Below are 57,671 nucleotides of genomic sequence, written 5' to 3' on the forward strand. Positions count from 1 at the left end.
ATATGCTGGATGAGGCTGCGGATAGCCCCCAGGAACTGGTTGAACCAGTTGGCCAGTTGCGCGGTTTCATCGTTGCCGCGAATGGTCAGGCTCTGGGTCAGGTCGCCTTCGCCTTGGGCAATGCCTTCCAGGCCACTGGCCACGCTGCGAATTGGCCGTACGATCAGGGTGGCGAAGCTGGCGCCCACCACGGCGAAAATGATCGCCAGCACGACGGCGATGCCGCCGATCAGCCAGGTCAATCCGGTCGCAGAACTCATCACTTCGCTTTGTTTGATCAGGCCGATGAAGGTCCAGCCCAACTGCTCCGAAGGCCAGACGTTGGCCATGTAGCGTTCGCCATTGATCTGCACCTCCACCAGCCCCTTGCCGGCCTTGGCCAGTTGCGCGTAACCCTCGCCCAGGTCGCCCAGGGGTTTGAAGTTGTGCTCCGGTTGCTTGGGGTCCACCAGTACGGTGCCGTCGCGCTCCATCAGCATCAGGTAGCCGCTGTCCCCCAGCTTGATCTGCTTGACGATCTCGGTCAGGCCCTTCAGTGATACGTCAATGTTGACTACCCCACCCTGGGCGCCCAGCTGGTTGGCCACGGCGCGTACGGTGCTGACCAGCACGGCGTCGTCACCCGCCCAGTAATAGGCCGACGTCCGCAGGGTTTTCCCGGGGTTGGCCATGGCGGTCTTGTACCAGGGGCGCTGGCGTGGGTCGTAGTTGGCCATCTTCGGGTCGCCCGGCCAGAAGGCATAACCGCCGGCACTGGTGCCGTACGACACGTAGGAATAGTTGGGGTGGCTGGCGGCCAGGCTGGCGAAGAAGTCGAACAGTTGCTTGTCCTTCTCGCCCATGGGAATGTCGGCGGCGTTGGCGCCCATGTAGTTCTTGATGCTGGCATCGGCATCCTTGACCAACGGGTGCGAGGCCAGGAAATCGACGTTCTGGCTGATACCGTCGAAGAACAGCTGCATGGCGTTGGCCACCTGGCGGATCTCGCGGCTGCTGCCGTCGACGAACCCCGTGCGCGCATCGCTGCGCAGGTTGACGATGACCAGTGTGGCGACCACTACGATGGGCAGGCACGCGATCACCGCGAACGCCCAGGTCAGTTTCTGTTTGATGTTCATCCGCGCTCCACAAGCTTTTTTATTTATAAAAGGGGCAGTTCATCGAAAACAAAAGGGTGCTGCTCAGGCGTTATGGTTTTCCGGGCCTGTGCTGACATTGTCGGCTGGTATACCAAAAAATTGAGCTGAATTTTCTGTCCCATCCAGGTCCAACGCTTCGACAGTCAAAACTGCTTACGGTCGCTGGCATTGCCTTTGCTCGGGAAAAGTCGGCATTGTGGCGTCACTGTGAGAGGATGGCCGCAGAACGAGTGCATTCCGCGTGTTTGGTAATAAAGGACCCACAATAAAAGCTGATGAAGACTCCAAAACGCATTGAACCCCTGATCGAAGACGGTCTGGTCGACGAGGTGCTGCGCCCACTCATGAGTGGTAAAGAGGCAGCGGTCTATGTGGTGCGCTGTGGCAAAGAGCTGCGCTGTGCCAAGGTCTACAAGGAGGCGAACAAACGAAGTTTTCGTCAGGCGGCCGAGTATCAGGAAGGCCGCAAGGTGCGTAACAGTCGCCAGGCCCGGGCCATGGCCAAGGGCTCCAAGTTCGGTCGCAAGGAAGCCGAAGAAGCCTGGCAGAACGCCGAAGTGGCGGCGCTGTTTCGCCTGGCCAACGCCGGGGTGAGGGTGCCCAAGCCGTTCGACTTCCTCGAAGGCGTGCTGCTGATGGAGTTGGTGGCCGACGAATACGGCGATGCGGCGCCACGGCTCAATGACGTGGAACTGGACCCGGAACAGGCGCGCGAGTACCACGAGTTCCTGATCCGCCAGATCGTGCTGATGCTTTGCACCGGCCTGGTGCATGGTGACCTGTCGGAGTTCAACGTGTTGCTGGGCCCCGACGGCCCGGTGATCATCGACCTGCCCCAAGCGGTGGACGCGGCGGGCAACAACCATGCGTTCAGCATGCTCGAGCGGGACGTGGGCAACATGGCCAGCTATTTCGGCCGTTTCGCGCCCGAGTTGCGCGACACCCGCTATGCGCGGGAAATGTGGGCCCTGTACGAGGAAGGCAAACTGCACCCTGCCAGCGTGCTGACCGGACAGTTCGCCGACGACGACACCGAGGCCGACGTCAACAGCGTCATCCGCGAGATCGAAGCCGCGCGCCTTGACGAAGCCCGCCGCCAGGCAGCCCGCAAGGCCGATGACGCGCCCCCGGCCAAGGCCGAGGAACCGCCGCCGCCCTGGTTGCAATAGACAGGTAGAGCGCCCGGGCCCAGAGGGGCGGGCGTGAACAGCGGTGGTTCATCAGTGACAGCAGCCGCCCGAGGCCAGGTCCGCGAGGATCGGGCAGTCGGGCCGGTCGTTGCCCTGGCAGTGCGACGCCAACGTCTGCAAGGTGTCGCGCAAGCCGGTCAGTTCGGCGATGCGCCGGTTCAAATCATCGATATGCCGATGGGCCAGCGCCTTTACGTCAGCGCTCGCGCGCCCGCGGTCCTGCCACAGGGTCAGCAACTGCGCCACTTCCTCCAGGGAAAACCCCAGGTCCCGTGAACGCTTGATGAACGCCAGGGTATGCAGGTCGTCCTCCTGGTACAGGCGGTAGCCGCTGTCGGTGCGCAGGGCCGGTTTGAGCAGGCCGATGGATTCGTAGTAACGGATCATCTTGGCGCTCAGGCCGCTGTGCCGGGCCGCCTGGCCGATGTTCATGTTCATGGTGTCATTCCTTTTCAGGCTTCCAGGTCTTGAGCAGCAGGGCGTTGCTGACCACGCTCACACTGGACAGGGCCATGGCCGCGCCTGCCAGCACCGGGTTGAGCAGCCCGAAGGCGGCCAGTGGAATGCCGACCAGGTTATACACGAAGGCCCAGAACAGGTTCTGACGAATCTTCGCATAGGTGCGCCGGCTGATGTCCAGCGCGGCTGGCACCAGGCGCGGGTCGCCACGCATCAGGGTAATGCCTGCCGCCTGCATGGCCACGTCGGTGCCGCCGCCCATGGCAATGCCGATATCGGCGGCGGCCAGGGCCGGGGCATCATTGATACCGTCACCGACCATGGCCACTACGCCGTCGGCCTTCAGGCGCATCACCGTGGCCGCCTTGTCGGCGGGCAGCACCTGGGCGTGGACATCGGTGATGCCCAGGGCCTGCGCCACCACCCGGGCACTGCCCTGGTTATCACCGGTGAGCAGGTGGCTGCTGATATGGCGCGCCGCCAGTTGCGCCACCGCGATATCCGCGCCGGGCTTGAGGCTGTCACCAAAGGCCAGCAGGCCCAGCACGCGCGGCTGCGGGCCTTGCTCCAGCAGCCACGACAGGGTGCGCCCTTCGCCTTCCCAGGCGTGGGCGTCGGCCATCAGGGTGCCCTCGTCCAGGCCCCACTCGCGCAACAGCCGTTGGTTGCCCAATGCCAAGGTGCGGCCATCTACCGTGCCGGTGACCCCGCGTCCGCCCAACGCCTGCACGGCCTGCGCGGTCTGCACGTCGATACCGCGCTGTTCGCAGGCCTGCAGCACGGCACGGGCCAGCGGGTGTTCGCTGCCACGTTGCAGGCTACCGGCCATCTTCAACACCCGGGTGTCTTCTTCGCCCATGCCCTTGAGGTGCACCAGGGTAGGGCTGCCAGACGTCAGGGTGCCCGTCTTGTCGAACACCACGCGGTTCACAGCGTGAGCGCGTTCCAGGGCATCGGCGTCCTTGATGAGAATACCGTGGCGCGCCGCCGCGCCGGTGCCGGCCATGATCGCCGCTGGCGTCGCCAGGCCCAATGCGCACGGACAGGCGATCACCAATACCGCCACGGCGTTGATGATGGCCGTTTCCAGGGGAGCGCCCTGCAACCACCAGCCGACCAGCGTCAGCAGCGCCACCACCAATACGGCCGGGACAAATACCTGGCTCACCCGGTCCACAAGCTTCTGGATCGGTGCCTTGGCCGCCTGGGCGTCTTCCACCAGGCGGATGATCTTGGCCAGTACGCTCTCACCCCCCAGCGCCGTGGCAGCCACCACCAGGCGGCCCTCGCCGTTGATGGCACCGCCGATCACCCGGTCGCCGGCCTGTTTGGGCACGGGCAGGCTTTCGCCGCTGATCAGCGACTCATCGGCATGGCTACGGCCTTCCAGCACCTGGCCATCCACGGCGAAGCGTTCGCCAGGGCGTACAACCACGTGGTCGCCCAGGCGCAACTGTCCGATGGCCACGTCCTGCTCGACCCCTTCCTGCAAGCGCACGGCCCGCGCCGGGCGCAATTGCTCCAGCGCGCGGATGGCCGTGGCGGTCTGGCGCTTGGCCCGGCTTTCCAGGTATTTGCCCAGCAGCACCAAGGCGATCACCACCGCCGAAGCCTCGAAATAAAGGTGGGGCATGCCGCCGACGGGTGCCCGGGCCCATTCATACAGGCTCAGCCCGTAACCCGCGCTGGTGCCCAGGGCTACCAGCAGGTCCATGTTGCCGGCCCTGGCGCGCACCGCCTTGAACGCCGCCACATAGAAACGCGCGCCCAGAATGAACTGCACGGGTGTAGCCAGCACCCACTGCAGCCAGGCCGGTAGCATCCAGTCCAGCCCCAGGGGCTGGACCAGCATCGGCGCCACCAGCGGCAGCGCCAGCAGAAGGGCGGCGGCCAGGGCCAGGCGTTCACGGTGCAGCGCCGGTGCCGGGTCGGCTGGTGGGGCATCAGGAAGGCTGGCGGTGTAGCCAGCCTGTTCCACCGCGGCGATCAAGCGCCCAGGGTCCATGGCCGCCGACAGCTCAACGTGGGCACGCTCGCTGGCCAGGTTCACGCTGGCCTGCTTGACCCCGTCCACTTTGTTCAGGGCGCGCTCGACACGGCCCGCGCAGCTGGCGCAGGTCATGCCGCTGATAGGCAATTCGAGGGTAAGGGCATCGGGCATGGAAGGTCCTCCTTGGCAGAGGACCTCAGGATCAACCTTGCCACCTTGGCAAGGTCAAGGGGCCTCAGTACTGGTCTTCCGGCGCGCGCTTGAGGTACATACCGTTGGGGCCGTTGGCGATGCGGTATTTCTGCACCTCACCGGCATGCAGTTCGATGGCGGTGGCATTGGGCGCCGGCAAGCCGGGAGCGCAGCCAGGCGCCTGCCCCGGCTCCTGCATCAGCCGCACCACCACTTTGCCAGGGGGCAGGTTGAAGGACACTTCCTGCTCCTGGAACAGGCGACCCACCTTGTTGTCGCCGATATAGATGCCCAGCTCGCACGGGGTGCCGACTTCCAGGCGCTCCCGGGAAACGATCAGCACGCTGTAGTCTTGAATGCTCTCGGCCTGGGCCCAGAGTGACAGGGTGGTCAAACCCAGAATGCCCATCAGGCGGAAAAGGGACCGGCGCATGGCGCGTTGCTCCTGCTGTGTGGATCGTCGATGCCCCAGCTTGGCGGACCCGGGCGCTAATTTCCAGCCCGGCAGGAAACCGCAGAACTTGACCTTGTCATGATGGCAAGGTTGAAGCTAATCCCCTCATCTCGTTTCAGGAGGCACCAGCATGCAAGAGTTCAACGTTCAAGGCATGACCTGCGGGCACTGCGTCAGGGCCGTCACCCATGCGGTGCAGGCACTGGACCCTGGTGCCGTGGTGGAGGTCGACCTGGCTGCTGCCAAGGTCCGTGTGCAAAGCCAGCAACCGGCCGCCGCCATCGCCGCGGCTATCAAGGAAGAAGGGTACGGCGTGAGCTGAGCGGCATAGGGTCGCGCTTTTCGCGTTGGGGGTCCGGAGCGGTTAAACTACAACGTTGCCCTTCAGGCCGTACTGGACCCCCGATGAACTTCAGAACCATCCTCATTCTCGGCGCGCTCAGCGCGTTTGGCCCCCTGGCCATCGACTTCTACCTGCCAGGCTTCCCGGCCATGGCGAAGGCGTTCGGCACCGACGAGCAGCACATTCAGCTGACCTTGGCGGCCTATTTCCTTGGGCTGTCCATCGGGCAGTTGGCGTATGGCCCGATCGCCGACCGTTTTGGCCGTCGCGTGCCGTTGCTGTCCGGGGTTGCGCTTTTCACGCTGGCCTCCCTGGCCTGTGCCTTCGCCCCCAACCTGGAAGCGCTGATCGTCGCGCGCTTCGTTCAAGCCTTGGGCGGCTGCGCCGGCATGGTGCTGTCGCGGGCTATCGTCAGCGACAAATGCGACGCTGTGGGTTCGGCCAAGGTGTTCTCGCAATTGATGCTGGTGATGGGCCTGGCGCCCATCCTGGCGCCAATGCTGGGCGGCCTGCTGGTGAACACCTGGGGCTGGCAGTGGATCTTCGGCCTGTTGACGCTGTTCAGCGCTTTGTGCGGCGCGGCGGTATTCCTCGGCCTGCCGGAAAGCATGCCGGCGCATCACCCGCGCCAGCCCCTGAGCGGCGCGCTGGGCCAATACGTGCGCTTGTTCAAAGACCCGATGTTCCTGGGCAACGCCCTGACCGGTGGCATCGCCATGGCCGGCATGTTCGCCTACGTGGCGGGTTCGCCGTTTGTGTTCATCAAATTGTACGGGGTGCCGGCCGAGCACTACGGCTGGCTGTTCGGCAGCAACGCGGCAGGCTTCATCCTGGTCGCCCAGGTGAATGCGCGCCTGCTGGCCAAGCGCGGCCCGGTGTTCCTGCTCACCCGCGCGGTGTGGGTGTACCTGGCGGCGGCCCTGTGCCTGCTGGCGGTCAGCGCGATGCACCCTGCGCAGCTGTGGCCCCTGCTGATTCCATTGTTCATCTGCATCGCCAGCCTTGGCTGCATCATTCCGAACGCCTCGGCGTGCGCCATGAATGGCCAGGGTGCGCGCGCCGGTAGCGCCTCGGCCCTGCTCGGCTGCCTGCAGTTCAGCGTAGCGGCCGGTTCCGCGTCCCTGGTCGGCGCGCTCTATGACGGTAGCGCCATTCCGATGGCGCTGGTGATCAGTGGCTGTGGCGTGCTGGCGGTGGTGTTGTCACAGGTGACGCAGTGGGTACGACGCACGCGCCTGGCTCACTGAGCCACGCGTTGCTGGCGGTAGGGCAACCGGTGCGGGGCGGCGAGGCGCGACTCCAGGGTCTGGATGAACGCCCGGGCTTCGGCCTCGCTGCGAAAGGTCACCACATGCTGGTCCAGGCGTACTTGCCAATGGCTGCCGTGTTCCCTGGCGAGTTCCGTAAGCACTATCTTCATGGCTGATTCCTCCGGGGGTCAGAGGCCTCAAGTGTAGCGCTGCCCATCCAACCCGGCTTGACCCAGGGCAACCTTTGGTCTGACGGGCCTGGTCGCACAGGCCCGTCGGTCGGGTTCAGAACCCTTCAAGCACGATCTTGCCCCGGGCCTTGCCGCTCTCCAGCAGGGCGTGGGCACGCTTGAGGTTGGCCGCGTCGATACGGCCGAAGTGTTCGCCCACGGTGGTGCGCAGGGTGCCGGCGTCCACCAGGTCGGCCACGCGGTCGAGCAAGTGGTGCTGTTCGATCATGTCGGGCGTCTCGAACAGCGAGCGGGTGTACATGAACTCCCAGTGCAACGACAGGCTCTTGCGCTTGAGCAGGCTGACGTCGAGGCTCTTGGGATCATCGATCAAGGCCAGGCGGCCCTGGGGCACCAAGGCCTCCACCAGTTCGGCCAGGTGCTGGTCGGTCTGGGTCAGGCTCGCCACATGGGTGACTGGCCCCAGGCCCAGGCGCTTGAGCTCGGTACTCAGCGGCTGGCTGTGGTCGATGACGTGGTGGGCGCCAAGGTCGCGCACCCATTGCTGGGTGTCCGGCCGCGAGGCGGTGCCGATCACGGTCACGCCGGTGAGTCGGCGTGCCAGTTGCGTCAGGATCGAGCCGACGCCGCCGGCGGCACCGACAATCAGCAGGCTTTGCCCTTCGCTGGCACGCCCTTCGGCCACCTGCAGGCGCTCGAACAGCAACTCCCAGGCGGTGATGGCCGTGAGCGGCAAGGCGGCGGCGTCGGCGAAGCCAAGGCTGGCAGGCATGCGCCCAACGATACGCTCGTCTACCACATGCAGTTCACTGTTGCCGCCGGCGCGGGCGATGGAGCCGGCGTAGTACACGCGGTCACCGGGTTTGAACAGGCTGACCTGCGCCCCCACGGCCTGCACCACGCCGGCCACGTCCCAGCCCAGTACCTTGGGCGCGCCGTTCTCCGGTGCCGCGTTCTGCCGCACTTTGGTATCCACCGGATTGACGGAGATCGCCTTGACCTCCACCAACAGGTCGCGCGGACCGGGTTGTGGCGCAGGCAGGTCGACGTCCTGCAGGGCGCTTGCGTCGGTGATAGGCAGGCATTGGTAATAGGCGATGGCTTTCATGTAGGGCTCCAGAAGGGCGTGAAAACAGTGAGCCCATGATTGGCTATTTCCAGCCAAGGTAAAACCGGCTAAAACCCCAATCTCTTTCAATATTATTTTGATAATGCCCATGCTTCGATTCGATGACCTGCAGTTGTTCGTTCGCGCCGCCGACCTCGGCAGCCTCTCCGCCGCAGCCCGCGGCATGGACCTCTCGCCCGCGGTCGCCAGCGCCGCGCTCAAGCGTATCGAAGCGCAGCTGGGCGCCCGCCTGCTGGCTCGTTCCACCCGTAGCCTGCGCCTGACGGCCGAAGGCGAAGGCTTTCTGGAATACGCACGCACTGCCCTCGCCAGCCTGGAAGAAGGCCGCCAGATCCTGGCGCGGGGGCAGGAACAGCCAGGCGGCATCATTCAGTTGTCGGCGCCCTCGGACTTTGGCCGCAATGTGTTGTTGCCTTGGCTGGACGACTTGCAGCAGCAATACCCGGATCTGTCAGTACGCCTGCTGTTGGGGGACCGCATCGCCGACCTGTTCCGCCAGCCCGTGGACCTTGCCTTGCGCTACGGCGAGCCCGAAGACTCCAGCCTGGTGGCGCTGCCGGTCAGCCCCGAGAACCGCCGGGTGCTGTGTGCGTCACCGGCCTACCTGGCGAGCCATGGCCGGCCGCGGCAGGTGGAGCAACTGGCGCAGCACAATTGCCTGCTGTTCATGTTGGGTGGCCGCGTGCATGAGCATTGGCGTTTCAGCGATGGCCGCCGGGAGCTGGGCCTGACGGTGCGCGGCGATCGGTTCAGCGACGACGCCGATGTGGTGCGGCGCTGGGCCGTGGCGGGTATGGGCATTGCCTACAAATCATGGTTGGACGTGGCGAACGATGTCACCGCGGGGCGTCTTGAAGTGGTCATGCCGCACCTGGCGGGGGAAAGAACCCCCTTGAACTTGTTGTGCGGGCACCGGGCGCAATTGAGCAAATCGGTCAAGGTATTACACGAAAGAGTCAGAAAAGGGTGTACTGAACTGTCCAAAGACTATCCTGGCGTGTAGTTCACGGCAGACTTGTGTTGCCCGTTTTTTTTACGTTGGTTGTAGGTATTTACTACCGTGTTAGAAAGATCGGGTTAATTCATTCATGGGCCGGGCGTTGATTCCACTCGCTTGTGATCCGATTGAAGTAAGTTTGAAAGTATTTATTACGCCTGTCACCCGTGCGCTCCTTGGGAAACCTTGCCGTCCTGCTGCCATCCTTTTGCCGCTGATACGAACTTGGGCAAATTCGTACGCTTATAATCCCTAGGGCAGCCATTGCCACCGAGAGAGGACAGCCCTCGGCCGACCAAGCGGGTGGCCGGAACAAGCAGTCACAGGCGGGCTGTCTTGATCGGTCGATAGTGTTTGCTAACAATTGGTAAACATACTACGCGAAAGTTACCCGTTCTTGGCATTTGTAACCTCTTTCGTTGGAGCTGTTTTAGTGATCGCTGACCTCAGCGGTCAAATAGACGAATGTTTCGACAGGGAGTTATTACATGGAATATGCACCGAGCATCAGCCGTATCGCTTTGTTGCTGGCCGACCCCAAGCGCAGTGCGATGATCTGGGCGCTGATCGATGGCTCCGCGCGGGCGTCGGAAGAGTTGGCCACCCTGGCCGGGTTGACCCCTTCTTCAGCCAGCGCTCACCTGGCGCGCCTGGCGGCCGGCGGCTTGTTGAAACTGGAACCCAGGGGGCGCAAGCGGTTCTTCAAACTGGCCACGCCCCAGGTCGGCACCGCAGTGGAGGCGCTGGCCAGCGTCTGTTCCGGCTGTTTCGACGGGCTGGACGAGCAAGGGGTGGCGGGCCTGCCCGTGACTTCCCATGGCATGCGCAAGGCCCGCCTGTGCCACGACCACCTGGGGGGCGAACTGGCGGTGGAGCTGTTCCAGCGTTTTCTCGACGCCGGTTGGGTGGAGCAGCACGACCAACGCGTGGAAGTTACCCATAAGGGGGCACAGCAATTGGCGCGTCACGGGATCTACATTCAGGCACTGGCAAGCCCCCTGGAGCGTGCGGCATGCCCGTGCAGCGACTGGAGCAATGCCAGGCCCCACATAGGAGGGCCGCTGGGCGCGAGCCTGCTGACACTGTTCCTGCAATCGGGCTGGCTGCGCACCAGTGATGAGTCGCGCCTGCTGCACCTGAGCCAGGCTGGCTTGCGCGAAATCGGCAAAATCGCCCAGGAGGTAGAGCGGCCTGAACTCGTCTAGCCCGCGGGGCGACGCCCTCGGCCCAGCGCTGTCGGCGTCGTTTACAGGGGCTGCGGCGTCGCTGTCAGGCATAGGCGGCCAGGGCATTCCCGCACACTCGGGGCACGGCTCACTGCTAGCGAGGAATACGCCTATGCCCACCCACGGCTTCACTGCGGCAGAGCGCCTGGAGCGCCTGCCTGTCAGTGGTTACCACCGCCTGATCTTCATCGTCATCGCCCTGGCCTTCCTGTTCGACTCCATGGACCTGGCCATGATGACGTTCCTGTTGGGCTCCATCAAAGCCGAGTTCGGCCTGACCAGCGCCCAGGCGGGTGTACTGGCCAGCTCCAGTTTCTTCGGCATGGTCGTGGGCGCTTCGCTGTCGGGCATGCTGGCCGACCGTTTCGGCCGCAAGCCGGTATTCCAGTGGAGCATCGTATTGTGGGGGCTGGCCAGCTACCTGTGTTCCACTGCTCAGCAACTGGAAACCCTAACAATGTTTCGGGTGCTGCTGGGTATCGGCATGGGCATGGAATTTCCGATTGCCCAGTCGATGCTGTCGGAGTTGATTCCGGCCCGCGAACGGGGGCGCTATATCGCCCTGATGGACGGTTTCTGGCCATTGGGGTTCGTGGCCGCGGGAGTACTTTCCTATTGCCTGCTGCCGGTCATTGGCTGGCGCGCCATTTTCCTGGTGTTGGCGATACCGGCCGTGTTCGTGCTGGCAGTACGTTTCTTCATTCCCGAGTCGCCACGCTGGCTGGAGCATTCCGGCCAGCATGCTGCGGCGGACCAGGTGTTGACGGGTATCGAGGCTCGGGTACAGCGCTCGCTGGGTGGTGCGCCATTACCCGAGCCGGTGGCCATGGCACGGCAGGCCGCAGCACCCACGGGCTTCTTCGCGGCCTTCGCGGCGTTGTGGTCGCCGGTGTATCGCCAGCGCACGCTGATGATCTGGAGCCTGTGGTTCTTCGCCTTGCTGGGGTTCTACGGCCTTACATCCTGGCTGGGCGCACTGTTGCAGCAATCAGGGTTCGCGGTGACCCAATCGGTGTATTACACCGTGCTGATTTCCCTGGGCGGCATACCCGGCTTTCTGATGGCGGCCTGGCTGGTAGAGCGTTGGGGACGCAAGCCGACCTGCGTGCTGACCTTGCTGGGCGGGGGCGCCATGGCGTTCGCATATGGGCAGAGCGCGGTGTTCGGCGGCAACGTGGGCTTGTTGATTGCCTCGGGGTTGCTGATGCAGTTCTTTCTGTTCGGGATGTGGGCGGTGCTGTACACCTATACGCCTGAGCTGTACCCCACGTCATCGCGGGCTACCGGTTCAGGGTTTGCGTCGGCGATCGGCCGCGTGGGCTCGCTGTTGGGGCCGATGGTGACGGGGCTGGTGTTTCCGTTGACGGGGCAGGGTGGGGTGTTTGCCCTGGGGGCGTTGTGCTTCGCCATGGCGGCGCTGGTGGTGTGGCTGTTCGGGGTGGAAACCCGGGGGCGCACGCTGGAAGAGCTGACCCAGCCTTGAATGGTTGTTCCCGAGCTTCGCCCGGTCCTGCCTGAATTTCCAGGACCGGGCGCCGCACTGCTTACGGCTTGACCAGCCGCGCATCCAGGCTGTTCTGCGCCAGGCGTTGGGCCTGGTCCTGGGTCATGCCCAGGTCGGTGTACAGGGCGTGGAAGTTCTCGGTCACGTAGCCGCCGAAGTAGGCCGGGTCATCGGAGTTGACCGTTACCTTCACGCCGCGCTCCAGCATGTCGAGAATGTTGTGCTGGCTCATGTGGTCGAACACGCACAGCTTGGTGTTGGACAGCGGGCACACGGTGAGCGGGATCTGCTCGTCGATGATGCGCTGCATCAGGCGTTCGTCCTCGATGGCGCGCACGCCGTGGTCGATCCGCTGGATCTTGAGCAGGTCCAGGGCTTCCCAGATGTACTCGGGCGGGCCTTCTTCGCCGGCGTGGGCCACGGTCAGGAAGCCTTCGCCACGGGCGCGGTCGAACACGCGCTTGAACTTGCTGGGCGGGTGGCCCATTTCCGAGCTGTCCAGGCCCACGGCCACGAACGCGTCGCGGAATGGCAGTGCCTGGTCCAGGGTTTTCTCGGCTTCTTCCTCGCTCAGGTGGCGCAGGAAGCTGAGGATCAGACCGCTGCTGACGCCCAGTTGCTGGTGGCCGTCTTTCAGGGCCTGGGTGATGCCGTTCAACACCACTTCGAACGCGATGCCGCGGTCGGTGTGGGTCTGCGGGTCGAAGAACGGCTCGGTGTGAATCACGTTCTGCGCCTTGCAGCGCTGCAGGTACGCCCAGGTCAGGTCGTAGAAGTCCTGCTCGGTGCGCAGTACATCGGCGCCCTGGTAGTACAGGTCGAGGAATTCCTGCAGGTTGTTGAACGCGTAGGCGCCGCGCAGGGCTTCCACATCATTCCAGGGCAGGGCGATCTTGTTGCGTTCGGCCAGGGCGAACAGCAGCTCGGGCTCCAGGGAACCTTCCAGGTGAAGGTGCAGTTCTGCCTTGGGCAGGGCGTTGAGCCAATCGTACATAAAGGTGTCTCTTGAAGTGCAATGGGCCGCATTCTACAGAGGTTATCGCCCGCATGAGCGATAACCTGACCAGCCGGTTCAGATCACCTCGGCCTGTTCGCGCCGGTAGGCATAGGTATCGGCGAAGCGTGACAGCAGAAATTCTGCGCAGGTGGTGGGCGGGTATTTCGCCGGCCGGCTGATGTCCTGGCAGCCTGGCAGGCATTCGATGCGGGTGTCGGGGTGCGGTTCGGCGAAGAACGGCATGGAGTAGCGGTCCACGCCTAGGGGGCTGATTACCCGGTGCGGGGTGGACACATACTGGTCGTTGCTCCAGCGCGCCATCATGTCGCCGAGGTTGACCACGAACGTGCCGTCGATGGGCGGCGCGTCGATCCACTGGCCGTCCACATTGCGCACCTGCAGGCCACCGGCGCTGTCCTGGTACAGCAAGGTGATGCAGCCATAGTCGGTATGAGCGCCGGCGCCTTGCTGGTCAGCGGAACTGGCGGTCTGGCGCGGCGGGTAGTGGATCATGCGCAGCACGCTCACCGGGTCCTTGAAGCGCTGGTCGAAGAAATCTTCCTCGATATCCAGGGCCAGGGCGATGGCGCGCAGCAGGGTTTGCGCCAGCGCTTGCATGTCGCGGTAATGCCCCTCCATCAGTGCCTGCCAGCCCGGAAGTTCAGGGTGGCGGTTGGGGCCGCGCAGCGGCTTGCCGGCGAGCACATCCGGGTGCTCGGCGGCCAGGTGCAGGCCCATGTCGAAGGTTTCCTTGAGGTCGCTGGGCCGCTCGGGGTCCAGCTGCTCGGTGGCGATGGCGCCATAACCGCGGTGGTGGCGGGTCTGGGTGATGTCGATGCTCAGCTTGTCGGCCAAGGGCAGGGCGAAGAATGCCTGGGCGGCGCTTTGCAGTTGGCCGATGCGTTCGGCGCTGATCGGGTGGCCCTTGATGTAGAAAAAGCCCCAGTGCCGGCAGGCATGGTCGATGGCGTTGGCCACCGTCAGCCAGCCCTGGCGATCAGCCTGGTACAGGGGCGCGATGTCGATGATCGGAAGCGATTCCATCAGCAGTGTCCTGTGGGGCCGCCATGAGGGCGGCCCGTTGCATTGTTATTGTGGCAACTTGGCGCTCAGGCCTTCGACGTAGTAGTTCATGCCCGCCAGGTCAGCGATGCTGGCCGAACTGCCCGCCGGGATCTTCACGGTGCCGGCCTGGTCCTTGATGGGCCCGGTAAATGGCTGGAACTCGCCGCTCTTGATGCTGGCGATGAGTTTTTCCGCTTCGGCTTTCACGTCGGCCGGGACGATATCGCTGATGGGCAGCTCCACGGTGCCGTCCTTGAGGCCGCCCCAGTAGTCCTCGGATTTCCAGGTGTGGTCAAGCACATGCTGGGTGGTCTGGGTGTAATAAGGTGTCCAGTTGTTGACGATGGAGGTCAGCACCGCCTTGGGCCCGAAGTGAGCCATGTCCGAGGCGTAGCCCACTGCGTACACGCCACGGCGCTCGGCGGTCTGGATCGGTGCCGGGCTATCGGTGTGCTGGAAGATCACGTCGGCGCCCTGGTCGATCAGGGCGTTTGCGGCGTCGGACTCCTTGCCTGGGTCGAACCAGGAGTTGACCCATACCACTTTCAGTTCGGTCCCGGGGTTGTACTTGTTCAAGGCCAGTTGAATGGCGTCGATGTCGCGGATCACTTCGGGAATAGGGAAGGAGGCGACGTAGCCGATCTTCTTGGTCTTGGTCATTTTCGCCGCCAGGAAGCCGCCCACGTAGCGGCCTTCATAGGTGCGCGCCAGGTAGGTGCCCAGGTTCTTGCCCTGCTTGTAGCCAGTGGCGTGCTCGAAGACCACATTGGGAAATTGCTGGGCCACCTTGGCGGTGGGGTTCATGTAGCCGAACGAGGTGCTGAAGATCAGGTCGTACTTGTCCTTGGCCATGTTGCGGATCACCCGCTCGGCATCGGCGCCTTCAGGCACGTTTTCCACGTAGCTGGTGCTGATCTTGTCGCCCATCTGCGCTGCCAGTTGCTGGCGCGCCAGTTCGTGCTGGTAGGTCCAGCCGTGGTCGCCGATGGGGCCCACGTACACAAATCCGATTTTCAGCGGGTCGGCGGCGCTGGCGGCCAGGCTGGTCGCCAGGCCAACGGCGGCGGCGAGGGTGGCCATCAGTGTCTTCAACGGGCGTTTTTGCATGTGTGTTCGAGCTCCATGTTGTTGTGGTGTGGAACGGCTCGAGGGGCAATGCAAATAATTGACCAACAGGACAACATTGCGGGTATTTGCACGGGCTGGCCTGGCGGAACCCGCCCGGGATTGGTTGGCTCGCTGGCAACGCAGGTGCCAGCGGTTCTGCGCTGCTCCCACTTCGGTGCAGGGGCCTGGGAACTGCTTTGTGCTGGTGCGGGGGAAACCATCTGCCCCGGTCTACAGTCACTAGCTCAACGGTTGAAACCCTGAGCGCCCTGATGCTGACTTTATTCAAGCAAGAGAAATACCTGCTGCTGGCGTTGATCGTCACGTGCGCGGCCTACCCGCTGGAGCCGCAATTGGTTGGCCATGGCCACGGTATCGCCTTGCTGGCGGGCGTGGTGCTGGTCGCGGCGATTGTCTGCGCCTCGGTGCAAGTGGCCCAGCACGCGGAACTGCTGGCCGAGAAGGTCGGCGACCCCTACGGCACCATGATCCTGACGCTGTCGGCCGTGTTGGTGGAAGTGGTGATCCTGGCGATCATGATGAGCAACGAAGCCTCGCCGACGCTTGTGCGCGACACCATTTATTCGGCCGTGATGCTGGACATCAACGGCATTCTCGGACTGTCGGCGCTGATGGGCGGCATCAAGCATGGCGAACAGGTCTACAACGATGATTCGGCGCGCTCCTACGGCGTAATGATCATGACCGCCATGGGCGTGTCCATGGTGGTGCCGGAGTTCATTCCCCAGGGTGACTGGAAGCTGTATTCGGGCTTCACCATTTTCGCCACCGTGATGCTCTATACCTTGTTCCTGCGCATGCAGGTGGGGCCGCACAGTTATTTTTTCAGCTACAGCTACCCGAAAAAGAAGCGCCGGCAAAACGACGGGACACAGGCGCCTGCGGTGAACCTGCCGCTGTCGGTCGGCACGCTGGTGTTCGGGGTGCTGGTGATCGGCGCCTTGGCCGAGGTCATGTCCAAGACCCTGGACTACGGCCTGGAAGGCAGCGGCGCACCGCCGGTGTTGATGGCCATCATCGTCGCGGCCATCTCGGCGGCCCCGGAAATTCTGACCGCCCTGCGCGCGGCCCTTGCCAACCGCATGCAGTCCACGGTGAACGTGGCGCTGGGGGCCTCGTTGTCGACGGTGATTCTGACGGTACCGGTGATGGAGGCCATGGCCTTGTACACCGGCCAGCCGTTCCAGATGGCCATGACCCCGGTGCAGACGGTGATGGTGGCGCTAACCCTGATCGTCAGCGCCATCAACCTCAACGACGGCGAAACCAACGCCATCGAAGGCATGACGCACTTCGTGCTGTTCGCCACCTTCATCATGCTGGCGTGCCTGGGGCTGTAGATCATCTTCGCCAGCCACCTGGGGGCCGTGGGCTCACAGGGGGGTGACGAGTGCCCTGGCCGCCTGGCGGTGTTCGGCGATCAGGCCTTGCACGTCCAGGCCTTCCACCTGGCCATCCACCACCCGCCACTGGCCGCCCACCATCACCCGGTCGGCCTTGTCGGCACCGCACAGCAACAGGGCGCTCAGCGGGTCATGGCTGCCGGAGAAGCGCAGCTCATCCAGCTTGAACAGCGCCAGGTCGGCCTGCTTGCCCACCGCCAGTTCGCCGATGTCATCGCGGCCCAGCAGCCGTGCCGAGCCACGTGTTGCCCAGCCCAGTACTTTTTCCGGGGTAACGGCCTTGGCGCCATAGCGCAACCGTTGCAGGTACAGGGCCTGGCGGGCTTCCAGGATCATGTTCGACGCATCATTGGACGCCGAGCCATCCACGCCAAGGCCGACCGGCGCGCCAGCGGCCAGCAGGTCTTCGGTAGGGCAGATGCCCGAGGCCAGGCGCATGTTGGAAGTGGGGCAGTGGCAGATGCCGGTACCGGCGGCGCCCAGGCGGGCGATTTCATCGGGGTTGAAGTGAATGCCGTGGGCCAGCCAGGTGCGGGGCCCCAGCCAACCGACGCTGTCCAGGTAGTCCACCGTGCGCAGGCCGAAGCGTTGCAGGCAGAAGTCTTCCTCGTCCAGGGTCTCGGCCAGGTGCGTGTGCAGGCGCACATCCAATTGTTCGGCCATGGCCGCGCTGGCACGCATGATCTGGGGCGTGACCGAAAACGGTGAGCAGGGCGCCAGGGCTATCTGAATTTGCGCGCCGGGGCCGCGCTGGTGGTAGCGCTCAACCAGCCGCTGGCTATCGGCCAGAATCACTTCGCCCTGCTGCACGGTCTGTTGCGGCGGCAAGCCACCGTCGGCCTCCCCCAGGCTCATGGAACCGCGGGTGAGCATGGCGCGCATGCCCAGTTCGCGTACCACTTCCACCTGCACGTCGATGGCCTGTTCCAGGCCGTCGGGGAACAGGTAATGGTGGTCGGCCGCGGTGGTGCAGCCCGACAGCAGCAGTTCGGCCAGGGCGACCTTGCTGGCCAGGGCCAGTTTTTCCGGGGTCAACCGCGCCCATACCGGGTACAGGGTTTTCAGCCACGGAAACAACGGTTCGTTGACCACCGGCGCCCAGGCACGGGTGAGGGTCTGGTAGAAGTGATGGTGGGTGTTGATGAGTCCCGGCAGCACCACGTGGTCGCGGGCATCGAAGACCTGCTCGCAGGGTTGCGCGGGCTGTTGCCCGGCGGCGAGCACTTCGCTGATCAGGCCGTCGTGCAGCACCAGGCCGCCGCGACCGTCGAGGTCATTGCCGGTGAACAGGGCCAGGGGGTTCTTGATCCAGATACGGGGTGCGGGCATGAGCCGGCTCCTCTGAAAGTACGTTGAGGTTAGCCAGCTCAGTGATTGCCCTGTCTGCTGATCCAGGGGCGCCGTCAGGCGCGTGGGCATACTACCAAGGGATGGTCTCGCCGCGATAGTTCACGAAGTGGTGGCCGCCCTTGCCGGCGTACGCGTTGACCTGGTCGATCAGGCCGCGGGTGCTGGTTTCCACATCCAGGTCGGCGCCTTCGCCGCCCATGTCGGTCTTCACCCAGCCCGGGTGCAGGCTGAGCACGGTCAGCGTGGTGTCGCCCAGGGTGCTGACGAAGGTGCTGGTCATGGAATTCAGCGCGGCCTTGCTGGCTTTGTACAGCGCCAGGTCGGCGGCATCGGGGATGGTCACGCTGCCCAGTACCGAACTCATGAAGGCGATCACGCCACCCTTGGGGTTTACCTGGGCGCTGAGGTGTCGCGCCAGGCGAATCGGCGCCACGGCATTGGTGTAGAACAGCGCGCCGATGTCTTCTGGGCTGACCTTGTCCGCGCTCTGGTCGGCGGGGCCCTTGACCCCGGCGTTGACGAACAGCAGGTCGAAGGTCTCGCCCTTCAGCGTCTGGCTCAAGGCTGCCAGTTGCCCGGCATCATCCATGTCCAGTTTCTCGATGCGTACCCCGGGCACCGCGCGCAGGGCGTCGGCGGCGTGCAGGTTGCGCACCGTGGCGGTGACGTTCCAGCCGTCTTCCTGCAGGCGTTGTACCAGCCCCAGGCCCAGGCCGCGGGACGCGCCGATGATCAATGCGTTCTTGCTCATGATTGAGGTTCCTTGGCAGGCAAAGAGCACCAGCATACCCCTACTGCTGGCGCTCTGTGGACCCTTGCAGGACCGGCGAAGCTCAATGCCCGGGCTGCCACGGCTGGCCCAGCGACACAGGTGCATACAGCCGCGTGCGTACCGCATCGCGTGACAGCAGCACCAATACCACGATGGTGGCCACATACGGCAGCATCGCCAGCAGGTTGGAGGGTATCGACAGACCGATGCCTTGCGCCACCAGGTGCAGGATGCTGGCCAGACCAAACAGGTAGGCCCCCAGCAGCACCCGCCATACCCGCCAACTGGCGAACACCACCAGCGCCAGGGCGATCCAGCCACGGCCGGCGCTCATGTTCTCCGCCCACATGGGCGTGTAGGCCAGCGACAGGTAAGCCCCCGCCAACCCCGCCATGGCCCCGCCGAACAACACCGCCAGGGTACGTACCCGCAGCACCGGCAGGCCCATGGCGCTGGCGGCGTCAGGGTTTTCGCCCACCGCCTGGACGATCAGCCCCACCCGGCTTTTGAGCACGACCCAGGCCACCAGCGCGAACAGGGCGAACGACAGGTACACCAGCACATCCTGGGTAAACAGCATGCGGCCCAGCAGCGGGATGCTGCTGAGCACGGGGATGGCCACCGGTTCGAAACCGGTCAGCGGCTTGCCCACCCAGGCCGCCCCCACGAACGTCGACAGGCCCACGCCGAAGATGGTCAACGCCAGCCCCGTGGCCACCTGGTTGGCATTGAACACCAGCGCCACCAGGGCGAACAGTGAAGACAGCAGCATGCCGGCGACCATCGCCAGTACCACGCCCAGCCACAGGTTGCCGCTGCTGAAGGCGACGATGAAACCCACCACCGCGCCGAACAGCATCATGCCTTCCTGGCCCAGGTTGAGTACGCCGCTCTTCTCGCACACCAGTTCACCCAACGCCACCAACAGCAGCGGCGTGCCGCAGCGCACCATGGCGAAGAGAATATTGCTCAGCAGGTCGATATCCATCACAGCGCTCCAGCGGTCGCGACCGCAGTGGTACGGCGGGCCCAGCGCAGCTTCAGGCGGGGGCGATAAAGGATCAGCACGTCACAGGCCAGCAGGAAGAACAGCATCATGCCCTGGAACAACTGGGTAATGGCCTGGGGCAGGTTCATGGCCATCTGGGCGTTTTCGCCACCCAGGTACAGCAGGGCCATCAACAGGCTGGAGAACACAATGCCAATGGGGTTCAGGCGGCCCAGAAAGGCCACGGTGATGGCGGCGTAGCCGTAACCGGGTGAGACCTGGGGCACCAGCTGGCCAATGGGGCCGGTGACTTCGCACACACCTGCCAGCCCCGCCAGCGCACCGCTGATCAACAGGGCGAGCCACACCAGGCGCTTTTCGCGAAAGCCGACGAAACCGGCGGCACGCTGGTCCAGGCCCAGCACCTTGATCTGAAAACCGACGAAGCTTTTTTGCAACAGTACCCACACCGCCACCAGGGCCAGCAGGGCGAAGTACAGGCCGGCGTGCAGGCGCCCGCCTTCGAATACCAGCGGCAGACGGCTGGCATCGCCGAACATGGCTGACTGCGGGAAGTTGAAGCCGGCCGGGTCGCGCAATGGACCGTGCACGAAATACAGCAACAGGTTCAGGGCGATGTAGTTGAGCATGATGCTGGTAAGGATTTCATTGGCGTTGAAATGGGTGCGCAACCAGGCTGTCAGTCCAGCCCACGCGGCCCCGGCGAGGGTGCCGGCCACCAGCACCATCACCAGCGCCCAGCGGCTGTCCATGCCGATGATATTCACCGCCAGGGCGCTGCCGCCCAAGGCGCCGATCAGCAGCTGGCCTTCGGCACCGATGTTCCAGATACGTGCCTGGTACACCACGGCCAGGCCCAGGGCACACATCAGGATCGGCAAGGCCTTGACCAACAGTTCGCTGACGCCGTACAGGTCACTGATCGGTTCGATCAGCAAGGTGTGCAGGGTAGGCAGCGGCTCATGCCCAAGGGCAATGAATAGCAGCGAGCCGCACACCAGGGTCAGCAGCGCGGCCAGCAGCGGCGAGCACCAGAGCATCAGGCGCGACTGCTGGCCGCGGGGTTCGAGGGAAAGCAACATGGAAAGCTCCGTTAACCGGCCAGGGCAGGCGTGGGGGTAGAGGTGTCGGCAAAGCGCCCAGCCATCCAGCCGCCCAACTCCACTTGGGTAGTGGCGGCGGTGGCTTGCAAGGGGCTGAGGCGGCCGCCGCTAAGTGCGCCCAGGCGGTCGCTGATCTGGAACAGTTCGTCCAGGTCTTCGGAAATCACCAGGATCGCCGCGCCGGCATCGCGCAGGGCAATCAGTGCGCGGTGAATGGTGGCGGCGGCGCCCACGTCCACGCCCCAGGTCGGGTGGGCGGCCACTAGCAATTTCGGCTGCTGGAGAATTTCGCGGCCCAGGATGAATTTCTGCAGGTTGCCGCCTGACAGGCTGCGGGCAGGGGCCTGGGCGTCAGGCGTCTTTACCGCAAAGCGACGAATGATCTCGTCGGCCAAGGCCAGCACCTTGCGGGTGCGCACCATGCCCTTGGCCACCAGCCCTTGCTGGAAAGCGGTAAGCAGGGCGTTGTCGGCCAGGCTCATTTCCGGCACCGCGCCGTGGCCCAGGCGCTCGGCTGGCACGAATGCCAACCCCTGGGCGCGGCGCTGGTCCGGGCGCAGGTGCCCCACGGGCTGGCCGGCGAACCGGATGCTGGCAGGCGCTGGCGCCCGCTGTTCACCGCTGAGCAGGGCCAGCAGTTCATCCTGGCCGTTGCCGGCCACGCCGGCGATACCGACGATCTCGCCACTGTTCACCTGCAAGTCCAATTGGCGCAGTGAACAACCGAACGGGTCGGGGTTGGCCCAGTCCAGCCCTGCCACCTGCAGGAACGGCGCACCGCCTTGCGCCTTCGGGTAATGCGCTACGAGGCCTTCGGCATCGCCTACCATCAGCCGCGCCAGTTCCAGGTCCGTGCAGTCAGCCGGCACGCAATGGCCGGATACGCGCCCACCGCGCAGGACCGTGGCGCTGTGACACAAGGCGCGCACTTCGCCCAGTTTGTGGCTGATGAACAGAATGCTGCAGCCTTCGCTGGCCAGGCGGCGCAGGGTCACGAACAGATCGTCAGCTTCCTGGGGTGTCAGCACCGAGGTCGGTTCATCGAGAATCAGCAAGCGAATGTCTTGCATCAGGCAACGTACGATCTCCACCCGCTGACGCTCGCCGATGGACAGGCTGTGCACCAGGCGGTCTGGCTCAAGCGGCATGCCGTAGCGCGCCGAGACCTCGCGAATGCGGGGCTCCAGTTGCGCCGGCGTCTGCCCTGGCCCCATGGCCAGGGCGATGTTCTGCGCCACGGTCAGGGTTTCGAACAGGGAAAAATGCTGGAACACCATGCCGATGCCCAATTGCCGGGCCTGGCCGGGGTTGCGCAGGTGCACGGCCTGGCCTTGCCACAGCACACTGCCGCTGTCGGCCTGGGTAACGCCGTAGATGATCTTCATCAGGGTGCTTTTGCCGGCACCGTTCTCGCCGAGCAGCGCACGAATTTCACCGGGTTGCAGGCTCAGGTCGACCTGGTCGTTGGCCAGGCAGCCAGGGTAGCGCTTGGTGATGGCGCGCAATTGCAGGCGCGGGGTGTTCGCAGGGTTGGGCATGACAGCCTCGGTTGCAAAGGGACGTGCCTGCTTAAGCAATTTCCTGGCCAGTGGGTCAGGAAATGCAGGGCAGGGCCTTTGCGGTGTGCGGCGGGGTATTGCAGGGCACCAACGCTGGGCGGCGCATGGCGAGTTCGCCTCAGAAGGGTGCTGGTCAAAAAATGATCAATTGCCTGAGAGTACGGTGCAGCCAGCGGCGGGTGCAGGCTTGCACGGGTTATCCACAGATTGCTCCACCGTTTTTGTGCGAAACGCCGAAGGCCGGGTATAACGCGCCCCTCCGTATCTTCGAATGGTGCTATCTGTGTATAAGTACTTGATCCGGCGTTCGTTTCACCTGTGGACAACGCGTATGGTCAAAAACTGATCAACTCCCTGAAGGCCTTGATCTGCGTGGGCTGGCGGGGCTTGCGCAGAGCTTATCCACAGCCGGGTGCACAGTAGATGTGGGCAACTTACGCGGTCAGGGGGACTCAGTCGTTTCCAGCAAAATCCGCCCGCGGCTCAGGTCCGCCAGCGCCTGTTGCAACTGGGGCACATGCTCGCGCCCCAAGGCCAACTGCACATCCACCCCGTTGGCGGTGAAGTCTTCGCTCACCACCAACCCATCCAGTTCCGCCACCCGCAACTTCACCAGCGCCAGCTCACTGAACGCGCACGAACAACTCAACGGGATGCGGCTGACCAGCACGCGTTTCTCGGCCTGTTGCAGGCATTTGTTGGCGCCGCCGCCATACGCCCGGGCCAAGCCGCCGGTGCCCAGTTGAATGCCGCCGTACCAACGAATGACCAGCACCACGACCTGATCGCAGTCCTGCGCTTCAATGGCCGCCAATATCGGCCGCCCCGCGGTGCCGCCGGGTTCGCCGTCATCATTGCTGCGGTACTGTTCGCCCAGTTTCCACGCCCAGCAATTGTGGGTAGCGTCGGGCACGCTGTGCTGGTCGATGAACGTCTGGGCGTCGGCGACGCTGCCGATGGGAGCGGCGAGGGTAATGAAGCGGCTCTTGCGGATTTCTTCACGAAATTCGCAAGGGCCCAGCAGGGTAGAGGGCATTCAGGGCAGGTCCGTGCAAACAGTCATTGAACAGGGGTAAGGCCACAGCCTTTGAGGATTATACGGCTCAGTTGCTCGCCGGCTTCCTCGAAATCCTGTTTGGTCAGGCGCGTACGCCCGGTGACACGGCAGATCTGCGTGGCGAAGTCAGCGTAATGCTGGGTGCTGCCCCACAGCAGGAAAATCAGGTGTACCGGGTCGACGGGGTCCATCTTGCCGGCGTCTATCCAGGCCTGGAACACCCCCGCGCGGCCCTGGAACCAGGCGCGGTAGTCCTGGTTGAAGTATTCGTTCAGGCAATGCCCGCCACTGATGATCTCCATGGCGAAGATACGCGACGCCTGGGGCTGGCGCCGGGAGAATTCCATCTTGGCGCGGATGTAGCGGGTCAGCGCCTGGGCCGGGTCATCGTCCACGGTGAGGGTGTTGAAGGTGCTGTCCCACAATTCCAGGATGTTGCTCAGCACGGCGATGTACAGGCCCAGCTTGTTGGTGAAGTAGTAATGCAGGTTGGCCTTGGGCAGCCCGGCGTTGAGGGCGATGGTGTTCATGCTGGTGCCCTTGAACCCGTGGCGGGCGAACTCGTCCTCAGCGGCCTTGATAATGGTTTCTTCGTTTTTCTGACGAATACGGCTGGCAGGTTTGCCGGAGGCATGGGCGCTGTGCGCGGGAACGTCAAGGGTCATGGGGCGGTTCCGAACAGATCGTGTGGGTGCATCGTGGTGCGTTGATAACGCACCCACACGAATCCGACAAGGCCCGCGGGGGAAAACCTTCAAACGTGAGTTTCAACCGGCTCGCTTTCCACGCGAGGCGCGCTCGCCTCAGGCTTTCCCTCCGGCAGCAGCAGGCACATCACCAAGGCCGTGATGCCGCCGCTGGTGATGGCCGAGTCGAACAGGTTCTGTACCAGTTTGGGCAGCAGGTGCAGCAGGGTCGGTTGCGCGGCCACGCCCAGGCCTACGCCGAACGAGGTGGCGATGATCAGCATGTTGCGCCGGTCCAGCGGGCCCTGGGCCAGAATGCGCACGCCGGCGGCAGCGACACTGCCGAACATCACCAAGGTAGCGCCGCCCAGCACCGGTTTGGGGATCTGTTGCAGCACCGCGCCGATCACCGGCACCAGGCCCAGCAGGAACAGAATCGCGCCGATGTACAGGCCCACGTAGCGGCTGGCCACCCCGGTGAGCTGGATCACGCCATTGTTCTGGGCAAAGGTGGTGTTGGGAAAGGCGCTGAAGGTCGCGGCCAGCATGCAGCTGACACCGTCACCCAGCACACCGCCCCTGAGCCGGTTGATATAGCCGGGGCCGCTGATGGGCTGGCGCGAGAGCATGCAGTTGGCGGTCAGGTCGCCTACGGTCTCGATGGTGCTGATCAGGTAGATCAGGGCCACCGGAAAGAAGGCTGCCCAGTCGAAACTGAAACCGAATTTGAAGGGCACCGGCAGGCTCACCAGCGGCAGGGCGGGCAGGGCCTGGGGCACCAGCTTGCCACTGAACCAGGCGGCGATGCAGCCCACCGCCAGGCCGATAATGATCGCCGACAGCCGCACCCACGGGGTACTGGAGCGGTTGAGCAAAATGATCACCAGCAACACGAACGCGCCCAGCGCCAGGTTGCCGGGGGCGCCATAGTCCGGCGCGTTAAAGCCGCCGCCCAGGTCGGTCATGCCCACCTTGATCAGGCTGATGCCGATCAGGGTAATGACGATGCCGGTCACCAGCGGCGTGATCACCCGGCGCAATTGGCCGATGAAGCGGCTGAGCACGATCTGCACCGCCGCGCCGAAGAAGCACACACCGAAAATCATCGCCATGATGTCTTCCGGGCTGCCGCCACGTTGCTTGACCATGAACCCGGCGGACAACACGGCACCCAGGAAGGCGAAGCTGGTGCCCTGCAGGCAGATCATGCCAGCGCCGATGCCGAAGGGTCGGCGGGCCTGAATGAAGGTACCGATGCCCGAGACCATCAACGCCATGCTGATGAGGTAGGGCAGGTGTTCGGTCAGGCCCAGGGCCGAACCGATGATCAGCGGCGGGGTGATGATGCCCACGAAGCTGGCCAGTACATGTTGCAGCGCGGCAAGCACGGCGGCCATGGGGTTGGGGCGGTCGTTGAGGCCGTAGATCAGTTCGTTGGGCGACGATGATTCTGGTGACATGGGAGGCTCTCGGCACAGGGTCGTGTATCAGGTGACATTCCCTGTTGCAAAAAGCTGTCCAACTGCTCAGGTTTGAAATGTGCGTTTGACCTACAGCCCTTGCAGATCAATGGATTGACGGATTTTTATCATGCTGTGCCTTGAGGCACGGCGGGTGCCCAGCGCGCCTTGGGTGCACTAGCGTGTAGCCGCCAGACTCTCCAGAAAGCTTTCCAGCACCAAATGTGGGCGCCTGCCTTTGCGGGTGACCCAGGACAGGCTCAGGTCATAGAAACGCTCGACGGGTTTCAAGGCGCGCAAGCGCCCCTGCTGCACCCAGAAGCTGGCGTAGTGGTCGGGCAGGTAGCCAATGAAGCGCCCCGTCAGGATCAGGAACGCCATGCCCTCGCGGTCCGATGCACTGGCGGTACAGTGCAGCGCCTGGTAGTGGGCCTGTATCTCCGCCGGCAAGCGGAAGGTAGGAGCGATGGCGTCCTGCTGGTTCAGGCGCTCATCGTCCAGCTCGGCATCGGATGCGTAGAACAGCGGGTGGCCGACAGCGCAGTACAGCAGCGAACGTTCGCTATACAACGGCGCGTACTCCAACCCCGACAGCGGGCTGGCCTGGGGGACCACGCCTACGTGCAGGCTGCCGTCCAACACGCCTTGCTCCACCTGGCTGGGCGCGATCATGCGGATTTGGATGCGCACGTCGGGGCCGCGGTCCTTGAGCTGGGCCAGCGCATGGGTGATGCGCATGTGCGGCAGGGTGACCAGGTTATCGGTCAGGCCGATGTTCAGTTCACCCCGCAGGTGCTGGTGCAGGCCGTTCACTTCGGTGCGGAAGCTCTCGATGGCACTGAGCAGTTGCAACGCCGAGTGGTACACCTCGCGGCCTTCCTCGGTCAGGGAAAAACCGGCACGGCCACGCTGGCACAGGCGCAGGCCAAGGCGCTGCTCCAGGTCGCTCATCTGCTGGCTAATGGCCGAGCGGCCAATGCCCAGCACGTTCTCGGCGGCCGAGAAACCGCCGCATTCCACCACGCTGCGGTAAATCTTCAGCAGGCGAATATCGAAATCGCTGACTTGGGCCAGGGGATCGGGACGTCGGCTCATAGTTTAGTCATCGCCTAACCAAAGATTAGAAGAGTTGGGTTTTCCAGACTTTATCGCCGTGACAACGTAGCTGCAACAACGCCCCTCAACACCTGATCGAGGTTTGCACGATGAACATGCCGGAAACTGCGCTTAACGGAATCGCCAGTCAGTTGAAGCTGGATGCCCACTGGATGCCCTACACCGCAAACAGAAGCTTCCAGCGCGACCCGCGCATCATCGTGGCGGCCGAGGGTAGTTACCTCACCGACGACAAGGGCCGCAAGATCTACGACAGCTTGTCGGGCCTGTGGACCTGTGGCGCTGGCCACACCCGCAAGGAAATCCAGGACGCCGTGGCCCGCCAGCTGGGCGTGCTCGACTACTCGCCAGCCTTCCAATACGGCCACCCGCTGTCGTTCCAGCTGGCCGAGAAAATCACCGAGCTGACCCCGGGTGAACTGAACCACGTGTTCTACACCAACTCCGGCTCCGAGTGCTGCGACACCGCGGTGAAGATCGTGCGTGCCTACTGGCGCCTGAAAGGCCAGGCCACCAAGACCAAGCTGATCGGCCGTGCCCGTGGCTACCACGGCGTGAACATCGCCGGCACCAGCCTGGGCGGCGTCAATGGCAACCGCAAAATGTTCGGCCAGTTGATGGACGTCGATCACCTGCCGCACACCGTACTGGCTGCCAACGCCTTCTCCAAGGGCGCCCCCGAGCAAGGCGGTATCGCCCTGGCTGATGAGCTGTTGAAACTGATCGAACTGCACGACGCCTCGAACATCGGCGCTGTCATCGTCGAGCCTATGGCTGGTTCCGCCGGGGTACTGCCACCACCGGTTGGCTACCTCAAGCGCCTGCGTGAAATCTGCACCCAGCACAACATTCTGCTGATCTTCGACGAAGTCATCACCGGCTTCGGGCGTACCGGCAACATGTTCGGTGCCGACACCTTCGGCGTCACCCCGGACCTGATGTGCATCGCCAAGCAAGTCACCAACGGCGCCATCCCCATGGGCGCGGTGATCGCCAGCACCGAGATCTACCAGACCTTCATGAACCAGCCCACCCCCGAGTACGCCGTGGAATTCCCCCACGGTTACACCTACTCGGCGCACCCGGTGGCCTGCGCCGCTGGCCTGGCCGCGCTGGACCTGCTGCAAAAGGAAAACCTGGTGCAACAGGCCGCGGAGTTGGCACCGCATTTCGAGCAGGCCCTGCACGGCATCAAGGGCAGCCAGCACGTGGTCGACATCCGCAACTTCGGCCTGGCCGGCGCCATTCAACTGGCCCCGCGTGACGGCGATGCCATCGTGCGCCCCTACGAGGCCTCGATGAAGCTGTGGCAAGCCGGCTTCTACGTACGGTTCGGCGGCGACACCCTGCAGTTCGGGCCAACCTTCAACGCCAAGGCCCAGGACCTGGACCGCCTGTTCGACGCGGTTGGCCAGGCCATCAACGCCATCGACTGATCCTTCTATATAAGAAGAGCGGGCCTGCCCGCTCCTCAGCGCATTCCTCAGGAGTCCTACATGAGCAGTATTCAGCACCTGATCAATGGTGATCTGGTTTCCGGCGGCGATCGCACCGCCGACGTCTACAACCCGTCCACTGGCCAGGTTATCCACAAGCTCCAGCTCGCCGACCTGCAAACCGTGCAGCAGGCCATCGATTCGGCCAAGGCTGCCTTCCCGGCGTGGCGCAACACCCCACCGGCCAAGCGCGCCCAGGTGATGTTCCGCTTCAAGCAGTTGCTGGAGCAGAACGAAGCGAAAATCTCGCAGTTGATCAGTGAAGAGCACGGCAAGACCCTGGAAGACGCCGCCGGTGAATTGAAGCGCGGCATCGAGAACGTCGAATACGCCAGCGCCGCCCCGGAAATCCTCAAGGGCGAGTACAGCCGCAACGTAGGGCCAAACATCGACGCCTGGTCCGACTTCCAGCCCCTGGGCGTGGTTGCCGGCATCACCCCGTTCAACTTCCCGGCCATGGTGCCGTTGTGGATGTACCCACTGGCCATCGCTTGCGGTAACTGCTTCATCCTCAAACCGTCGGAGCGCGACCCAAGCTCCACGCTGTTCATTGCCCAACTGCTGCTGGAAGCCGGCCTGCCGGCGGGCGTACTGAACGTGGTGCACGGCGACAAGGTAGCGGTGGACGCGCTGATCCAGGCACCGGAAATCAAAGCCCTGAGCTTCGTGGGCTCCACGCCGATCGCCGAATACATCTATAGCGAAGGTACCAAGCGCGGCAAACGCGTGCAGGCACTGGGCGGCGCGAAGAACCACGCCGTGCTGATGCCCGACGCCGACCTCGACAACGCCGTGAGCGCGCTGATGGGCGCAGCTTATGGTTCGTGCGGCGAACGCTGCATGGCCATCTCGGTGGCCGTGTGCGTGGGTGACCAGGTGGCTGACGCCCTGGTGGCCAAGCTGGTGCCGCAGATCAAGGCCCTGAAGATTGGCGCTGGCACGTCATGTGGCCTGGACATGGGCCCGCTGGTCACTGGCCAGGCCCGTGACAAGGTCGCCGGTTACGTTGAAGACGGCGTCCAGGCAGGCGCCAAACTGGTGGTCGATGGCCGTAGCCTGGTGGTACCGGGTAATGAAGACGGGTTCTTCCTGGGCGGCTGCCTGTTCGATAACGTCACCCCAGAGATGCGCATCTATAAGGAAGAGATCTTCGGCCCGGTGCTGTGCATCGTCCGGGTGAACAGCCTGGAAGCGGCGATGAAGCTGATCAATGACCACGAATACGGCAACGGCACCTGCATCTTCACCCGTGACGGCGAAGCGGCGCGGTTGTTCTGTGACGAGATCGAGGTAGGCATGGTGGGCGTGAACGTGCCGTTGCCTGTACCGGTGGCTTACCACAGCTTTGGCGGGTGGAAGCGGTCGTTGTTTGGTGACTTGCATGCATATGGGCCGGATGGGGTGCGGTTCTACACCCGGCGCAAGGCGATCACCCAGCGCTGGCCGCAGCGGGCCAGCCATGAGGCTTCGCAGTTTGCGTTTCCTAGTCTGTAGCGTGGGGTGATGGGAAAGGAGGGGCGGGCCGGTGGGTCTGCCCTTTTTGGTTTTTGGGGGGATGGAGGCTATCAAGGGCATGTCTGGAGATTGCATGAAGGCCCATGTGCATGTCTTGGGATTTCTGTCGCCCTTGAGATCGAGCGCCGCCCGCGCGGCGCTTCCCGGGCAAGCCCGGTCCCACATCGGTTTCGGGCCAATTATGTCTGTGCCATTACCTGTTCCGCCTTGTTTGTACACTGGAGATTTGAAGTGAACAAACAAAGCGGTCGAGGTGGTCTCACAGGAATAACTGGCCCGAAACCGATGTGGGACCGGGCTTGCCCGGGAAGCGCCGCGCGGGCGGCGCTCGATCTCAAGAACCCTAGAAGCCTCAAGCCATGCACCTGGCGGCCTTTATAGGGTGGCAAGCGGGGAAGCTTTTGATCTTAATGACAATTTGTTGAAATCAATGCTTGACGCCCCCGTAGATCTCTCTATAATTCGCCCCACTTCCGGCGCAGACCAAACGGAAAACTCCTTGATAATCAAGCAGTTAGCCAAAGTAGCCCGCTCCGAAGGGTTTCGATTTTGATGTCGAAAGCGGTGAAAAAGGCAGTTGACAGCGACTCAAATCGCTGTAGAATTCGCCTCCCGCTAACGAGAGATCGAAGCGAGTCAAGTGGTTGAAGTTGTTAGAGATTCTCTGAAAAACTTCAAAATAAACGCTTGACAGATCCTGAGGAAAGCGTAGAATGCGCGCCTCGGTTGAGACGAAAGAATCAGCCAACCGCTCTTTAACAACTGAATCAAGCAATTCGTGTGGGTGCTTGTGACTCAGACTGATAGTCAAAAAGATTATCAGCATCATAAGTTACTCCACGAGAAATCATGGTTTAACCAACGATTGCTGAGCCAAGTTTATAGGGTTTTCTCAAAACCCGATTGCAGTATTGAACTGAAGAGTTTGATCATGGCTCAGATTGAACGCTGGCGGCAGGCCTAACACATGCAAGTCGAGCGGATGAAGGGAGCTTGCTCTCTGATTCAGCGGCGGACGGGTGAGTAATGCCTAGGAATCTGCCTGGTAGTGGGGGACAACGTTTCGAAAGGAACGCTAATACCGCATACGTCCTACGGGAGAAAGCAGGGGACCTTCGGGCCTTGCGCTATCAGATGAGCCTAGGTCGGATTAGCTAGTTGGTGAGGTAATGGCTCACCAAGGCGACGATCCGTAACTGGTCTGAGAGGATGATCAGTCACACTGGAACTGAGACACGGTCCAGACTCCTACGGGAGGCAGCAGTGGGGAATATTGGACAATGGGCGAAAGCCTGATCCAGCCATGCCGCGTGTGTGAAGAAGGTCTTCGGATTGTAAAGCACTTTAAGTTGGGAGGAAGGGTTGTAGATTAATACTCTGCAATTTTGACGTTACCGACAGAATAAGCACCGGCTAACTCTGTGCCAGCAGCCGCGGTAATACAGAGGGTGCAAGCGTTAATCGGAATTACTGGGCGTAAAGCGCGCGTAGGTGGTTTGTTAAGTCGGATGTGAAATCCCCGGGCTCAACCTGGGAACTGCATCCGAAACTGGCAAGCTAGAGTATGGTAGAGGGTAGTGGAATTTCCTGTGTAGCGGTGAAATGCGTAGATATAGGAAGGAACACCAGTGGCGAAGGCGACTACCTGGACTGATACTGACACTGAGGTGCGAAAGCGTGGGGAGCAAACAGGATTAGATACCCTGGTAGTCCACGCCGTAAACGATGTCAACTAGCCGTTGGGGTCCTTGAGACTTTAGTGGCGCAGCTAACGCATTAAGTTGACCGCCTGGGGAGTACGGCCGCAAGGTTAAAACTCAAATGAATTGACGGGGGCCCGCACAAGCGGTGGAGCATGTGGTTTAATTCGAAGCAACGCGAAGAACCTTACCAGGCCTTGACATCCAATGAACTTTCCAGAGATGGATGGGTGCCTTCGGGAGCATTGAGACAGGTGCTGCATGGCTGTCGTCAGCTCGTGTCGTGAGATGTTGGGTTAAGTCCCGTAACGAGCGCAACCCTTGTCCTTAGTTACCAGCACGTTATGGTGGGCACTCTAAGGAGACTGCCGGTGACAAACCGGAGGAAGGTGGGGATGACGTCAAGTCATCATGGCCCTTACGGCCTGGGCTACACACGTGCTACAATGGTCGGTACAGAGGGTTGCCAAGCCGCGAGGTGGAGCTAATCTCACAAAACCGATCGTAGTCCGGATCGCAGTCTGCAACTCGACTGCGTGAAGTCGGAATCGCTAGTAATCGCGAATCAGAATGTCGCGGTGAATACGTTCCCGGGCCTTGTACACACCGCCCGTCACACCATGGGAGTGGGTTGCACCAGAAGTAGCTAGTCTAACCTTCGGGAGGACGGTTACCACGGTGTGATTCATGACTGGGGTGAAGTCGTAACAAGGTAGCCGTAGGGGAACCTGCGGCTGGATCACCTCCTTAATCGACGACATCAGCTGTATCATGAGCTCCCACACGAATTGCTTGATTCATTGAAGAAGACGATAGAAGCAGCTTTAAGCTCCAAGCTGATAGCTGATCTGGCTAACAGTTACGCTCGAAATTGGGTCTGTAGCTCAGTTGGTTAGAGCGCACCCCTGATAAGGGTGAGGTCGGCAGTTCGAATCTGCCCAGACCCACCAATTTTGTTATGGGGCCATAGCTCAGCTGGGAGAGCGCCTGCCTTGCACGCAGGAGGTCAGCGGTTCGATCCCGCTTGGCTCCACGATAAACTGCTTCCAAAGCTTAGAAATGAATATTCGTGTCGAATATTGATTTCTGAACTTTATCAGAATCGTTCTTTAAAAATTTGGGTATGTGATAGAAAGATAGACTGGATAGCACTTTCACTGGTGTTTATTCAGGCTAAGGTAAAATTTGTGATTCGAATTGCAAATTTTCGGCGAATGTCGTCTTCACAGTATAACCAGATTGCTTGGGGTTATATGGTCAAGTGAAGAAGCGCATACGGTGGATGCCTTGGCAGTCAGAGGCGATGAAAGACGTGGTAGCCTGCGAAAAGCTTCGGGGAGTCGGCAAACAGACTGTGATCCGGAGATGTCTGAATGGGGGAACCCAGCCATCATAAGATGGTTATCTCAAGCTGAATACATAGGCTTGAGAGGCGAACCAGGGGAACTGAAACATCTAAGTACCCTGAGGAAAAGAAATCAACCGAGATTCCCTTAGTAGTGGCGAGCGAACGGGGACCAGCCCTTAAGTTGATTTGAGATTAGCGGAACGCTCTGGAAAGTGCGGCCATAGTGGGTGATAGCCCTGTACGCGAAAATCTCTTGTCAATGAAATCGAGTAGGACGGAGCACGAGAAACTTTGTCTGAATATGGGGGGACCATCCTCCAAGGCTAAATACTACTGACTGACCGATAGTGAACTAGTACCGTGAGGGAAAGGCGAAAAGAACCCCGGAGAGGGGAGTGAAATAGATCCTGAAACCGTATGCGTACAAGCAGTGGGAGCAGACTTTGTTCTGTGACTGCGTACCTTTTGTATAATGGGTCAGCGACTTATATTCAGTGGCGAGCTTAACCGAATAGGGGAGGCGTAGCGAAAGCGAGTGTTAATAGCGCGTTTAGTCGCTGGGTATAGACCCGAAACCGGGCGATCTATCCATGGGCAGGTTGAAGGTTGGGTAACACTAACTGGAGGACCGAACCGACTACCGTTGAAAAGTTAGCGGATGACCTGTGGATCGGAGTGAAAGGCTAATCAAGCTCGGAGATAGCTGGTTCTCCTCGAAAGCTATTTAGGTAGCGCCTCATGTATCACTGTAGGGGGTAGAGCACTGTTTCGGCTAGGGGGTCATCCCGACTTACCAAACCGATGCAAACTCCGAATACCTACAAGTGCCGAGCATGGGAGACACACGGCGGGTGCTAACGTCCGTCGTGAAAAGGGAAACAACCCAGACCGTCAGCTAAGGTCCCAAAGTCATGGTTAAGTGGGAAACGATGTGGGAAGGCTTAGACAGCTAGGAGGTTGGCTTAGAAGCAGCCACCCTTTAAAGAAAGCGTAATAGCTCACTAGTCGAGTCGGCCTGCGCGGAAGATGTAACGGGGCTCAAACCATGCACCGAAGCTACGGGTATCATCTTTTGATGATGCGGTAGAGGAGCGTTCTGTAAGCCTGTGAAGGTGAGTTGAGAAGCTTGCTGGAGGTATCAGAAGTGCGAATGCTGACATGAGTAACGACAATGGGTGTGAAAAACACCCACGCCGAAAGACCAAGGTTTCCTGCGCAACGTTAATCGACGCAGGGTTAGTCGGTCCCTAAGGCGAGGCTGAAAAGCGTAGTCGATGGAAAACAGGTTAATATTCCTGTACTTCTGGTTATTGCGATGGAGGGACGGAGAAGGCTAGGCCAGCTTGGCGTTGGTTGTCCAAGTTTAAGGTGGTAGGCTGAGATCTTAGGTAAATCCGGGATCTTAAGGCCGAGAGCTGATGACGAGTTGTCTTTAGACGACGAAGTGGTTGATGCCATGCTTCCAAGAAAAGCTTCTAAGCTTCAGGTAACCAGGAACCGTACCCCAAACCGACACAGGTGGTTGGGTAGAGAATACCAAGGCGCTTGAGAGAACTCGGGTGAAGGAACTAGGCAAAATGGCACCGTAACTTCGGGAGAAGGTGCGCCGGTGAGGGTGAAGGACTTGCTCCGTAAGCCCATGCCGGTCGAAGATACCAGGCCGCTGCGACTGTTTATTAAAAACACAGCACTCTGCAAACACGAAAGTGGACGTATAGGGTGTGACGCCTGCCCGGTGCCGGAAGGTTAATTGATGGGGTTAGCTAACGCGAAGCTCTTGATCGAAGCCCCGGTAAACGGCGGCCGTAACTATAACGGTCCTAAGGTAGCGAAATTCCTTGTCGGGTAAGTTCCGACCTGCACGAATGGCGTAACGATGGCGGCGCTGTCTCCACCCGAGACTCAGTGAAATTGAAATCGCTGTGAAGATGCAGTGTATCCGCGGCTAGACGGAAAGACCCCGTGAACCTTTACTATAGCTTTGCACTGGACTTTGAATTTGCTTGTGTAGGATAGGTGGGAGGCTTTGAAGCGTGGACGCCAGTTCGCGTGGAGCCATCCTTGAAATACCACCCTGGCAACTTTGAGGTTCTAACTCAGGTCCGTTATCCGGATCGAGGACAGTGTATGGTGGGTAGTTTGACTGGGGCGGTCTCCTCCTAAAGAGTAACGGAGGAGTACGAAGGTGCGCTCAGACCGGTCGGAAATCGGTCGTAGAGTATAAAGGCAAAAGCGCGCTTGACTGCGAGACAGACACGTCGAGCAGGTACGAAAGTAGGTCTTAGTGATCCGGTGGTTCTGTATGGAAGGGCCATCGCTCAACGGATAAAAGGTACTCCGGGGATAACAGGCTGATACCGCCCAAGAGTTCATATCGACGGCGGTGTTTGGCACCTCGATGTCGGCTCATCACATCCTGGGGCTGAAGCCGGTCCCAAGGGTATGGCTGTTCGCCATTTAAAGTGGTACGCGAGCTGGGTTTAGAACGTCGTGAGACAGTTCGGTCCCTATCTGCCGTGGACGTTTGAGATTTGAGAGGGGCTGCTCCTAGTACGAGAGGACCGGAGTGGACGAACCTCTGGTGTTCCGGTTGTCACGCCAGTGGCATTGCCGGGTAGCTATGTTCGGAAAAGATAACCGCTGAAAGCATCTAAGCGGGAAACTTGCCTCAAGATGAGATCTCACTGGAACCTTGAGTTCCCTAAAGGGCCGTCGAAGACTACGACGTTGATAGGTTGGGTGTGTAAGCGCTGTGAGGCGTTGAGCTAACCAATACTAATTGCCCGTGAGGCTTGACCATATAACACCCAAGCAATTTGCGTCGAACGACCAGATTGCGGTGTTGTGAAGATGACATGCACCGAAAGTTTGCAGATTCACAAATACCATCACATACCCGATTCGCTGGAGTGCCTGCAAGGGCATCCTGGCTACAGAATTTCTTGACGACCATAGAGCATTGGAACCACCTGATCCCATCCCGAACTCAGCAGTGAAACGATGCATCGCCGATGGTAGTGTGGGGTTTCCCCATGTGAGAGTAGGTCATCGTCAAGATTAAATTCCGAAACCCCCAGTTGCGAAAGCAGCTGGGGGTTTTGTTTTTCTGGCGTTCCTCACCGTGGCGGGCGCGACCGCTTTCCATGTGGGACCGGGCGAAGCTCGGGAAGGCCGCACCCGCAGCATCAGGCCGCTACTGAGCCAACCGCTCAATCAAATAATCAATCAACACCCGAATCTTCGGTGGCAAAAACCGCTTCGGCGGGTACAGCAACCACACCGAACCAATATAAGCCCCGCCATCCAACTCCCAATCCGCCAATACCTGCACCACCTCACCGTTCTGCAGCGCTTCCCTGGCGACGAACTCCGGTAAATTGGCAATCCCGAATCCCTGCCGCGCCGCATCCAGGCGCGCACCCGCATGGTTGGCGATATACCGCCCCTTCACCGGCACGACCTCTGTCTGCCCCTCGCGCCGCAAGCGCCAGCGGTTATCGTCAGTGGTCTCACCCAGGTAAAGGCAGTCATGGTCCAGCAGCTCGGCCGGTGCCAGCGGAACACCGCGGCTGTCCAGGTACCCTTGCGACGCACACAGCACCCACCGCACCGCCCCCAGCGTCCGCCCGGCCAGCCCCAGCGGCGGCCGTTCCGTCAGGCGAATCACCAGGTCAATGTCTTCCACCAGGGGGTCTACGTCATGGTCATTGAACACCAACTGCACATCCACCTCGGCGTACCGGCGCAGAAAGTCCGGAATCAGAGGGTGCAGCACCGTTCGGGCAAAGGCCGTAGGCGCGCTCACGATCACCCGCCCATGGGGCCGCGCAGCCAGGCGGCCGGCGGCATCCACCGCACAGGCGGCCGCATCGAGCATGTCACGACAGTGTCGGTAAACTTCGGCTCCGGATTCAGTGACGCGAATGCGCCGGGTGGAACGCTCCACCAACTGAGTGCCCAACGCCTGTTCCAGGCGCTTGATCTGCCGGCTCACAGTAGAGGGCATGCTGCCCAGTTGTCGTGCAGCTTCAGAGAAATTTCCCGCGTCCACCACACGAGCGAACACCGCCATGTCCGGCAGTGCTTCAAAGAGATCGGTGGGGGTCATGGCATCCTCGCGCTGAACCTATTCATGTCACAGCAGCATAAATGATGCGCAGAGGCAGCACGAGGCCCAGGCCGGTGCTGTTTACCCTTGCTCGAACGGCACCCGCAACCGGCTGCCCGCAGACTTCAGTTCCTCGCGGTGGAGAAAAGCCAGCTTCTCTAGCACCTCCACTCCCTGGGCGGTCAGGCTCACCTGCACCTCGCGGCGGTCCTCGACGCCGCGTTGGCGCTGCACCAGCCCCAGCGCCTCGCAGCGCTTCACCAACGCCACCGCCCCATGGGGCACCATCTGTAGGCGCTCGGCCAACTCACCCACACTGGCCCAGTCGCGACCCGTGAAACCCTGGGTATGCAACATCAGCAGGTACTGTTGCGGCGTCACCCCATGGGCCTGCACCGCTTCCTCGGAAAAACGCAGAAAGCGCCGCAACTGATAGCGAAACTCCGACAGCGTCTCGAAATCGGATTTATCCAGGGTATCACTCATCGACGCGGCTCCTGGTTCAAACGGGCGAGGGTGGCCGTGACAATCGCCTCCAGGTCGTCGGCATCCACATCGATGAACTCATCGCGCTCATCCAGCACCGCCTGCAACGCCTGGTGCAATTGCTGGCTGGCCGGCGACACCGCGCGCGCGGCGACCGGGTTCGGTACATGGCCATGAGGGTAACGGTGGCGGCTGAAGGTGTGGAACACCAGCGCGCACACCAGCAACACAGCGGAGTTCAATAACACGGGGTCGAGGACGAACCCATACCCGGCGGCATGAATACTGGGCCCACCCAATACAGCGGTCAGCGCCACGGCACCGGAAGGCGGATGCAGGCACCGCAGGGCCAACATCAACCCGATCGCCACCGACACCGCCAGGGCCGCGGCGATGATCTCGTTGCTGATCCATGCCGCGCAAGTCACGCCCACCAACGAAGCCACCAGGTTACCTCCCAGCAATGCCCAGGGCTGCGCCAACGGGCTGGCCGGGGCCGCGAACAGCAACACGGCGGACGCGCCCATGGGGGCGATCAGCAAAGGCAGGTCGGCGCTCAGTCCCAAAGCCCAGGTGCACAGGGCGGCGGTAATGCCGATGCCCAGCAGTGCGCCAAAAGCGGCGCGCAGGCATTCGCGAGGGCTGAGGTGCAGCGGGGCAGGGCGCCAGCGCTGGAGGGACGAGTGCAGGGTGCGGAACACGGTGTAGGATCTCGGGCAGCAAAAAACGCGCATTTTATATCACGCCGTGATGTATTGCGCGAATCCCTGTCGCGCCGGGGCGATCAGGCGCGCATCTGCCCCAGCAGAGTCGCGGGAAAGGATCCACCGCGTGATGCCTGTTATCCTTGCGTATCAGGAATTCAAGCGTCAGCGCTTACAAGGACGTCTTACATGACCTCGCCACACATCGTGCGTTACTGGCACGCAGTCGAATTGCTGCAGCCCCAGGCCGTTCCGAAGCTCGCCAAACGCGACGGAGCCTACCAACCGTTCTATCAGGACATGCCCGCGTCCTCGGCCGTGCTGCCGTGGATGCCGGCCAATCCTCTGAGCCGCCAACCCCTTCCCGACAAGCGTGTGTGGAGCCATACGCTGTATGCGCACCTCTACAATAACCAAACGGTTTCGCGCCGCCTGGAAGCGCTCTACGGTGCCGACGTTGGCTACAGGGAACCGCAGAACAAGCGCTGCGCGCTCTACTCACTCAAATTCAATGACCAGGGGTTCATGCTGGCCGACAGCCTGGTGCTGTCCAGTGAAGCGTGGTTCGTCGGGCGTGCGATCCACGGCGAGGACTGGCGACGTGGCTTCGAACACACCCAGGACTACCTTCGTGAACAACTCAGAACCCAGCTTGGTGGCGTGGTGCAGGCTGCGGACCTGGCCTGGCTGACGGACTTCATTCGTCAAACCTTGAAGGTCGACGAATTCTTCGGCGATGAGCCCCGTGTCCATCGCTTCCGCTCGGCACCGGTCAACCCGAAGAAACCCGAGCAGGAAGACGATCCGTTGAACAGCTTTCTGCTCAGTGATCTGGCGGACACGGCTGACGCGGTAGAGCGTGGCGAGACCAGTGAGCCGCTGGCGCGTTACCTGAGCCTTCACGACCCCGAACAACGCCTGCACCTGGACAAGCCCGAAGCCGATCTGCCCTTGCTCGAGCGCCTCGCGCCCTCGCGCTATGCAGCAGGTTGCTGGCCGGCCGAAAAGCACCTGGGCCTGGTCCACTCCCAGCAACTGGCAGTCAACAGCCTGCTGGAGCTGAGCGACGAAACCGGCATCATGGGCGTCAACGGCCCACCGGGTACCGGGAAGACCACGTTGCTGCGTGACCTGATCGCGGCGGTCGTGACGCAGCGCGCCGATGTCCTGGCCTCGCTGGGCAGGGCGTCGGACGCCTTCGTTCAGGACGGCCGCGAAATGGCCAATGACGGCGGACGCGCGCGTGCAGCCTATCAACTCAACCCCTGCCTGTTCGGGTTCGAGATGGTGGTGGCTTCCTCCAACAATGGCGCGGTGGAAAACGTCACATTGGAGTTGCCCCAGCGGGACAAGGTCGACTCCACGTGGTTACCCGACGCCGAGTATTTCAGCGAACTGGCAGAGCTCACCAGCGGCAAGCCGGCATGGGGCCTCATCTCCGCGGCCTTGGGCGCCAAAGCCAAACGCACCCGGTTCGTCGACCGTTTCTATTATGGGCAAGTGCCTGCCAAACCAGCGAAGGGCAATGGCGAGGCCGCCGCACTGAAGCCTGATGCGGCTGACAGCTGGGCGCTGGAGGATGACCTCGACGCCGACGAAGCCGCACCGGACACCCCTGGCGACCAACCTGCTCCCAAAGGCATGCGCGAATGGCTGGCCGAGCAAGCGGCGGACATGAAGGCGCTCAGCTCGGTTGAAAAAGCCAACCTCTGGCGCGCCGCGATCAAGCAATATCAGGACGCCAAGGACGCCGAACACGCGTTGCGCACCCAGGTCAGCGGCATTAGCCAGAGCATCGAGGCATTGGGCACGGCCAGGGCACGGGTCACGCAGATGCAGCAGGACCTTCAGGCGCTGGTCGCGCAGCGTAGCGATGTCGAGGGTGAACAAGCCCTTGTGGAAACCCAGCAGCTATCGCCGGCCCGCGAGAAGCTGCAACACGAAGTGCAGACTTTGGCATCGCACCTCGCGGCAAAGCCGAGCTTCATGGCCAACCTGTTCAGCCTGTGGGGCACGCACCGCAACTGGGCCTCCCGTCAGCGGTTGCTCGACAGCGCCCACGCCCTGGCCAAGGACGCTTTCGACAGCCTCCAGCGCCAGGTGCAGCGGCTCTCGGGCCGTATCAATGAACTGAGCCAGCGAATGGCTGCGGCCGAGGTGGAGATCACCGAAGCGGTACGGCATGTCGATGTGCAGCTGGAAAAGGCCCGCCACCTGGCGCAAGCCGGGCAGGCCGAGCACCTGTCCAGTTGGCTGGAGAGTGGCCTGGCGGGCCGGGGCAGTGACATCGAACTGCGAGAGCCGTGGGTGGTGGAAGGCTGGCGTCAGGCCCGCGCGAAAGTCTTCATTGAAGCCCTCAAGCTGCACCGCACTTTCATGCAGATCGAGGCCACGCGCCTGGGCGCCAACCTGGAATTCATCACGGGCCTGCTTACCGGTAGTCGATACGGCGGCGTCTCCCAGGCCGTGGTGCGTTCGGCGTGGGCGTCCTTGTTCATGGTGGTGCCGGTACTCAGCAGCACGTTCGCGTCTTTCGCCCGTTCCTTTGGCAGCCTGGGGTGCGCGCAGATCGGCTGGCTGCTGGTAGACGAAGCGGGTCAGGCCACGCCCCAGGCCGCGGTGGGTGCGCTATGGCGGGCACGCCGGGCTGTGCTGGTAGGCGACCCATTGCAACTGGAGCCGATCGTCACCGTGTCCGACGCGGTGCTGGAGCATATGCGCACGCACTACCAGGTGGACGCCCATTGGCTGCCCAGCCGCCACTCCGCACAAGCGCTGGCGGATCAGGCCACCACCTGGGGGCGCATGGCGGGGCCGAGGGACGAAAAATGCTGGGTGGGGTTGCCCCTGGTCGTTCACCGCCGCTGCGACGAACCGATGTTCGAACTGGCGAACCGCATCGCCTACGACGGCGCGATGGTGTACGGGACCGTCGCCCCATCCCCGGCCAAGGAAACGCCGGCTCGCCTGTTGACCGGGTGGGTGCACGTCAGCGGCCCGTCCTCAGGAAACTGGGTGGCCAACGAGGGGGTTGCGCTTGAGCGCCTGCTGGCGGTGCTGCAAACCGATGGCGTGGCCATGGACAGCATTGCGGTCATCACCCCCTTCCAGGACGTGCGCAACCAGCTCAAGGAACGCCTGCCCGCCAAGATGGTGCGTGGCACCATCCACACCATGCAGGGCAAGGAAGCGGCGGTGATCATTCTGGTGCTGGGCGGCAGCACTGAAAGCCCCGGCGCCCGCGAATGGGCAGTGTCCAAGCCCAATCTGCTCAACGTCGCCGCTACCCGGGCCAAGCGTCGCTTGTATGTGATTGGTGACCGGGGTGACTGGCAGCAGCGCAAGCTGTTCTGTGACGTCATGGAGTGGTTGCCGGCGCACCCGCCGATGACGGCGGGTTGCCCTGCTTGAACAATGGGGTGCTGCGCTGACCGCCAGCCCCTTAATACTCCCCGCGCACGGTCAACATGAAGTTGCGCGGGTCGCCGTAGAAGTTGCCATTCGATGAACTGGACACCGTGCGGTAATACACCTTGTCGAACAGGTTGTTGCCATTCACCGAAACGCTCCAGTGCGGCGTCACCTGGTACTTCACCATGGCGTCATACACCGCGTAACCCGCCTGGGTGTAGTCGAACGGCACGCTGGTCTTGCCCAGCGTGCCATCGCTCAGGTAAGGGTAGGCCGAGCCGCTGACATAGGTCGCGCTCTGCAGGGTCACGCCGCCACCCACGGTCCAGTCTTCGAAGCGGCCAGGCAGGTTATAGGTGGTCCACAGTTTGGCTTCATGCTTGGGCGTGATGGTACTGAGGGCGACATTCTCGGTCTTGTTGCGGTTGTTGTTGTACACATAGCTGGCCATCAGGTTCCAGCCCTTGGCCAGTTCACCCGAGGTTTGCAGTTCCACGCCTTTGCTGATCACTTCGCCCTGGTTCAGGTAACAGCAACTGCCGCCCCACAGCGCCGATTCTTCCGGGTAGCTGGGGTCCAGCACCGCGCCGCCGTCGCGCTTGGTATAGAACACGGCAATGCCGGTATTCAGGCGGCCCCCGAAGTGCTCGCCCTTGAGGCCGACTTCATAGGTCTTGCCGACCATGGGGTCGACCACACTGCCGCTGGTGATCGGGCCCTTCAGATAGCTTTGCTGCGGTTTGAAAATCTTCGAGTAGCTGGCGTAGGCCGACCAGGTATCGCTGAGGTCGTAGATCACCCCGCCATATGGGACCAGCCGCGTAGGCTCGCGCATGTCGATGGTGCTCTGCACCACGCCGGCATTCTTGTAGGTCTGCTCGAAGTGGTAGCGCGATAGCCGGCCGCCCACGATCACCTTCATCGGGTCGGCCACCTGCAGGGTCAGGCGCGAGTACAGCCCGTACTGGGTCTGGTCGTTAGGGCTGTAGACCCGCGGCGTAGCGTAGCTGATCGGGTTGGGATCCCACGGTTGCGGGTCGAACACGTTCACCGCTGCTTTGGTGTTGGACAGCACCCCGGAGCCCTTCCATTCGCTGGACACCTGCTGCCAGTCGCCGCCCACGACTAGCTCATGCTCGTGGCCAAAGGCGTCGAAGCTGCCCGACAGGTTGGTGTCGAATAGGTTCTGGCTGGTCCAGTAGCGGTTGTAACTGCCGTTGCGTACCGGGCCGGTCAGCGTTGTCGGGTTTAGCGCCCCGGTGGTCACCGCCGACAGTGCCGTGCCTGAGTCGTGGGTGTTGGTGTAGGAGATATTGGCCTTCCAGCCGTTGTCGAAGTAGTGGTCCAGCTTGGTGAAGAGTTCCTGCGACTTCACATCGCTGTAGGCCCACTTCTGGCTAAGGCTGGTGTGGCGCGGCAGGCCGATGTCACTGCCATCGCTGTAGCGCGGCAGGCCGGCGTAGTTGCCCGAGTGCACGCTTTCAAACATGCCGCCCAGGGTCAGTGTGGTGTCGGGTGTCACGTCCCATTCCGCCACGCCATAAACGGTAGGCTTCTCGGTGCTCATATTGTCGATGGCGTACTGCCGGTCGGTATACGCCGTCACCAGGCGGCCGCGCAGGGTGCCACTGTCATTGAGCGGGCCGGTCACATCAAGCATCGAGCGGTAGTTGTCCCAGGTGCCGGCCGCCGCTTCGAATTTCAGCTGGTAGTTGGGCAGCGCGCGCTTGCGCACCACGTTGATCACCCCGCCCGGGTCGCCCACGCCGCCGAACAGCGCGCCCGCGCCGTGCAGCACCTCCACATGGTCGAACTCGACCATGTTGAACAGGCGCATGGAGTAAAAACTGGTGGCATTGGACGACAGTGCCATCGGCGCGGCCCCATCGATCTGGATGCTGTCGATGTTGAACCCACGGGAATAGAAATCGTAGGTCGATGCACCGGTCTTCGACACAATGACCCCAGGCGCGTAGCGCAGTGCATCTTCAAGCTCGGTGACAGCGGTATCGTCGATCATCTGCCGGCTCACCACCGACACCGACTGCGGCGTGTAGCGCAGGCTGGTCGGGGTCTTGGAGCCGACACTGACGGCGCCCGTGGTATAGGAATGCGAGTTCTCGGTCATCTCGCCCATGCCCTGGCCGCTGATCTCGGTGGTGCCCAGTTGCAGCGTGTCACTGCCCACCGGCATGACGATCACCCGGTAGCCGTTGCCGTCAGGCACTGCTTGCAGCCCCAGCGGCGTCAGCAACCGCGCTAACGCCTGCTCCAGGGTGAAATGCCCCACCAGCCCCTCGCTGTGCTTGCCGGCGGACACCGCCGCGTCGATACCCAGCATCACACCCGCCTGCTGGCCCAGGTTGCCCAGCACAGCGTCCAGGCTGCCCGCGGGAATATTCAGGCCCAGCGCCTGGGTGGCGCCGGGCGCGCTGTCGGCAGCCATGGCGGGGCAATTGACCAGGCTGATGCAGAGCCCCAGCAGGGCGCCGGCCAGCGGCGTGAAGCGAGTGTGCATGTAAACGTTCCCTGTACGACAAGAGTGATGAATGAGCGCTGCACGACAGCGCCGTTTGTAACCCTTGATGCGCGAGAACGAAAAAACTGCCACCTGGGTGAAAAAAAAATTGGTTCTTCACGGAATCCCGGGGAAGTTGGTGGTGCCTTCTGGGATCTCTAGTGAACCAATAAGGCGGACCAGGTGATCTCACAGGCATAACTGGCCCGAAATAGATGTGGGAGCAGGGGGGGCGCCGAGCCCTTGCCTGGGAAGCGCCGCGCGGGCGGCGCTCGATTTCAAGGGCGCAGGAAAAACCAGGACATGCACTTGGTAGCCCTGTTGCGATTTCAAGCCGTGCCGACAGAAGGCTCAGCGGAGCTCTTGGCTTGAGATCGCATCAGGGCCGCCGGGCGCCAGACGATGTTGTTGTGTCGCTGTTGAAATCGAGCGCCGCCCGCACGGCGCTTCCCAGGCAAGGGCTCGGCGCCCCCCCTGCTCCCACATCTATTTCGGGCCAGTTATGCCTGTGAGATCACCTGGTCCGCCTTGTTTGTTCACTCAAGATCTTCGTAAGCACCACCAACTTTCCAGGTAATCCTTGAAGAACCAAAAAACTTCACGCCGCCTGCAACGTCGCCCAGTAGCCCAGCACCCGATTGACCTTCACCGGCAGCAACCGCGTCAACAGGTCGAGGCTGGCCTCAGGGTTATCGATGGAAAAACTGCCCGACACGCGCAACTGCGCCACGCTGCTGTCACAGCGCAAGATGCCCCGGCGATAGCGGTCCAGCTGCCGCGCCACGCTCACCAGCGGCATGCGCTCGGCCACCAGCAACCCCCGCGTCCAGGCCTCGGCCGTGGTATTCACCGCGGTGACCGCAGCGCTGCCGCCAAGCGCAAATGCCTGCCCCTGCCCAGCCGTCAACGTCGCCACCGCGCCGCTGGCGCTGGACGTCACCTGCACCTGCCCGCTCAATACCTGCACCAGGCTTGCCGGCTGCTCGGGCAAGTCGCGCGACACCACCAGCCGCGCGGGCCCGGCCAGCTCGATCGACACATCGCGGGTACGCACCGTGAGCGCGTCCGCGCCGGTAAACGACAGCCACAACCGCCCACTGTCCAGCATCAGCCGTGAAGGGGCGACGTCCAGCGCGGTACGGGTATCCAACTGCCCCGCCAGGTGGCTGCCTAGCTGCAGGGCGCGGCGCTCGCCGGTAGCCGTGGCGTAGTCACTGGTATAAGGCGCCAGCCACTGATGTTCACGCGCCTGCCAGCCGCCACAGGCCAACACCCCCACACCCACCAGCGCTTTCAGCGCGCCGCGTCGCGTCGCCAGGCTGCGCGCCTGCAACGCTGAACGTACATGCTCGGCAGGCATCGCCCCAGCGCCAGCGCGCAGGTCGCGGTTCAGCCCGTTCAAGCGCTGCCACACCCGCTCATGCTGCGGGTGCTCGTTGCGCCAACGCAGGCACGCCTGCTGATCGGCGGCACTGCACACGCCCGACTGCAGGGTCACCATCCACGCCAGGCCCTGCTCCAACACCTGAGGGTCAATGGCGCCCGCTTCGCCCGCGCGGAACAGACTCATGCCAGGTAAACGGCCGCGTAACAGTGCCGGTAAGCCTTGAGCATCGCCTTCTGCACCATATTCACCGTCAGGCCCAGTTGCTCGGCAATCTGTGGATAAGTGAGACCGTCCAACTGCGACAGCAGAAACACCTCCCGCACCTTGCTGCCCAGCCCATCCAACACACTACCGACCGTCTCCAGCGCCTCGATCACCAGCAACCGGGTCTCCTCCGACGGCACCTCGGCCGCTGGCGTCAGGCTCAACGACCGCACATACGCCAGCTCCAGTGCCTGGCGCCGAAAATGCTCGCCGCACAGGCGGCTGGCCAAGGTGCGCAGGTAAGCGCGGGGCTCGGCAATGGTCGGCAGTTGCTCCTGGCGCAGCAGGCGTACAAATGTATCCTGCGCCAGGTCCATGGCCTGATGGTGGTTGCCCAGCTTGCGACGCAGGATTTGCACGACCCAGGCGTGGTGGTTGCCGTAGAGGGATTTCACCTGATCGTGGACCGTTGCGCTTGGCAGCATCTTGGGTGGGCCTGGGGAAGGGGGGGGTGTTTATGATAATGATTTGCAATAGCGAATGCTATATGGGAGGGCGGTCTGTGCCTTGCGCACGCCAACGGGCAGCCGCAAGGCAGCGGGCTGACGGCTGCGCCAAAGGTGCTCGCCCGCTAGAACGGCGACCGCTAAATGAAGAAATCAGGACATGTTCCCGGGGCCTTGATCTCAACCATCAAGGCGTCTGCTTTTTCGAACCTGGAATTTCCCCTGCATCCCACCGTTGATCAAACGCCCGGCGGGCAGCGTTTTTCCCATCGACGCAGGCAACCATCTGCGCATCAGTCTTCCAGTTGTCGCAGCCTTTGGGTTCTTGGTAAGTCGCATCCCAAGCCTGCTCCTTGGCCCGCTGAGCCGCCGCTCGTTGCCTCAATTCGCTGATGTATTGCTCATTGGCCAGTTGCGTGGCATGAGCGGCTGCCGCCTTTTGCTGTTGGGCTGTCGCTAACTGGCGGTGCTGCTCGGACTGGGCACGTTGGTTGATGGCCTGGATGGTAGCGGTCTGCTGACGGAAGACGTCTTGGATGACGTCCATCAGGCAGGTATACGTGATCGCCCCTATTACCAGCGGGGCAAGGATTTTCATGAAGAGCAGTTCGGGCATGAAAGAGTGGCGTCTTGCCATGGTCAACGTCCGGGTTGAGAGTGGCGTAATGCGGATTAGGGCAGGACTCTATCGGCGGCATATCTGCAATCAAATGGCAGGATGCCTGGCTCCAGTTTCGCAGATGATGCTGGTAGGGATCAGTCCCGTTGCCCAGCAATCGCTTTATAGCGCCGCTGGTACTCTTCATATGGGAGGTTTTGGCTAGACAACTGCTCGAGCTGTGCTTCTTTTGATGCTGCCGCGGGCGAAGGCACAGCTCGGTAACCAGTCGAGCTCACTGAACCATACAGGCCCCGGTCTGGCGAGCCTAGACATTGGAACTTTACGGTTTGCTCCGAGTTCAAGCAGCCGAATAACCCTGACGCAAGACACACGGTCCTCCTACTACCGAACTTATCCGCCCCCTGGTAACCCCAGGCTTTGCATTTCTGCGCGGCAATCTCCAGCGCTTTGTTGATGTCACCTGCGTCGTAGTTGGCTCCGCCCTGGAATGCTACGTCCAGCAAGCCATCGGCCCGGCTGCCGTCGAGGGCGTAAATGTCCTTGCGCTGCTCGACGCAACCCACCAAGGCGATGGCTGAGGTTAGTGCAACGATGAGTCCGATTTTCATGGCAACGTCCTTGGTGTCAGTAGTGAAGAACAGCGCTGCATATCCCGGGAGATGGTCGTACCGCATTAAGCCGGAACGGTAGAGGGGAGGGGCGATAGTGTCAATTTAATATTGCTGCCGGTTATCATCGTGGTTAAGAGGCGAGCGGAACTGGTCACCCACGTTTTCACGGAGGCTGCTGCTTGAAAAGAAATCTTGCCGTTGCAGCACAATTGCCGCACTGAGGCAAACAGCATAACCAATGGGATTAAACGCCAAGGGCATCGCTAGAGAGCATCACTGCAGTGCAAGAGTTACTTTTCAATGAGCCGGTTTGTTCCCGAGTAGAGGCTAAGGATGCCCAGCACCTAATATGCACATCAACGCCCTAGCCCGCCTATTGCTCAGTCGCAAAGCGCAACGCCGGCAGCAACGACGCATTGAACATCGCTCCATGGCTGAGTACCAGCTCCTGGTAGTCCACCGTGACATTCGCTCGCCCCGCCAGACCCTCGGCCAATTGCCGCGCCGCCTCAGGTGACACTTCGCTGGCGCCTGCCGGCCCACGCCCCACCTTGGATGCCGTCCCACGCATCATCAACAGGCGCACCCGGTTTGCAGGCGCAAGCTTCTGCTGCTCACCGAGCAGCACGCCGTTTCCCCACCAGACTGAGGGATCCGCTACGGCATACGCCTGGAAATCATGGGTGTGCGTAAACAGCACATGCAACGCGAACAACCCGCCAAACGAGTGCCCCCACAGGGTCTGCCGCTGTGGATCGACCTTCGCCAAGGCTGCCACTGCCGGCTTCACCCGCTGCTCGATCAGCAGGGCAAATTGGTCCGCCCCACCGCTAGGCCGAGCGTCTGCCGAGGGCGTGCCCAGGGGCAACCCGGGAGTATCGTCATAAGCCCGCGCCACCACATCGAACCGCGCATTCACGGCATAGCCGATCAGCACCAGCACTGGCAGAGTGTCGCCGTGAACCTGCCCCAGCAACTGATCATCCAACGCGGCCAATACCGCGTTTCCATCCAGCATGTAGAGCGCCGGATACCCCGCCGCCGGTGCCGCGTGCTTAGGTACGCCGACCCAGACGCGGTAGTGCCGCTTGGCGTCCACGGAGTCCAGGTCAAGCTGGGTGAAGCGGTATAGCGATGAGCCACGCTGGGCAATGTTCGGCGTGCTGGGCAGCGACAGGTCAGGACGAGCAGACGCCGTAGCGACCGCCCCCGAGAAGAACACCATCAGCAAAAATCGGATAAGCATCATCAGAACGATACCGTCAGACTGGTGTAGATCGCGCGACCGTGTTGGTTATACGACGCCGCCCCTGCCGTGCTGGAACTGCCCTTGCGGAACAAGCGCTTATCAAAAAGGTTGCTGACCCCTGCCCCCAGCCGAACGCTTTTGGTCACGTCGTAGCCCAGGTTGAGACCCACCAGGCTATAGCTGCCCAGCGCCTTGCTGTTCACACCACTGGCGGCCTCGGAGTTGGTGGTGGCGTAGGTCGGCGGTTTCTGCCGGCCGTAGGAGGTCAAGCTCAGTTGCGATGACAGCCTGGGCGTCATTTGCCAGTCGAGCATTGAGTTGAGGGTGTATTTGGGGATCAATGACAGTGGGTTGCCAGTGTCTTTGTTTTTCGACTGGATCATGTAGGTGGCGTTGTTCGTCCAGGTGATGTTGCCTGCCACCGGGATCTGCAGCGTACCCTCGATCCCTTCGGTCACGGCTTTCTTGGCGTTGGCCCATTGGTACACGTTGTAGCTGCCGGCAGTGGCCACCGAGTCGTTCAGGTCGACGGTGATTTTGTTGCGGTAGTCGTTGCGGAAGTAGGTCAGGCCGGCCACCCAGCCGTCACGTTTGAACTCCAGGCCAAGTTCCTTGTTGACGCTGGTTTCCGGGTTGAGGTCGGCGTTGCCCAGGATGTAGCAGCCAGTGGTGTCGCTGACGCCGCAGCCTTTGCCGTTGCTGACCAGCATGTAATTGGGGTTGAGCTGGTAGAGGTTAGGCGCCTTGAAGGAGCGGGCAATGCCGGCCTTGAACGTGTAATAGTCCCAGAAGGCCTGAGAGAAGTTAAGGCTGGGCGACCAGTTGGGGCCGAAGTCGGAGTGATCGTCCATGCGCACGCCAGGGGTGAGCATGGTGCCGGGGGCTACCTCGATGTTGTCTTCGGCGAACAGCGAACCGATGTTCGCACCCACTTCGCTGTTGCGGGTGCCGGTGGCGTAGCCGCTGATGGTGTTGCCCGCGGAAGTGGTGGCACTCAGCGACGCAGGATCATTGAGTTCCTGGCGAGTCCACTCGCCGCCCAGGGTCAGGGTTTGCGGCATGGCGGTGGCAAGCGGCAGGTTGAATTCGCCGTGGCCCAGCCAGTCCTTGAGTTCGCTGGTGGTGAATGTGTTGGAGTTGATCAGGCCTTCGGAGCCGCCACCCAGGCCCTCGTCGAGGCGACGGTTGCGGGTGTTTTCGTATTGCACGTAAAACTTGCTGGTGCCGAAATCCCAATCGCCGTTGTGAGTAATGGAATAGATTTCGCGGTACATCTTGTTGGTTTCGCGGCCCAGATAGTTGCCGGCCAGCTTGGTGGAGGTGTCGAGATTGCCCTGGCTTTCACCTGCGTACATATTGCCCTGGCGGCTGTAGTTGGCCTCGAAATCGATGGACTGGCGGTCGTCGATCGTCCAGGTCAGCAGGCCGCTGATGTCCTTGTTGCGCACGCCTTCGCTGCCGGCCGGCAGCGTGGTCGAGGTAGCCTGGTGGCCTTTGTTGATATCCCAGTCGTCATTGTCCGTGGTGCTGACGTTGCCGTAGATGCGGTAGTGCAGGCTGTCGGTCAATGGCCCGCTGAGGCCGAAGTTGGCGCGCTTGGTGGCACCTTCGTCCTTGTGGGTAGGCATGTTGGTGTACACCGAGACAGTGCCGTGGGTCTGGTCGTCGGGGCGCTTGGTGATGATGTTTACCACGCCCCCCGCAGCGCCGTTGCCGTAGCGCGCGGCGGCAGGACCGCGGATCACTTCGATGCGCTCGACCTGCTCGGCAGGCACCCAATTGGTGTCGCCGCGGGTGTCACGGTCACCGGTAACGCTGTAGCGGATGGAATTGCGTGAAGTGACCGGTTTACCATCGACGAGTATCAGAGTGTTTTCCGGACCCATGCCGCGGATGTCGATCTGACGGTTATTGCCGTGCACGCCGGTCCCGCTGTTACCCGTCAAGTTCACCCCCGGCATTTTGCGGATGATGTCAGAAAGGTCGTTCACCGGTGGGGACTTCTGAATGTCCTTGTTAGTGATGATCGACACGCCGGGCATCTGTTTGGCCTCCTCCTCGGCGGTCGCAACCACCGGTGTGGCGCTCAGCACTACACTTGAATCCTTTGGCCCCGTTGCTTGCGATTGCTGCTCAGCGCTGTGGGGGATTGGCGTGAGCACATACGTCTGGTTAGGCTGGCGCTGGGCTTGCAAACCGCTTCCCGCCAGAAGGCGCGCAAACCCTTCATCGACGTCAAAGTTTCCGCTCAGGCCTGGCGAGGTCATGCCTCGAGTCTGCTCAGCATTGAAAGACAATGTGATATTGGCTGCTGTCGCGAACAGGCTCAGCGAGGCGCCCAGTGACCCTGGGTCAATCTGGTAAGCGTGGGTTTGGCTCTGCGCCATCAACTGCGTGGGCGCAAGGCTCAGGGCCGAAAAAAAACCCAGCGCTACCGTGAGATGAACGGCATGACTCAGTGGCCGGGCGGTATCGAAAGCAAATCGTGACATCAAGGTTTCCTTCGGTTGGCAGGCAGGGAAGCAGTCGTTGTGACCGTTCCCATGCAGAGGCCGAATGAAACGCAGAATCGGCAACCCTAATTGGAAAGAATTCTCAATATCTTCAGGCAGCCTCAATACTGACCCAATACCGCGTCACGAAATGCACCGTCACTGGCAGCGACTGGCTAAGGTTTTCCAAAATGGTCTCGATATTGTCGATGCGGAACGCGCCGCTCAGGCGAAGGCGTGCGACACCCGGCGCGCAGCGCAGCACCCCTTGGTAGTAGCGGCCGAGTTCCGTAATGAAGTCTGCCAGATACCAGTCGACAATCGTCAACATCCCTTGGGTCCATGCACCTGAGCCAGGCGGGGCGGGTGTCACTGGGCTGATTTTTTCACGGTCGAAATGGGCCTGTTGCCCCGCATCAAGACGCTGCATTTGCAACGCTTGGTTCAATGGCCGTAGCTCCACCGCTTTATCTAAAACACACACATTGGTGAATGCTGGTTCGGCGCGCACGATGAATCGCGTACCCAGGGCGCGGACGCTTCCGTGGGGTGCTTCGACAACAAAGGGGCGGGGGTCGCGGGCTGTTTCTACGAGAATTTCACCCTCATGCAGACGGACAATTCGCAGCTGGTGGGTAAAGGTGATATCCACGGCACTTTGAGTGTTGAGGTCCAGCTGGCTTCCATCGTCCAGCTGCAGGTGTTTCCGCTGACCTTTGGCGGTGCTCTGGTCCGCCAGCAGACCTGAACATGGCAGGTATCTGCTGCTGACCATCCACCCGCTCACGCCCACCGTCAGCAGTATGCTCAATGTTTTTAGCACAGAGCGTCTGCGAGCATTCACGCCATCGAGAGTCGACAGCGAAATTTCTACTGGCAGACCTGAGTACTGCCTCTCCAGTTTTTCCACCCTGGCCCACGCGCGTTCGTGCTGTGGGCTGGCCGCCATCCAACGGCGCCAGGCGCTTCTGTCCTCAGCTGATGGAGTCGTGCTATTCAGGTGCACGTACCAGGTAGCAGCGGCTTCCAGCGTTCGTTGATCCAGGGGCGTGGGCATCAATCTTCCGTCAGCAGCAGGCAATGGGTCATGGCGCGAATCATGTGCTTCTTGACCGTGGTCACAGACACGCCAAAGCGCTCGCTCGTCGCGATGTAGCTCAAGCCCTCAAGTTGCACCGTAAGGAAAATCTTGCGCGTTCGCTCCCCAAGGCCGTCGAGCATGGTATCGATCGCCTCCAACGTCTGGAGAATCGCCAGCCGGGTTTCTGGCGATACCTCCACCGATTCGGGGCGCAGCGCCAACGCTTCCAGGTAAGCCTGCTCAATGGCCCGCCGCCGAAATTTGTCGACCATCAACGCGCGGGCGATCGTACTCAGATAAGTGCGTGGCTCACGCACGTGATCAGCATTGCGCGAGAGCAGCAGACGTACGAAGGTATCCTGGGCCAAGTCGGCTGCATCGCTTGAGTTACCGATTCGGGCGCAGAGCCATCCTTTCAGCCAGCCGTTATGTTCGTTGTACAGCAAGCGAAGGGCGTGGTGATCGGTAGCACTCATGAGCGGGCAGACCAGCTGTATCAATAGTAATGAGTCGTATTATCTTTTGATTCTTTTGCTTACTGCAAGGCTGGGGCTTGGTGATCTGGATTTTGGGAGGGGTGATGTGCTGCACGGAGGTCATGGTGGGAGGGGGCTGAAGCGGTATGCGCGGGCGGATGATGCAGTGGATGTGCGGCGTATTGAGAAGCCGGGTGGCTGTTGGCGAAGGGTAGTCTGAGTTGGGTGGGCGCAGGGGTAGTGGTTAGATTCGAACGTTGCATTTCCGCGAACGATGATCGTTGGTAAATTCCCATACCGGTGCTACGCACAGAAAAGAGTTATCAGGTCGGAGTGATACCGCCGCGTTCTTGTTGAAGCTGGCTCACCTATCGGCGCAGGGCTGATTCAACCAGCCCAAGGGAGCGGGCTGCCTTGGCGTGGCTATAGCCTTGGTCGAGCGCCAGGCTGGCGGAGAGATACCGTAGCAGAGGTGGGGGCGGGCCATGGTGCATGGCTCTCACCGGCAGTGAGATGGCTGGTGGGCCGGGGTAAGTTGAAACGACCGCCTACTCACCTGATTTTTCTCCGCTTTTAGCGGTTAAGGTTGGCCTGTGGAATACTAACTGGAATACCAGTGTTCTCAATCAACTCAGTGAGCTCAATGGTAGGGCAGCTCTCGATGGGTTTTGGTACAGCTATTAAACCTTCATCTGCCAATACGCCGCGCTCGGGGCGAATTTTGCCAATCCCGTGCACAACTGTCGCATCGTTACGTTCAAGTACTCGCCACTTTGCGCGGCGGTGTTCTTAACAGGGCTTTGAATCCCCCTGGTTTCCTAGGCATTCTACTCGCGGCAATTGTACAGCCCTGCACAGGTCGAGGAGATATCGCGAAAACGTCAATGTTTGCGGATTTGGAGCCCGCTAGCTGAATAGCCAAATCAGTACCGTAGGCGGTTTCTGATACTGGCGTGGAGTTACCCAACCGGGTAAGGTTCGGCATCAATCAAAACGTCTCGCAGGGCGGGTAAATCACCTTGCCCTTAGTAAGGAACAGCAGCGTGTATCAGCAAAACCTCGCCGACTTCATCTGGAACGTGGCCGACGTGTTGCGCGGCGATTTCAAACAGTCCATCTACGGCCGTATCATCCTTCCCTTTACCTTACTGCGCCGTTTGGAATGCGTGCTGGAGCCGACCCGTGACAAGGTGCTCAGCCAATACAAGAGTATGAAGGCCAGCGGCGTGGACATGGACCTGATCCTGCCAACCACGGCCGGCGCCAAATTCTACAATGTCTCGCAGTTCTCCCTGGGCTCGGTTGGTTCCACCAGCACCCGCGCCAACTTGGAGGACTATGTCGCCAAGTTTTCCGCCAACGCCCGCCAGGTGTTCGAACATTTCGCCTTCTCCGACTGGCTGGTTCAGCTCGACAAGGCTAACCTGCTGTACCTAGTGACGCAGAAGTTTGCCAGCATCGACCTGCACCCGGAAACCATCAGCAACCACGAGATGGGGTTGGTGTTCGAGCACCTGATCCGCAAGTTCGCCGAATCCGCCAACGACACCGCCGGGGAGTTCTTCACCCCGCGTGACGTGGTGCGTCTGGCCACTACACTGGTGTTCGCCCCCGATCATCAGGCGCTCAATGGCGAAGGCGTCGTGCGTACCGTGTACGACTGCGCGGCCGGTACCGGCGGCTTCCTGTCCTCGGCCATCGAGCAGGTGAGCGAGTGGAATCCCAATGCCCGTCTGGTGCCCTACGCGCAGGAGCTCAACCCGGAAACCTACGCTATCTCCGTGGCCGACAAGCTGATCCAGGGCTTCGAGACCCGCAACATCAAGCTCGGCAACACCCTCTCCAACGACCAACTGCCCCATGAGCAGTTCGACTACTGCCTAGCCAACCCACCGTTCGGCGTGAAGTGGGAGAAGGTGCAGAAGCAGGTGCAGGACGAGCACAGCCAGCAGGGTTACGCTGGCCGCTTCGGTCCGGGACTGCCGCGCGTGGGTGATGGCTCACTTCTATTCCTCATGCACCTGCTTTCCAAGCGCAAGCCCATCGAGCTGGGCGGCAGCCGTATCGGCATCGTGCTGTCCGGCTCGCCGCTGTTCAACGGCGGCGCCGGCTCGGGCGAATCGGAGATCCGTCGCTGGATTTTGGAAAACGACTGGCTGGAGGCGATCATCGCCTTGCCCACCGACCTGTTCTATAACACCGGCATAGGCACCTATATCTGGGTGCTGTCCAACCATAAGGACGCAGAGCGCCGTGACAAGGTGCAACTGATCGACGCCAGCGCCATGCACGCGCCTATGCGCAAAAGCCTGGGCAGCAAGCGCAAGTACCTGTCGGATGAGCAAATTGCGGAAATCGCGAAGCTGCATGAGGCGTTTGAGGAAGGCCCGAACAGCAAGGCTTTCGCCACCAGCGACTTCGGCTACCGCCGCATCACCGTCGAGCGCCCGCTGCGCCTGCGCTTTTCGGTCACTCCGGACAAGCTCGCTGCTTACCGCGACACTAAGGGCTCCGATCAGGCCGAGGCCTTTGCCGGCGTGCAGGGCGAGTTCGACAACCTGCCGGCCTTCCTCAATGCCGCCGGCATCAAGAAACTCGGCAAGGGCGCGCTGAAAGCTGCGCTGGCCTGCTTTGGCGAACGCGATGCGAATGCCCAGCCGGTGCTGAACGACAAGGGTAACCTGCAGGCCGACAGCGATCTGCGCGAGTTCGAGAACGTACCGCTCAACCAGAGCATCGACGACTACTTTGCCTGCGAAGTGCTACCCCATGTGCCGGACGCATGGATCGACACCGGCAAGACCGACGAGAAGGATGGCCAAGTCGGCATCGTCGGCTACGAGATCAACTTCAACCGCTACTTCTACGTCTACCAGCCGCCGCGCGCGCTGGTCAAGATTGATGCCGAACTCAAAGAAGTTGAGGCCGAGATTGCTGCGCTGCTGGGCGAGGTTACGGCATGAGCCATTACAAGCCCTATCTGGCCTATAAAGGTTCCGGGGTGGAGTGGTTGGGAAGGGTGCCGGAGCATTGGGAGATCACGCCTCTCAAGTACGAGGCGGAATTCGTCAATGGCGCGGCCTTCAAACCTGAGCAATGGTCCGAGATTGGGACGCCCATCATCAGAATCGAAAATCTGAATGGCAGCCTCAACTTCAACTGCTTTGATCGTGAGATGGATGCTCGTTACCACGTTGAACAGGGTGACCTGCTGTTTGGTTGGTCGGGCAATAGGGGAACCTCGTTTGGGCCATTTATATGGCCGCATGCAGGCCGACACTACCTAAATCAGCACATTTTTCGGATTTGTAATTTCAAGTTCGACAAGGCGTGGTTCTACTGGAGTTTGAAGGCCGTAACTGCGCATGTGGAAGACCAAGCGCATGGCATCATCGGTATGGTGCATATCACAAAAGGGGATCTTGGGGGTATCAAAATTGCTATCCCTACGCTTGCTGAGCAGCAGGCAATCTCTGCCCATCTAGACCGCGAAACTGCCCGCATCGATGCGTTGATTGAAAAGAAAACCCGCTTTATCGAACTGCTGCGTGAAAAATGTCAGGCGCTGATCACGCATGCGGTCACCAAGGGCCTCGACCCCAACGTTAGGATGAAAGACTCCGGCGTTGAGTGGCTGGGAGTGGTGCCGGAGTCTTGGAAAATGCTCCCCCTCAAGCGGCTGATAAGCAGTATTGGCCAAGGGTGGAGTCCTGAGTGCGAAGCTCGTGTGCCAGAAGAGGGTGAGTGGGGGGTGGTGAAGGTCGGTTGTGTGAATGGCGGCGTATTCCGCCCCGAAGAAAGCAAAGCGCTACCTACCGAAATGGAGCCACGGCCAGAGCTCAGCTTGAGAGCAGGCGATGTTTTGATCTCTCGCGCTAACACTCGGGAGCTAGTCGGCAGTTGTGCTGTCGTCCCTCATGACTACCCGTACCTACTGCTTTGCGACAAGCTCTACCGGGTTGGATGCGGTGAGCATGTAATGCCAAACTTTCTTGCCGCGTTAGTCACTGTGTATGGGCGCAGAGCTGTGGAGATTGAGGCTACTGGAGCTAGCTCATCCATGGTCAATATTGCCCAGTCTGTCATTCTGGACTTGCTTGTCGCAGTTCCCGACGCGGATGAACAGGTTGAAATCATCAGCCGGGTCTCTGCAGCTACGACGCGGATAGAACATTTGCGTGAAAAAACCGAGCGTAGTATCAAACTGCTGAAAGAGCGCCGCTCTGCCCTAATCACCGCGGCTGTCACAGGTCAGATCGACCTGAGGGAGACCGTATGAGCCAGGGGCGCAGCCTGCGTCTATTTCTGGTGGATGGCACGCCCAATGGTCTGCTCACCGCCGAGATCATGAACTGGACCGGCCATGTGCTGACAGGCCCACGCTCCAAATTGGCCGAGCTGGTGCAGCGTGCCGAATGCGCGCGCACTGGCGTGTACTTTCTTGTCGGTCCCGACCCAGATGACAGCGTGCGTACCAGGGTGTATATCGGCGAGTCAGATGATGTGGCCCAGCGTCTAAAACAACATAACCGCCCGCAAGAGCAGGGCGGCAAAGACTTCTGGGAGCGTGTATGTCTGATTACCAGCAAGGACCAGAACCTGACCAAGGCCCATGCCAAGTATCTGGAGAGCAAACTTATCCAGATCGCCAGTCAAGCCGGTCGCTGTCTAGTAGGCAATGGCACTGCACATAGCTACACCAATTTGCCTGAGTCGGACCGCGCGGACATGGCGTTTTTCCTTGAACAGATCCGAATTGTGCTACCTGTACTGGGCCTCGACTTCCTGCGCGAGCTGATCAAACCCTCCAAGCTTGTTATGGAATCAGTCGAGCAACCGGTCAGCCAGTCGCCGCGTTTTGCATTACAGCTTCCAAAGAGCAAGGAGCGCGCGCAAGCGCAAGAAGTCGATGGCGAGTTCTTTGTTCTGAAGGGTGCCCGGGCTCGAGCTCAGTGGGTAGGAACTGCGGATCACAATTATCGGAACCT

42 protein-coding genes, 2 tRNA genes, 3 rRNA genes and 2 pseudogenes (1 of these 49 only partly in view) are annotated in these 57,671 nt (G+C 61.5%); 18 read left to right on the forward strand and 31 right to left on the reverse strand.

Annotation, left to right across the window (positions count from 1 at the left end; translation table 11 throughout):
* Window positions 1–77 precede the first annotated feature (77 nt).
* Window positions 78–1,118 (reverse strand): annotated as a pseudogene (locus HWQ56_RS29365) (cache domain-containing protein); the annotation flags it as partial.
* A 296-nt stretch (window positions 1,119–1,414) separates the two neighbouring features.
* On the opposite strand from HWQ56_RS29365, the gene HWQ56_RS03385 reads away from it, so the two are divergent.
* Complete coding sequence (locus HWQ56_RS03385) at window positions 1,415–2,308, forward strand: PA4780 family RIO1-like protein kinase (RefSeq protein ID WP_158157902.1); 894 nt, start codon at window positions 1,415–1,417, stop codon at window positions 2,306–2,308.
* Window positions 2,309–2,359: 51 nt separating this feature from the next.
* On the opposite strand, the gene cueR is transcribed toward HWQ56_RS03385, so the two are convergent.
* The 3 genes from cueR to HWQ56_RS03400 all read right to left on the reverse strand — a co-directional run bounded on the left by cueR (window position 2,360) and on the right by HWQ56_RS03400 (window position 5,403).
* Window positions 2,360–2,761 (reverse strand): Cu(I)-responsive transcriptional regulator, encoded by a 402-nt coding sequence (gene cueR, locus HWQ56_RS03390; protein ID WP_176572328.1) that lies wholly within the window; start codon window positions 2,759–2,761, stop codon window positions 2,360–2,362.
* A gap of 10 nt (window positions 2,762–2,771) precedes the next feature.
* Complete coding sequence (locus tag HWQ56_RS03395; protein ID WP_176569784.1) at window positions 2,772–4,949, reverse strand: heavy metal translocating P-type ATPase; 2,178 nt, start codon at window positions 4,947–4,949, stop codon at window positions 2,772–2,774.
* 64 nt (window positions 4,950–5,013) lie between these two features.
* Entirely contained in the window at window positions 5,014–5,403 is a 390-nt protein-coding gene (locus HWQ56_RS03400; protein WP_158157904.1) for a hypothetical protein, read from the reverse strand.
* Window positions 5,404–5,554: 151 nt separating this feature from the next.
* Here HWQ56_RS03400 and HWQ56_RS03405 point away from each other — a divergent pair, with 151 nt between their 5' ends.
* Window positions 5,555–5,746 (forward strand): heavy-metal-associated domain-containing protein, encoded by a 192-nt coding sequence (locus HWQ56_RS03405; RefSeq protein ID WP_176569785.1) that lies wholly within the window; start codon window positions 5,555–5,557, stop codon window positions 5,744–5,746.
* A gap of 83 nt (window positions 5,747–5,829) precedes the next feature.
* Window positions 5,830–7,014, forward strand: coding sequence for a multidrug effflux MFS transporter (locus HWQ56_RS03410; RefSeq protein WP_158157906.1), 1,185 nt, complete (start codon window positions 5,830–5,832; stop codon window positions 7,012–7,014).
* On the opposite strand, the gene HWQ56_RS03415 is transcribed toward HWQ56_RS03410, so the two are convergent.
* The gene (locus HWQ56_RS03415) at window positions 7,008–7,187 is read right to left on the reverse strand and encodes a hypothetical protein (RefSeq protein ID WP_158157907.1); all 180 of its coding nucleotides are present in this window, start codon (window positions 7,185–7,187) and stop codon (window positions 7,008–7,010) included. The genes HWQ56_RS03410 and HWQ56_RS03415 overlap by 7 nt on opposite strands.
* A 115-nt stretch (window positions 7,188–7,302) precedes the next feature.
* Complete coding sequence (locus tag HWQ56_RS03420) at window positions 7,303–8,316, reverse strand: zinc-binding alcohol dehydrogenase family protein (RefSeq protein ID WP_176569786.1); 1,014 nt, start codon at window positions 8,314–8,316, stop codon at window positions 7,303–7,305.
* Between the two features lie 109 nt (window positions 8,317–8,425).
* Here HWQ56_RS03420 and HWQ56_RS03425 point away from each other — a divergent pair, with 109 nt between their 5' ends.
* The 3 genes from HWQ56_RS03425 (at window position 8,426) to HWQ56_RS03435 (ending at window position 12,043) form a co-directional block, all read left to right on the forward strand.
* Window positions 8,426–9,340, forward strand: coding sequence for a LysR family transcriptional regulator (locus HWQ56_RS03425; protein WP_158157909.1), 915 nt, complete (start codon window positions 8,426–8,428; stop codon window positions 9,338–9,340).
* A 482-nt stretch (window positions 9,341–9,822) separates the two neighbouring features.
* Window positions 9,823–10,539 carry an ArsR/SmtB family transcription factor gene (locus HWQ56_RS03430; RefSeq protein WP_158157910.1) on the forward strand — a complete coding sequence of 239 codons (717 nt, stop codon included), beginning with the start codon at window positions 9,823–9,825 and terminating at the stop codon, window positions 10,537–10,539.
* A 133-nt stretch (window positions 10,540–10,672) separates the two neighbouring features.
* Complete coding sequence (locus tag HWQ56_RS03435; protein WP_176569787.1) at window positions 10,673–12,043, forward strand: MFS transporter; 1,371 nt, start codon at window positions 10,673–10,675, stop codon at window positions 12,041–12,043.
* Between the two features lie 61 nt (window positions 12,044–12,104).
* Here the strand turns inward: HWQ56_RS03435 and HWQ56_RS03440 are convergent, their stop codons facing one another.
* From HWQ56_RS03440 to HWQ56_RS03450, 3 genes are all read right to left on the reverse strand, one after another.
* The gene (locus HWQ56_RS03440) at window positions 12,105–13,058 is read right to left on the reverse strand and encodes an adenosine deaminase (RefSeq protein ID WP_158156588.1); all 954 of its coding nucleotides are present in this window, start codon (window positions 13,056–13,058) and stop codon (window positions 12,105–12,107) included.
* A gap of 78 nt (window positions 13,059–13,136) precedes the next feature.
* Window positions 13,137–14,105, reverse strand: a complete 969-nt coding sequence (locus HWQ56_RS03445) for a 2-oxoglutarate and iron-dependent oxygenase domain-containing protein (RefSeq protein ID WP_176569788.1) — start codon at window positions 14,103–14,105, stop codon at window positions 13,137–13,139.
* A 45-nt stretch (window positions 14,106–14,150) separates the two neighbouring features.
* Window positions 14,151–15,233 (reverse strand): BMP family ABC transporter substrate-binding protein, encoded by a 1,083-nt coding sequence (locus tag HWQ56_RS03450; protein WP_158156584.1) that lies wholly within the window; start codon window positions 15,231–15,233, stop codon window positions 14,151–14,153.
* A gap of 272 nt (window positions 15,234–15,505) precedes the next feature.
* Between HWQ56_RS03450 and HWQ56_RS03455 the strand changes: the two genes are divergently transcribed.
* Window positions 15,506–16,594, forward strand: coding sequence for a calcium:cation antiporter (locus tag HWQ56_RS03455; protein ID WP_176569789.1), 1,089 nt, complete (start codon window positions 15,506–15,508; stop codon window positions 16,592–16,594).
* A 33-nt stretch (window positions 16,595–16,627) separates the two neighbouring features.
* Here HWQ56_RS03455 and HWQ56_RS03460 read toward each other — a convergent pair whose 3' ends face one another.
* The 9 genes from HWQ56_RS03460 to HWQ56_RS03500 all read right to left on the reverse strand — a co-directional run bounded on the left by HWQ56_RS03460 (window position 16,628) and on the right by HWQ56_RS03500 (window position 26,748).
* Window positions 16,628–17,986, reverse strand: coding sequence for an 8-oxoguanine deaminase (locus HWQ56_RS03460; protein ID WP_176569790.1), 1,359 nt, complete (start codon window positions 17,984–17,986; stop codon window positions 16,628–16,630).
* A 91-nt stretch (window positions 17,987–18,077) separates the two neighbouring features.
* Window positions 18,078–18,758: an SDR family oxidoreductase gene (locus tag HWQ56_RS03465; protein ID WP_176569791.1), complete on the reverse strand. Its 681-nt coding sequence runs from the start codon at window positions 18,756–18,758 to the stop codon at window positions 18,078–18,080.
* A gap of 82 nt (window positions 18,759–18,840) precedes the next feature.
* Window positions 18,841–19,767, reverse strand: a complete 927-nt coding sequence (locus tag HWQ56_RS03470) for an ABC transporter permease (RefSeq protein ID WP_176569792.1) — start codon at window positions 19,765–19,767, stop codon at window positions 18,841–18,843.
* Window positions 19,767–20,870: an ABC transporter permease gene (locus tag HWQ56_RS03475; RefSeq protein WP_158158268.1), complete on the reverse strand. Its 1,104-nt coding sequence runs from the start codon at window positions 20,868–20,870 to the stop codon at window positions 19,767–19,769. Before HWQ56_RS03475 ends, HWQ56_RS03470 begins: the two co-directional genes overlap by 1 nt.
* Before the next feature lie 11 nt (window positions 20,871–20,881).
* Window positions 20,882–22,429 (reverse strand): ABC transporter ATP-binding protein, encoded by a 1,548-nt coding sequence (locus tag HWQ56_RS03480; protein ID WP_176569793.1) that lies wholly within the window; start codon window positions 22,427–22,429, stop codon window positions 20,882–20,884.
* Between the two features lie 463 nt (window positions 22,430–22,892).
* Window positions 22,893–23,486 (reverse strand): IMPACT family protein, encoded by a 594-nt coding sequence (locus tag HWQ56_RS03485; protein ID WP_176569794.1) that lies wholly within the window; start codon window positions 23,484–23,486, stop codon window positions 22,893–22,895.
* A 23-nt stretch (window positions 23,487–23,509) separates the two neighbouring features.
* The gene (locus HWQ56_RS03490; RefSeq protein WP_158158265.1) at window positions 23,510–24,172 is read right to left on the reverse strand and encodes a TetR/AcrR family transcriptional regulator; all 663 of its coding nucleotides are present in this window, start codon (window positions 24,170–24,172) and stop codon (window positions 23,510–23,512) included.
* 89 nt (window positions 24,173–24,261) lie between these two features.
* Window positions 24,262–25,653: a uracil-xanthine permease family protein gene (locus HWQ56_RS03495; RefSeq protein ID WP_158158264.1), complete on the reverse strand. Its 1,392-nt coding sequence runs from the start codon at window positions 25,651–25,653 to the stop codon at window positions 24,262–24,264.
* Between the two features lie 177 nt (window positions 25,654–25,830).
* The gene (locus HWQ56_RS03500; protein WP_158158263.1) at window positions 25,831–26,748 is read right to left on the reverse strand and encodes a LysR family transcriptional regulator; all 918 of its coding nucleotides are present in this window, start codon (window positions 26,746–26,748) and stop codon (window positions 25,831–25,833) included.
* Between the two features lie 110 nt (window positions 26,749–26,858).
* Here HWQ56_RS03500 and aptA point away from each other — a divergent pair, with 110 nt between their 5' ends.
* The 7 genes from aptA (at window position 26,859) to rrf (ending at window position 35,885) form a co-directional block, all read left to right on the forward strand.
* The gene (aptA, locus tag HWQ56_RS03505; RefSeq protein ID WP_176569795.1) at window positions 26,859–28,205 is read left to right on the forward strand and encodes an omega-aminotransferase AptA; all 1,347 of its coding nucleotides are present in this window, start codon (window positions 26,859–26,861) and stop codon (window positions 28,203–28,205) included.
* A gap of 60 nt (window positions 28,206–28,265) precedes the next feature.
* Window positions 28,266–29,759, forward strand: a complete 1,494-nt coding sequence (locus HWQ56_RS03510; protein ID WP_176569796.1) for a CoA-acylating methylmalonate-semialdehyde dehydrogenase — start codon at window positions 28,266–28,268, stop codon at window positions 29,757–29,759.
* Between the two features lie 934 nt (window positions 29,760–30,693).
* Window positions 30,694–32,230 (forward strand): 16S ribosomal RNA (locus tag HWQ56_RS03515).
* Window positions 32,231–32,353: 123 nt separating this feature from the next.
* Window positions 32,354–32,430, forward strand: a tRNA-Ile gene (locus HWQ56_RS03520).
* Window positions 32,431–32,440: 10 nt separating this feature from the next.
* Window positions 32,441–32,513, forward strand: a tRNA-Ala gene (locus tag HWQ56_RS03525).
* Between the two features lie 222 nt (window positions 32,514–32,735).
* A 23S ribosomal RNA gene (locus tag HWQ56_RS03530) occupies window positions 32,736–35,628 on the forward strand.
* 141 nt (window positions 35,629–35,769) lie between these two features.
* A 5S ribosomal RNA gene (rrf, locus tag HWQ56_RS03535) occupies window positions 35,770–35,885 on the forward strand.
* The 16S, 23S and 5S rRNA genes sit together here with 2 tRNA genes alongside, the layout of an rRNA operon.
* A 136-nt stretch (window positions 35,886–36,021) precedes the next feature.
* Here the strand turns inward: rrf and HWQ56_RS03540 are convergent.
* From HWQ56_RS03540 to HWQ56_RS03550, 3 genes are all read right to left on the reverse strand, one after another.
* Window positions 36,022–36,936, reverse strand: coding sequence for a LysR family transcriptional regulator (locus tag HWQ56_RS03540; protein WP_176569797.1), 915 nt, complete (start codon window positions 36,934–36,936; stop codon window positions 36,022–36,024).
* A gap of 81 nt (window positions 36,937–37,017) precedes the next feature.
* On the reverse strand, window positions 37,018–37,422 hold the full coding sequence (locus tag HWQ56_RS03545) for a MarR family winged helix-turn-helix transcriptional regulator (protein ID WP_158159110.1): 405 nt from the start codon (window positions 37,420–37,422) through the stop codon (window positions 37,018–37,020).
* Window positions 37,419–38,123: an HPP family protein gene (locus tag HWQ56_RS03550; RefSeq protein WP_209008697.1), complete on the reverse strand. Its 705-nt coding sequence runs from the start codon at window positions 38,121–38,123 to the stop codon at window positions 37,419–37,421. Before HWQ56_RS03550 ends, HWQ56_RS03545 begins: the two co-directional genes overlap by 4 nt.
* Window positions 38,124–38,315: 192 nt before the next feature.
* On the opposite strand from HWQ56_RS03550, the gene HWQ56_RS03555 reads away from it, so the two are divergent.
* On the forward strand, window positions 38,316–41,537 hold the full coding sequence (locus tag HWQ56_RS03555) for an AAA domain-containing protein (RefSeq protein WP_176569799.1): 3,222 nt from the start codon (window positions 38,316–38,318) through the stop codon (window positions 41,535–41,537).
* A gap of 31 nt (window positions 41,538–41,568) precedes the next feature.
* Here HWQ56_RS03555 and HWQ56_RS03560 read toward each other — a convergent pair whose 3' ends face one another.
* The 10 genes and pseudogenes from HWQ56_RS03560 to HWQ56_RS03605 form a co-directional block, all read right to left on the reverse strand.
* The gene (locus HWQ56_RS03560; protein ID WP_158159116.1) at window positions 41,569–44,055 is read right to left on the reverse strand and encodes a TonB-dependent siderophore receptor; all 2,487 of its coding nucleotides are present in this window, start codon (window positions 44,053–44,055) and stop codon (window positions 41,569–41,571) included.
* A 598-nt stretch (window positions 44,056–44,653) separates the two neighbouring features.
* On the reverse strand, window positions 44,654–45,625 hold the full coding sequence (locus tag HWQ56_RS03565; protein ID WP_176569800.1) for a FecR family protein: 972 nt from the start codon (window positions 45,623–45,625) through the stop codon (window positions 44,654–44,656).
* Window positions 45,622–46,131: a sigma-70 family RNA polymerase sigma factor gene (locus HWQ56_RS03570; RefSeq protein ID WP_176569801.1), complete on the reverse strand. Its 510-nt coding sequence runs from the start codon at window positions 46,129–46,131 to the stop codon at window positions 45,622–45,624. Before HWQ56_RS03570 ends, HWQ56_RS03565 begins: the two co-directional genes overlap by 4 nt.
* Before the next feature lie 208 nt (window positions 46,132–46,339).
* Window positions 46,340–46,768: a hypothetical protein gene (locus HWQ56_RS03575; RefSeq protein WP_158158099.1), complete on the reverse strand. Its 429-nt coding sequence runs from the start codon at window positions 46,766–46,768 to the stop codon at window positions 46,340–46,342.
* Window positions 46,769–46,908: 140 nt separating this feature from the next.
* Complete coding sequence (gene yecR, locus HWQ56_RS03580; protein ID WP_176569802.1) at window positions 46,909–47,382, reverse strand: YecR family lipoprotein; 474 nt, start codon at window positions 47,380–47,382, stop codon at window positions 46,909–46,911.
* 376 nt (window positions 47,383–47,758) lie between these two features.
* The gene (locus tag HWQ56_RS03585; RefSeq protein WP_176569803.1) at window positions 47,759–48,634 is read right to left on the reverse strand and encodes an alpha/beta hydrolase; all 876 of its coding nucleotides are present in this window, start codon (window positions 48,632–48,634) and stop codon (window positions 47,759–47,761) included.
* The gene (locus HWQ56_RS03590; RefSeq protein ID WP_425331951.1) at window positions 48,634–50,784 is read right to left on the reverse strand and encodes a TonB-dependent siderophore receptor; all 2,151 of its coding nucleotides are present in this window, start codon (window positions 50,782–50,784) and stop codon (window positions 48,634–48,636) included. Before HWQ56_RS03590 ends, HWQ56_RS03585 begins: the two co-directional genes overlap by 1 nt.
* Window positions 50,785–50,844: 60 nt before the next feature.
* Window positions 50,845–51,126, reverse strand: a pseudogene (locus tag HWQ56_RS29370) (STN domain-containing protein); the annotation flags it as partial.
* Window positions 51,127–51,238: 112 nt separating this feature from the next.
* Window positions 51,239–52,183 carry a FecR domain-containing protein gene (locus tag HWQ56_RS03600; protein WP_176569804.1) on the reverse strand — a complete coding sequence of 315 codons (945 nt, stop codon included), beginning with the start codon at window positions 52,181–52,183 and terminating at the stop codon, window positions 51,239–51,241.
* Complete coding sequence (locus HWQ56_RS03605; protein WP_158158095.1) at window positions 52,183–52,683, reverse strand: sigma-70 family RNA polymerase sigma factor; 501 nt, start codon at window positions 52,681–52,683, stop codon at window positions 52,183–52,185. Before HWQ56_RS03605 ends, HWQ56_RS03600 begins: the two co-directional genes overlap by 1 nt.
* A gap of 1,043 nt (window positions 52,684–53,726) precedes the next feature.
* Here HWQ56_RS03605 and HWQ56_RS03610 point away from each other — a divergent pair.
* The 3 genes in view from HWQ56_RS03610 to HWQ56_RS03620 are tightly spaced (each overlapping or abutting the next) and all read left to right on the forward strand, a layout consistent with a single transcriptional unit that may run on beyond the window.
* A complete protein-coding gene (locus HWQ56_RS03610) occupies window positions 53,727–55,646 on the forward strand; it encodes a type I restriction-modification system subunit M (protein ID WP_176569805.1) in 1,920 nt (639 codons plus the stop codon).
* A complete protein-coding gene (locus HWQ56_RS03615) occupies window positions 55,643–56,962 on the forward strand; it encodes a restriction endonuclease subunit S (RefSeq protein WP_176569806.1) in 1,320 nt (439 codons plus the stop codon). Before HWQ56_RS03610 ends, HWQ56_RS03615 begins: the two co-directional genes overlap by 4 nt.
* A protein-coding gene (locus HWQ56_RS03620) for a GIY-YIG nuclease family protein (RefSeq protein ID WP_176569807.1) crosses the window boundary here: on the forward strand, window positions 56,959–57,671 show its 5' portion. Its footprint extends 223 nt past the window's final position; only the first 713 of its 936 coding nucleotides appear in the window; the start codon lies at window positions 56,959–56,961; its stop codon lies beyond the right edge, outside the window. Before HWQ56_RS03615 ends, HWQ56_RS03620 begins: the two co-directional genes overlap by 4 nt.

Origin of the sequence: Pseudomonas eucalypticola, from assembly GCF_013374995.1 — a bacterium.
Taxonomy (GTDB): Bacteria; Pseudomonadota; Gammaproteobacteria; order Pseudomonadales; family Pseudomonadaceae; genus Aquipseudomonas; species Aquipseudomonas eucalypticola.

Coding starts and splice junctions, on each gene's coding strand:
- HWQ56_RS03385 (WP_158157902.1), top strand. CDS start 1,415: ATGAAGACTCCAAAACGCATTGAACCCCTGATCGAAGACGGTCTGGTC.
- cueR (WP_176572328.1), bottom strand. CDS start 2,761: ATGAACATCGGCCAGGCGGCCCGGCACAGCGGCCTGAGCGCCAAGATG.
- HWQ56_RS03395 (WP_176569784.1), bottom strand. CDS start 4,949: ATGCCCGATGCCCTTACCCTCGAATTGCCTATCAGCGGCATGACCTGC.
- HWQ56_RS03400 (WP_158157904.1), bottom strand. CDS start 5,403: ATGCGCCGGTCCCTTTTCCGCCTGATGGGCATTCTGGGTTTGACCACC.
- HWQ56_RS03405 (WP_176569785.1), top strand. CDS start 5,555: ATGCAAGAGTTCAACGTTCAAGGCATGACCTGCGGGCACTGCGTCAGG.
- HWQ56_RS03410 (WP_158157906.1), top strand. CDS start 5,830: ATGAACTTCAGAACCATCCTCATTCTCGGCGCGCTCAGCGCGTTTGGC.
- HWQ56_RS03415 (WP_158157907.1), bottom strand. CDS start 7,187: ATGAAGATAGTGCTTACGGAACTCGCCAGGGAACACGGCAGCCATTGG.
- HWQ56_RS03420 (WP_176569786.1), bottom strand. CDS start 8,316: ATGAAAGCCATCGCCTATTACCAATGCCTGCCTATCACCGACGCAAGC.
- HWQ56_RS03425 (WP_158157909.1), top strand. CDS start 8,426: ATGCTTCGATTCGATGACCTGCAGTTGTTCGTTCGCGCCGCCGACCTC.
- HWQ56_RS03430 (WP_158157910.1), top strand. CDS start 9,823: ATGGAATATGCACCGAGCATCAGCCGTATCGCTTTGTTGCTGGCCGAC.
- HWQ56_RS03435 (WP_176569787.1), top strand. CDS start 10,673: ATGCCCACCCACGGCTTCACTGCGGCAGAGCGCCTGGAGCGCCTGCCT.
- HWQ56_RS03440 (WP_158156588.1), bottom strand. CDS start 13,058: ATGTACGATTGGCTCAACGCCCTGCCCAAGGCAGAACTGCACCTTCAC.
- HWQ56_RS03445 (WP_176569788.1), bottom strand. CDS start 14,105: ATGGAATCGCTTCCGATCATCGACATCGCGCCCCTGTACCAGGCTGAT.
- HWQ56_RS03450 (WP_158156584.1), bottom strand. CDS start 15,233: ATGCAAAAACGCCCGTTGAAGACACTGATGGCCACCCTCGCCGCCGCC.
- HWQ56_RS03455 (WP_176569789.1), top strand. CDS start 15,506: ATGCTGACTTTATTCAAGCAAGAGAAATACCTGCTGCTGGCGTTGATC.
- HWQ56_RS03460 (WP_176569790.1), bottom strand. CDS start 17,986: ATGCCCGCACCCCGTATCTGGATCAAGAACCCCCTGGCCCTGTTCACC.
- HWQ56_RS03465 (WP_176569791.1), bottom strand. CDS start 18,758: ATGAGCAAGAACGCATTGATCATCGGCGCGTCCCGCGGCCTGGGCCTG.
- HWQ56_RS03470 (WP_176569792.1), bottom strand. CDS start 19,767: ATGGATATCGACCTGCTGAGCAATATTCTCTTCGCCATGGTGCGCTGC.
- HWQ56_RS03475 (WP_158158268.1), bottom strand. CDS start 20,870: ATGTTGCTTTCCCTCGAACCCCGCGGCCAGCAGTCGCGCCTGATGCTC.
- HWQ56_RS03480 (WP_176569793.1), bottom strand. CDS start 22,429: ATGCCCAACCCTGCGAACACCCCGCGCCTGCAATTGCGCGCCATCACC.
- HWQ56_RS03485 (WP_176569794.1), bottom strand. CDS start 23,486: ATGCCCTCTACCCTGCTGGGCCCTTGCGAATTTCGTGAAGAAATCCGC.
- HWQ56_RS03490 (WP_158158265.1), bottom strand. CDS start 24,172: ATGACCCTTGACGTTCCCGCGCACAGCGCCCATGCCTCCGGCAAACCT.
- HWQ56_RS03495 (WP_158158264.1), bottom strand. CDS start 25,653: ATGTCACCAGAATCATCGTCGCCCAACGAACTGATCTACGGCCTCAAC.
- HWQ56_RS03500 (WP_158158263.1), bottom strand. CDS start 26,748: ATGAGCCGACGTCCCGATCCCCTGGCCCAAGTCAGCGATTTCGATATT.
- aptA (WP_176569795.1), top strand. CDS start 26,859: ATGAACATGCCGGAAACTGCGCTTAACGGAATCGCCAGTCAGTTGAAG.
- HWQ56_RS03510 (WP_176569796.1), top strand. CDS start 28,266: ATGAGCAGTATTCAGCACCTGATCAATGGTGATCTGGTTTCCGGCGGC.
- HWQ56_RS03540 (WP_176569797.1), bottom strand. CDS start 36,936: ATGACCCCCACCGATCTCTTTGAAGCACTGCCGGACATGGCGGTGTTC.
- HWQ56_RS03545 (WP_158159110.1), bottom strand. CDS start 37,422: ATGAGTGATACCCTGGATAAATCCGATTTCGAGACGCTGTCGGAGTTT.
- HWQ56_RS03555 (WP_176569799.1), top strand. CDS start 38,316: ATGACCTCGCCACACATCGTGCGTTACTGGCACGCAGTCGAATTGCTG.
- HWQ56_RS03560 (WP_158159116.1), bottom strand. CDS start 44,055: ATGCACACTCGCTTCACGCCGCTGGCCGGCGCCCTGCTGGGGCTCTGC.
- HWQ56_RS03565 (WP_176569800.1), bottom strand. CDS start 45,625: ATGAGTCTGTTCCGCGCGGGCGAAGCGGGCGCCATTGACCCTCAGGTG.
- HWQ56_RS03570 (WP_176569801.1), bottom strand. CDS start 46,131: ATGCTGCCAAGCGCAACGGTCCACGATCAGGTGAAATCCCTCTACGGC.
- HWQ56_RS03575 (WP_158158099.1), bottom strand. CDS start 46,768: ATGCCCGAACTGCTCTTCATGAAAATCCTTGCCCCGCTGGTAATAGGG.
- yecR (WP_176569802.1), bottom strand. CDS start 47,382: ATGAAAATCGGACTCATCGTTGCACTAACCTCAGCCATCGCCTTGGTG.
- HWQ56_RS03585 (WP_176569803.1), bottom strand. CDS start 48,634: ATGATGCTTATCCGATTTTTGCTGATGGTGTTCTTCTCGGGGGCGGTC.
- HWQ56_RS03600 (WP_176569804.1), bottom strand. CDS start 52,183: ATGCCCACGCCCCTGGATCAACGAACGCTGGAAGCCGCTGCTACCTGG.
- HWQ56_RS03605 (WP_158158095.1), bottom strand. CDS start 52,683: ATGAGTGCTACCGATCACCACGCCCTTCGCTTGCTGTACAACGAACAT.
- HWQ56_RS03615 (WP_176569806.1), top strand. CDS start 55,643: ATGAGCCATTACAAGCCCTATCTGGCCTATAAAGGTTCCGGGGTGGAG.